The organism is Micromonospora sp. U21 (assembly GCF_018070045.1).
Lineage (GTDB): Bacteria > Actinomycetota > Actinomycetes > Mycobacteriales > Micromonosporaceae > Micromonospora.
In genome coordinates, this window is sequence record NZ_JAGPYK010000007.1 from 56,702 (window position 1) to 112,012 (window position 55,311).

61 protein-coding genes and 2 pseudogenes (2 of these 63 only partly in view) are annotated in these 55,311 nt (G+C 70.4%); 27 read left to right on the plus strand and 36 right to left on the minus strand.

Annotated elements, in window-relative coordinates:
* Both KBX63_RS11570 and KBX63_RS11575 read left to right on the plus strand, forming a co-directional pair.
* Window positions 1-541 carry the 3' end of an SseB family protein gene (locus KBX63_RS11570; protein ID WP_210911014.1) on the plus strand. 2,381 nt of this gene lie to the left of the window's left edge, so the window shows 541 of its 2,922 coding nt (coding positions 2,382-2,922); its start codon lies beyond the left edge, outside the window; its stop codon occupies window positions 539-541.
* Window positions 538-903: a hypothetical protein gene (locus KBX63_RS11575; RefSeq protein WP_210911015.1), complete on the plus strand. Its 366-nt coding sequence runs from the start codon at window positions 538-540 to the stop codon at window positions 901-903. Before KBX63_RS11570 ends, KBX63_RS11575 begins: the two co-directional genes overlap by 4 nt.
* A gap of 4 nt (window positions 904-907) precedes the next feature.
* Here the strand turns inward: KBX63_RS11575 and KBX63_RS11580 are convergent, their stop codons facing one another.
* From KBX63_RS11580 to acs, 7 genes are all read right to left on the minus strand, one after another.
* Window positions 908-1,840 (minus strand): alpha/beta fold hydrolase, encoded by a 933-nt coding sequence (locus tag KBX63_RS11580; protein WP_210911016.1) that lies wholly within the window; start codon window positions 1,838-1,840, stop codon window positions 908-910.
* A 140-nt stretch (window positions 1,841-1,980) separates the two neighbouring features.
* Window positions 1,981-3,318 carry a vanadium-dependent haloperoxidase gene (locus KBX63_RS11585; RefSeq protein ID WP_210911017.1) on the minus strand — a complete coding sequence of 446 codons (1,338 nt, stop codon included), beginning with the start codon at window positions 3,316-3,318 and terminating at the stop codon, window positions 1,981-1,983.
* Between the two features lie 114 nt (window positions 3,319-3,432).
* On the minus strand, window positions 3,433-4,263 hold the full coding sequence (locus KBX63_RS11590; RefSeq protein WP_210911018.1) for a helix-turn-helix domain-containing protein: 831 nt from the start codon (window positions 4,261-4,263) through the stop codon (window positions 3,433-3,435).
* 212 nt (window positions 4,264-4,475) lie between these two features.
* Complete coding sequence (locus KBX63_RS11595; RefSeq protein WP_247662160.1) at window positions 4,476-4,976, minus strand: hypothetical protein; 501 nt, start codon at window positions 4,974-4,976, stop codon at window positions 4,476-4,478.
* 105 nt (window positions 4,977-5,081) lie between these two features.
* A complete protein-coding gene (locus KBX63_RS11600) occupies window positions 5,082-7,508 on the minus strand; it encodes an immune inhibitor A domain-containing protein (RefSeq protein WP_210911231.1) in 2,427 nt (808 codons plus the stop codon).
* A 355-nt stretch (window positions 7,509-7,863) separates the two neighbouring features.
* Window positions 7,864-10,659, minus strand: coding sequence for an immune inhibitor A domain-containing protein (locus tag KBX63_RS11605; protein ID WP_247662162.1), 2,796 nt, complete (start codon window positions 10,657-10,659; stop codon window positions 7,864-7,866).
* A 268-nt stretch (window positions 10,660-10,927) separates the two neighbouring features.
* Complete coding sequence (gene acs, locus KBX63_RS11610) at window positions 10,928-12,892, minus strand: acetate--CoA ligase (protein ID WP_210911020.1); 1,965 nt, start codon at window positions 12,890-12,892, stop codon at window positions 10,928-10,930.
* A gap of 348 nt (window positions 12,893-13,240) precedes the next feature.
* Here acs and KBX63_RS11615 point away from each other — a divergent pair, with 348 nt between their 5' ends.
* Window positions 13,241-13,987 (plus strand): oxidoreductase, encoded by a 747-nt coding sequence (locus KBX63_RS11615; RefSeq protein ID WP_210911021.1) that lies wholly within the window; start codon window positions 13,241-13,243, stop codon window positions 13,985-13,987.
* 24 nt (window positions 13,988-14,011) lie between these two features.
* On the opposite strand, the gene KBX63_RS11620 is transcribed toward KBX63_RS11615, so the two are convergent.
* From KBX63_RS11620 to KBX63_RS11690, 15 genes are all read right to left on the minus strand, one after another.
* The gene (locus KBX63_RS11620) at window positions 14,012-14,815 is read right to left on the minus strand and encodes an HAD family phosphatase (RefSeq protein WP_210911022.1); all 804 of its coding nucleotides are present in this window, start codon (window positions 14,813-14,815) and stop codon (window positions 14,012-14,014) included.
* Between the two features lie 351 nt (window positions 14,816-15,166).
* The gene (locus tag KBX63_RS11625; RefSeq protein ID WP_247662163.1) at window positions 15,167-16,438 is read right to left on the minus strand and encodes a tyrosine-type recombinase/integrase; all 1,272 of its coding nucleotides are present in this window, start codon (window positions 16,436-16,438) and stop codon (window positions 15,167-15,169) included.
* Window positions 16,438-16,707 (minus strand): helix-turn-helix domain-containing protein, encoded by a 270-nt coding sequence (locus KBX63_RS11630; protein WP_210911023.1) that lies wholly within the window; start codon window positions 16,705-16,707, stop codon window positions 16,438-16,440. Before KBX63_RS11630 ends, KBX63_RS11625 begins: the two co-directional genes overlap by 1 nt.
* Window positions 16,708-16,737: 30 nt before the next feature.
* Window positions 16,738-18,531 (minus strand): replication initiator, encoded by a 1,794-nt coding sequence (locus KBX63_RS11635; RefSeq protein WP_210911024.1) that lies wholly within the window; start codon window positions 18,529-18,531, stop codon window positions 16,738-16,740.
* Window positions 18,531-18,797 (minus strand): hypothetical protein, encoded by a 267-nt coding sequence (locus tag KBX63_RS11640; RefSeq protein ID WP_210911025.1) that lies wholly within the window; start codon window positions 18,795-18,797, stop codon window positions 18,531-18,533. The genes KBX63_RS11635 and KBX63_RS11640 overlap by 1 nt, the downstream gene beginning before the upstream one ends.
* Window positions 18,794-19,522: a hypothetical protein gene (locus KBX63_RS11645; protein WP_210911026.1), complete on the minus strand. Its 729-nt coding sequence runs from the start codon at window positions 19,520-19,522 to the stop codon at window positions 18,794-18,796. The genes KBX63_RS11640 and KBX63_RS11645 overlap by 4 nt, the downstream gene beginning before the upstream one ends.
* Entirely contained in the window at window positions 19,509-19,805 is a 297-nt protein-coding gene (locus KBX63_RS11650; RefSeq protein ID WP_210911027.1) for a hypothetical protein, read from the minus strand. The genes KBX63_RS11645 and KBX63_RS11650 overlap by 14 nt, the downstream gene beginning before the upstream one ends.
* Window positions 19,802-20,185: an RRQRL motif-containing zinc-binding protein gene (locus KBX63_RS11655; protein ID WP_210911028.1), complete on the minus strand. Its 384-nt coding sequence runs from the start codon at window positions 20,183-20,185 to the stop codon at window positions 19,802-19,804. Before KBX63_RS11655 ends, KBX63_RS11650 begins: the two co-directional genes overlap by 4 nt.
* Before the next feature lie 2 nt (window positions 20,186-20,187).
* Window positions 20,188-20,481: a hypothetical protein gene (locus tag KBX63_RS11660; protein ID WP_210911029.1), complete on the minus strand. Its 294-nt coding sequence runs from the start codon at window positions 20,479-20,481 to the stop codon at window positions 20,188-20,190.
* Window positions 20,478-20,918 (minus strand): hypothetical protein, encoded by a 441-nt coding sequence (locus KBX63_RS11665; protein WP_210911030.1) that lies wholly within the window; start codon window positions 20,916-20,918, stop codon window positions 20,478-20,480. The genes KBX63_RS11660 and KBX63_RS11665 overlap by 4 nt, the downstream gene beginning before the upstream one ends.
* A gap of 85 nt (window positions 20,919-21,003) precedes the next feature.
* Window positions 21,004-21,213, minus strand: coding sequence for a hypothetical protein (locus tag KBX63_RS11670; protein ID WP_210911031.1), 210 nt, complete (start codon window positions 21,211-21,213; stop codon window positions 21,004-21,006).
* Window positions 21,210-22,079 (minus strand): FtsK/SpoIIIE domain-containing protein, encoded by an 870-nt coding sequence (locus KBX63_RS11675; protein WP_210911032.1) that lies wholly within the window; start codon window positions 22,077-22,079, stop codon window positions 21,210-21,212. Before KBX63_RS11675 ends, KBX63_RS11670 begins: the two co-directional genes overlap by 4 nt.
* Before the next feature lie 85 nt (window positions 22,080-22,164).
* Window positions 22,165-22,314 (minus strand): hypothetical protein, encoded by a 150-nt coding sequence (locus KBX63_RS11680; protein WP_210911033.1) that lies wholly within the window; start codon window positions 22,312-22,314, stop codon window positions 22,165-22,167.
* 3 nt (window positions 22,315-22,317) lie between these two features.
* Window positions 22,318-23,196: a hypothetical protein gene (locus KBX63_RS11685; protein ID WP_210911034.1), complete on the minus strand. Its 879-nt coding sequence runs from the start codon at window positions 23,194-23,196 to the stop codon at window positions 22,318-22,320.
* Between the two features lie 298 nt (window positions 23,197-23,494).
* Window positions 23,495-23,815: a hypothetical protein gene (locus KBX63_RS11690; RefSeq protein ID WP_089003163.1), complete on the minus strand. Its 321-nt coding sequence runs from the start codon at window positions 23,813-23,815 to the stop codon at window positions 23,495-23,497.
* Window positions 23,816-24,137: 322 nt separating this feature from the next.
* Between KBX63_RS11690 and KBX63_RS11695 the strand changes: the two genes are divergently transcribed.
* Window positions 24,138-25,280: an XRE family transcriptional regulator gene (locus KBX63_RS11695; RefSeq protein WP_210911035.1), complete on the plus strand. Its 1,143-nt coding sequence runs from the start codon at window positions 24,138-24,140 to the stop codon at window positions 25,278-25,280.
* Here KBX63_RS11695 and KBX63_RS36695 read toward each other — a convergent pair.
* Window positions 25,267-25,527, minus strand: coding sequence for a helix-turn-helix domain-containing protein (locus KBX63_RS36695; RefSeq protein ID WP_210911036.1), 261 nt, complete (start codon window positions 25,525-25,527; stop codon window positions 25,267-25,269). The two genes, KBX63_RS11695 and KBX63_RS36695, sit on opposite strands and share 14 nt — an antisense overlap.
* Before the next feature lie 311 nt (window positions 25,528-25,838).
* Here KBX63_RS36695 and KBX63_RS11705 point away from each other — a divergent pair, with 311 nt between their 5' ends.
* Window positions 25,839-26,180, plus strand: coding sequence for a hypothetical protein (locus KBX63_RS11705; protein WP_210911037.1), 342 nt, complete (start codon window positions 25,839-25,841; stop codon window positions 26,178-26,180).
* A 25-nt stretch (window positions 26,181-26,205) separates the two neighbouring features.
* Here the strand turns inward: KBX63_RS11705 and KBX63_RS11710 are convergent, their stop codons facing one another.
* Window positions 26,206-26,463 (minus strand): hypothetical protein, encoded by a 258-nt coding sequence (locus tag KBX63_RS11710; RefSeq protein ID WP_210911038.1) that lies wholly within the window; start codon window positions 26,461-26,463, stop codon window positions 26,206-26,208.
* Between the two features lie 589 nt (window positions 26,464-27,052).
* On the opposite strand from KBX63_RS11710, the gene KBX63_RS11715 reads away from it, so the two are divergent.
* On the plus strand, window positions 27,053-27,583 hold the full coding sequence (locus KBX63_RS11715; RefSeq protein WP_210911039.1) for a hypothetical protein: 531 nt from the start codon (window positions 27,053-27,055) through the stop codon (window positions 27,581-27,583).
* Window positions 27,584-27,843: 260 nt separating this feature from the next.
* Here KBX63_RS11715 and KBX63_RS11720 read toward each other — a convergent pair whose 3' ends face one another.
* Window positions 27,844-31,188, minus strand: a complete 3,345-nt coding sequence (locus tag KBX63_RS11720; RefSeq protein ID WP_210911040.1) for a type ISP restriction/modification enzyme — start codon at window positions 31,186-31,188, stop codon at window positions 27,844-27,846.
* Window positions 31,189-31,306: 118 nt separating this feature from the next.
* Entirely contained in the window at window positions 31,307-31,630 is a 324-nt protein-coding gene (locus KBX63_RS11725) for a hypothetical protein (protein WP_210911041.1), read from the minus strand.
* A 356-nt stretch (window positions 31,631-31,986) separates the two neighbouring features.
* On the opposite strand from KBX63_RS11725, the gene KBX63_RS11730 reads away from it, so the two are divergent.
* Together KBX63_RS11730 and KBX63_RS11735 are read left to right on the plus strand one after the other, a co-directional pair.
* Window positions 31,987-32,931, plus strand: coding sequence for an acyltransferase domain-containing protein (locus KBX63_RS11730; protein WP_210911042.1), 945 nt, complete (start codon window positions 31,987-31,989; stop codon window positions 32,929-32,931).
* Between the two features lie 112 nt (window positions 32,932-33,043).
* Complete coding sequence (locus tag KBX63_RS11735) at window positions 33,044-33,691, plus strand: 2'-5' RNA ligase family protein (protein WP_210911043.1); 648 nt, start codon at window positions 33,044-33,046, stop codon at window positions 33,689-33,691.
* 147 nt (window positions 33,692-33,838) lie between these two features.
* On the opposite strand, the gene KBX63_RS11740 is transcribed toward KBX63_RS11735, so the two are convergent.
* Complete coding sequence (locus tag KBX63_RS11740; protein ID WP_210911044.1) at window positions 33,839-34,516, minus strand: TMEM175 family protein; 678 nt, start codon at window positions 34,514-34,516, stop codon at window positions 33,839-33,841.
* A 187-nt stretch (window positions 34,517-34,703) separates the two neighbouring features.
* On the opposite strand from KBX63_RS11740, the gene KBX63_RS11745 reads away from it, so the two are divergent.
* From KBX63_RS11745 to KBX63_RS11805, 13 genes and pseudogenes are all read left to right on the plus strand, one after another.
* Window positions 34,704-35,255 (plus strand): RNA polymerase sigma factor, encoded by a 552-nt coding sequence (locus tag KBX63_RS11745; RefSeq protein WP_210911045.1) that lies wholly within the window; start codon window positions 34,704-34,706, stop codon window positions 35,253-35,255.
* A complete protein-coding gene (locus KBX63_RS11750; RefSeq protein ID WP_210911046.1) occupies window positions 35,255-36,265 on the plus strand; it encodes a CU044_5270 family protein in 1,011 nt (336 codons plus the stop codon). The genes KBX63_RS11745 and KBX63_RS11750 overlap by 1 nt, the downstream gene beginning before the upstream one ends.
* 221 nt (window positions 36,266-36,486) lie before the next feature.
* Window positions 36,487-37,590 carry a septum site-determining protein Ssd gene (ssd, locus tag KBX63_RS11755; protein WP_210911047.1) on the plus strand — a complete coding sequence of 368 codons (1,104 nt, stop codon included), beginning with the start codon at window positions 36,487-36,489 and terminating at the stop codon, window positions 37,588-37,590.
* Window positions 37,587-38,210 (plus strand): annotated as a pseudogene (locus tag KBX63_RS11760) (ATPase, T2SS/T4P/T4SS family); the annotation flags it as partial. The gene ssd and the pseudogene KBX63_RS11760, both read left to right, overlap by 4 nt.
* Before the next feature lie 8 nt (window positions 38,211-38,218).
* Window positions 38,219-39,613, plus strand: coding sequence for a recombinase family protein (locus KBX63_RS11765; protein ID WP_210911048.1), 1,395 nt, complete (start codon window positions 38,219-38,221; stop codon window positions 39,611-39,613).
* A 333-nt stretch (window positions 39,614-39,946) separates the two neighbouring features.
* Entirely contained in the window at window positions 39,947-40,183 is a 237-nt protein-coding gene (locus KBX63_RS11770) for a hypothetical protein (RefSeq protein WP_210911049.1), read from the plus strand.
* Complete coding sequence (locus KBX63_RS11775) at window positions 40,170-40,520, plus strand: hypothetical protein (RefSeq protein WP_210911050.1); 351 nt, start codon at window positions 40,170-40,172, stop codon at window positions 40,518-40,520. The genes KBX63_RS11770 and KBX63_RS11775 overlap by 14 nt, the downstream gene beginning before the upstream one ends.
* Entirely contained in the window at window positions 40,517-41,734 is a 1,218-nt protein-coding gene (locus KBX63_RS11780) for a hypothetical protein (RefSeq protein ID WP_210911051.1), read from the plus strand. The genes KBX63_RS11775 and KBX63_RS11780 overlap by 4 nt, the downstream gene beginning before the upstream one ends.
* Window positions 41,731-42,552, plus strand: a complete 822-nt coding sequence (locus KBX63_RS11785) for a hypothetical protein (RefSeq protein ID WP_210911052.1) — start codon at window positions 41,731-41,733, stop codon at window positions 42,550-42,552. Before KBX63_RS11780 ends, KBX63_RS11785 begins: the two co-directional genes overlap by 4 nt.
* Window positions 42,553-42,710: 158 nt before the next feature.
* Entirely contained in the window at window positions 42,711-43,064 is a 354-nt protein-coding gene (locus KBX63_RS11790; RefSeq protein WP_210911053.1) for a hypothetical protein, read from the plus strand.
* A complete protein-coding gene (locus KBX63_RS11795) occupies window positions 43,061-43,243 on the plus strand; it encodes a hypothetical protein (protein ID WP_210911054.1) in 183 nt (60 codons plus the stop codon). Before KBX63_RS11790 ends, KBX63_RS11795 begins: the two co-directional genes overlap by 4 nt.
* 137 nt (window positions 43,244-43,380) lie before the next feature.
* A complete protein-coding gene (locus tag KBX63_RS11800; RefSeq protein ID WP_210911055.1) occupies window positions 43,381-43,968 on the plus strand; it encodes a hypothetical protein in 588 nt (195 codons plus the stop codon).
* Window positions 43,968-44,198 (plus strand): hypothetical protein, encoded by a 231-nt coding sequence (locus tag KBX63_RS11805; RefSeq protein WP_210911056.1) that lies wholly within the window; start codon window positions 43,968-43,970, stop codon window positions 44,196-44,198. The genes KBX63_RS11800 and KBX63_RS11805 overlap by 1 nt, the downstream gene beginning before the upstream one ends.
* Window positions 44,199-44,359: 161 nt before the next feature.
* Here the strand turns inward: KBX63_RS11805 and KBX63_RS11810 are convergent, their stop codons facing one another.
* The 6 genes from KBX63_RS11810 to KBX63_RS11835 all read right to left on the minus strand — a co-directional run bounded on the left by KBX63_RS11810 (window position 44,360) and on the right by KBX63_RS11835 (window position 48,164).
* A complete protein-coding gene (locus KBX63_RS11810) occupies window positions 44,360-44,599 on the minus strand; it encodes a hypothetical protein (protein WP_210911057.1) in 240 nt (79 codons plus the stop codon).
* 144 nt (window positions 44,600-44,743) lie between these two features.
* On the minus strand, window positions 44,744-46,765 hold the full coding sequence (locus KBX63_RS11815; protein ID WP_210911058.1) for an FtsK/SpoIIIE domain-containing protein: 2,022 nt from the start codon (window positions 46,763-46,765) through the stop codon (window positions 44,744-44,746).
* Between the two features lie 2 nt (window positions 46,766-46,767).
* A complete protein-coding gene (locus tag KBX63_RS11820; protein ID WP_210911059.1) occupies window positions 46,768-46,959 on the minus strand; it encodes a hypothetical protein in 192 nt (63 codons plus the stop codon).
* Complete coding sequence (locus KBX63_RS11825) at window positions 46,952-47,647, minus strand: DUF2637 domain-containing protein (protein WP_210911060.1); 696 nt, start codon at window positions 47,645-47,647, stop codon at window positions 46,952-46,954. Before KBX63_RS11825 ends, KBX63_RS11820 begins: the two co-directional genes overlap by 8 nt.
* A complete protein-coding gene (locus KBX63_RS11830) occupies window positions 47,644-47,826 on the minus strand; it encodes a hypothetical protein (RefSeq protein ID WP_210911061.1) in 183 nt (60 codons plus the stop codon). Before KBX63_RS11830 ends, KBX63_RS11825 begins: the two co-directional genes overlap by 4 nt.
* Window positions 47,823-48,164, minus strand: coding sequence for a hypothetical protein (locus KBX63_RS11835; protein ID WP_210911062.1), 342 nt, complete (start codon window positions 48,162-48,164; stop codon window positions 47,823-47,825). Before KBX63_RS11835 ends, KBX63_RS11830 begins: the two co-directional genes overlap by 4 nt.
* Before the next feature lie 85 nt (window positions 48,165-48,249).
* On the opposite strand from KBX63_RS11835, the pseudogene KBX63_RS11840 reads away from it, so the two are divergent.
* The 6 genes and pseudogenes from KBX63_RS11840 to KBX63_RS11865 all read left to right on the plus strand — a co-directional run.
* A pseudogene (locus tag KBX63_RS11840) lies at window positions 48,250-48,867 on the plus strand (ATPase, T2SS/T4P/T4SS family); the annotation flags it as partial.
* Window positions 48,840-50,102 carry a hypothetical protein gene (locus tag KBX63_RS36405; protein ID WP_307871692.1) on the plus strand — a complete coding sequence of 421 codons (1,263 nt, stop codon included), beginning with the start codon at window positions 48,840-48,842 and terminating at the stop codon, window positions 50,100-50,102. The pseudogene KBX63_RS11840 and the gene KBX63_RS36405, both read left to right, overlap by 28 nt.
* Window positions 50,102-50,773, plus strand: coding sequence for a type II secretion system F family protein (locus KBX63_RS11850; protein ID WP_210911063.1), 672 nt, complete (start codon window positions 50,102-50,104; stop codon window positions 50,771-50,773). The genes KBX63_RS36405 and KBX63_RS11850 overlap by 1 nt, the downstream gene beginning before the upstream one ends.
* Before the next feature lie 21 nt (window positions 50,774-50,794).
* Window positions 50,795-50,962, plus strand: a complete 168-nt coding sequence (locus KBX63_RS11855) for a DUF4244 domain-containing protein (protein ID WP_184180752.1) — start codon at window positions 50,795-50,797, stop codon at window positions 50,960-50,962.
* A 71-nt stretch (window positions 50,963-51,033) separates the two neighbouring features.
* Entirely contained in the window at window positions 51,034-51,405 is a 372-nt protein-coding gene (locus KBX63_RS11860) for a TadE family type IV pilus minor pilin (protein ID WP_210911233.1), read from the plus strand.
* Window positions 51,406-51,545: 140 nt separating this feature from the next.
* Window positions 51,546-51,866, plus strand: coding sequence for an Rv3654c family TadE-like protein (locus KBX63_RS11865; RefSeq protein ID WP_374102212.1), 321 nt, complete (start codon window positions 51,546-51,548; stop codon window positions 51,864-51,866).
* Between the two features lie 229 nt (window positions 51,867-52,095).
* Here KBX63_RS11865 and KBX63_RS11870 read toward each other — a convergent pair whose 3' ends face one another.
* The 3 genes from KBX63_RS11870 to KBX63_RS11880 all read right to left on the minus strand — a co-directional run.
* Window positions 52,096-52,674 carry a hypothetical protein gene (locus tag KBX63_RS11870; protein ID WP_210911065.1) on the minus strand — a complete coding sequence of 193 codons (579 nt, stop codon included), beginning with the start codon at window positions 52,672-52,674 and terminating at the stop codon, window positions 52,096-52,098.
* A 120-nt stretch (window positions 52,675-52,794) separates the two neighbouring features.
* Window positions 52,795-52,944, minus strand: coding sequence for a hypothetical protein (locus KBX63_RS11875; protein ID WP_210911066.1), 150 nt, complete (start codon window positions 52,942-52,944; stop codon window positions 52,795-52,797).
* 6 nt (window positions 52,945-52,950) lie between these two features.
* A protein-coding gene (locus KBX63_RS11880) for a DEAD/DEAH box helicase (protein ID WP_210911067.1) crosses the window boundary here: on the minus strand, window positions 52,951-55,311 show its 3' portion. Its footprint extends 18 nt past the window's final position; only the last 2,361 of its 2,379 coding nucleotides appear in the window; its start codon lies off the right edge, out of view — the gene reads right to left on this strand; its stop codon occupies window positions 52,951-52,953.

Consider the following 55,311-nt stretch of genomic DNA (forward strand, 5'->3'; position numbering starts at 1 on the left):
GGTCGTGGCGGAGCCCGCTGCCCGCCCCCGGTACGCCCCGGCGGCGGTCGACCCGGCCCGACCGACCGTGATGCAGAAGGCGATCGCGCCCAGCCAGCTCGCGTACTACCTGGATCGGGGGTACGACCGGGTGTCCGGCTTCGTGCACCGGGCCGGCGAGCTGGCGCACCTGACCACGCCGGCTCAGTTGTACGACGCGCTGGGTCTCAGCTACCCGGGTTCGCCGTTCGCCCGCGACGCCGAGGAGATCTACGTGCTGCGCTGGCCGGCGCACCGGCCGAGCCTCTACCGGATTCCCTACGGGGGTCAGAACGAGCCGGCGATGCGGGCGATGGAGGGCTGGGTCATCGAGCGCCCGCCGTTCCGGGGCAACGGCTTCGCGCCGGGCGAGAGCAGCGACGTGGTGGCGGAGTTCAAGGTGGACAGCGCGCGACTGCCGTACGGCGCGCAACTCTGGCGGATCGGCGCGGACGGCACCGAGCGGGTGGTCGCGGTGCTCGACACGGACGCGCTGCTGTGGCGACGGGTCGGTGAGGCGTGATGCGGGACGGCTACGTGGCCCGTTGGCAGAGTCGGGAATACCAGGCCAGCCCGGACGGCGATGACATCCGGCTGTACCAGCCGGAGCCGGGTGAGGGCTTCGAGGAGGTCCGCACCGGGCGGTACGTGCGGGTGCTACCGGCGAGCGAGATCGAGGACCTGGCGTACGTGCGGACCACCTGCACCTGGCAGGGGCAGCCGTTCATCGTGCTCGGCGAGCACGACGCCTGGCTGCGTGTGGAGTACACCGGTGGCCGCTGGCCGGTGGCCGAGGCGATGCGGCTGGAGGTGTTCGACTTCGGCGTCTACCAGGGCTGGGCGCCGGCCGCCGAGGTCAGCGACCTGCGGGAGCAGCGGGTCTGACCGATCAGGACTTGGCCCAGCGCAGGATCTCGCCGAGCACCAGCTCCGGCGCCTCCAGGTGCGGGAAGTGCCCGACCCCGTCGAGCAGCCGCCACTCGTACGGCGCGACGACGTACCGGCCGGAGCCCAGGGCGGTACGCGGCAGGGCGGCGACATCCAGCGCGCCGTGCAGCTGGAGCGTCGGGGTGACCAGCGGCTTCTGCATCAGGCGGACGAACCGGTAGCCGTGCAGCCGCAGCAGCGAGCGGAACGCCCAGCGGTATCCCTCCAGTGCGCAGAACGCGGCCTGCGGGATGCGCATGGCCTCCCGGCACCGCTCGGCGTACGCCTCGAAGTCCGGCCCGGCCACCCAGCGTGGCCCGCCCCAGCGGTGCAGGATCTCCGTCACGGCCGCCGCGCCGTCCCGGGTCAGCACGTGCTCGTAGCGGGGGAACTGGAACTTCAGCGCCGGGGTGGAGGCGGCGAACTGGCCGCGCGGGTCGGCGAAGATGGCGGCGCGCAGCCGCAGCGGGTGTGGTGCGCCGAGCACCACCAGCCGGCGGACCAGCGACGGGTGGAATGAGGCCACCGTCCAGGCGACCATGCCGCCGACACCGCTGCCGACCAGGGTCGCCGACCGCTCGCCGAGCGCGCGGATCAGCCCGGCCATGTCTGCGGCGAGGGTGTAGCCGTCGTACCCCCGGGGTGGCTTGTCGCTGGCGCCGTAGCCGCGCAGGTCCACCGCGACCGCGCGGAAGCCGGCGTCGGCGACCGCCGGCAGCATCTGGTGCCACGCCCACCAGTGCTCGGGAAAACCGTGCAGGAACAGCACCATCGGCCCGGTGCCGGCCTCGACCACGTGGAACCGGGTGCCGTTGGCGCCGACGAAGCGGTGCGTCCACGGCCCCTCGGTGAGGACACAGGACTCGTCGACGGCTCCGCCGCGCTGGTCGGTCATGGCAGACAGCCTAGGACCCCGGTCGTCCCCGCCGGCCCTGGTGGTCGCGTTGAACAGGGAGAAGCCCGGGTTGTCCCCTACCGACACGAGGGTCCGGGTCGGCGGTCTTCAGACCGCCGACCCGGACCCGTGGGTCGGGCCTAGCGCAGGTAGGTGCTGAACACCCGGTTGGCCACCGCGTCACCGGTGCTCAACCCGGCGTCGGCGTCCCACTGGTAGTGCACCCCGAGATAGACCCTGCTGCGGGCGTTCTCGTTCGCCGCGGCGCTGAAACTGCTGAATGACCGGGTGACGCCCGCCGCGTTCGGGTCCTCGGTGGTCGCCACGAAGCCGACGGCGTCCGTGCCGTAGTACCGCTTCATGACGCCGGCCCAGGCGCCGGCGAAGGTGGCGTGGCCGGAGACGTACGCGGGGAACGGCGGGGAGAACCGGGTGCCGTTCCGGTCGACGGAGAGTGGACGCCAGGCGGGGTTGGGCACGGTGGCGGAGTTGCCGTCGCTCTGGGGCTCGGCGATCGCCGACTCGGGGCGCCACAGGTCGATGCTGGTGTTGTACTTGGCGTCCCAGGAGGCGATGGCAGCGTCAGCCATGGCCATCGCGACGAGCGCGAAGAGCCGGGGGGTGTCCGTGGCCCGCTGGCTCGCCACGATCTGGGTGTGCTCGAAGAGTTGACCCGGGGGCTTGTAGGTGCCGCTGACGTCGTTGGCCCAGAAGAAGGCGAGCTGGGTCTGGTCGGCGTTGCGGTCGGTCGCCGGCGCGGTGGCTGAGCCCAGCCGCTTCACCTCGTTGACCTGGGCGGCGTACGCGCTGCTGGTGAGCATCGCCGACACCGTGCTGAAGCCGCCGGGCAGGGACGGGCGGAACTGGGAGCCGGAGGTGAGCGCGAAGGGCTTCACGCTGCCCCAGTTGGGGCCGACCGCGGCGCCTGACCCGGTCGGTCGCCACTGTCCGGCGGTGTTGCTGGCGGTGTAGCCGGCGTTGTTGGCGGAGCCGTCGTTCGCCCGGGCGTTGATGATGTTCCGGGCGGCCGTCTCGCCGATGCTCCTGCTCCAGCCCTCGGGCCCCGGTTCGCCGAGGGGCGGATCAGCCTGCCGGGCGGCGTTAAACTTGGTGAGGAAGTACTGGCTCTGCGTGGGGAAGACCGCCCGGAGGACGTCGTAGGCGGCGACGTCGAGGTTGGTGTCCCGGTCGTAGCTGTAATTGGGGATCGGGGACACCCTCGCGAGGTAGGGCGTTCCGGTGCCCATGGAGACCGAGGTGTCGTACATCGCCAGGTGCATCATCGCGCCGGCTCGGGACAACGTGGTCGGCGGGCCGTTGCTGGTGCGGAAAGCGTCCAGCAGCACGTCGTTCCAGTAGACGACGTGATCGAAGTCGGGGGGAATGGCGTGGGCGGGCGTGGGTGTGATGACCCCGCCACCGACGACAACCGCGGCGAGCACCGCGAAGGCCCGCCCCAGCTTCACTCTTCTGTTCAATGTGGTCCCTCTCCCCGTACGTACGCCGTAGGGTTCTATCGGCCTCCGTCGATAATCTGGGACGGTTCCGATCACGGAGAAGGGCGAAGCGGTAGCGTTCCGCAAGTTGCAAGGTCAGATCCAGCCGCGGCGGGCGGCCGCGATGCCGAGGGTCATCCGGTTCGAGGCGCCGAGCCGCTCGGCCAGCAGCTCGAAATGCCGCCGCACCCACCGCGGGCTGCGCCCGAGACTGCGTGCGATGGCCTCGTCCTTGGCCCCGTGCGCCGCCAGCCGGAGAATCCTGAGCTGCACGTCCGATGGCCCGTCATGGCCCGCTGCCGACCCGGCGGCCAGGGGCAGGGCATGCTGCCAGAGACTGTCGAAGTAGTGGGCGGCCAACTCGACCAGCGTCGGTGCGCGCAGCACCCAGCCAGCCGACCCCGCGGTGCCGGTGGGTGCGATCACGGCCATCCTCCCGGAGATCACCATGGAGGTGGGGGCGGCGGCGACCACCCGGATCCGACCTCCGGGGTGGGTGGTTCCCTCGGCGCGGCCGAGACCACCGGGTAGTTCGAGGAGCCGGCGGTCGAGAATCGTGCGGTGCCGTCGGTCCGTGGCCAGTTCCGGGTCTGCGGCCGTCGACTCCGGCGGCATCCCGTGCAGCACCCGGCAGTCGTCCGGCGCCTCGGCGGTCAACCGACCGGTGAGACGGGTGAACTCCGTCCAGTCCCGGACGATGTCGTCCGGGCCGTGGGCGGCCGAACTCCGATGCTCCTCCAGGCGCTCCAGCTGGGCGTACTGGTCGATCAATCGATGTTGGGCGCGGACGAGCTCCCGTTGACCGGCCGCGAGCAGTAGTCGCAGCTCCATGGCCGACACCATGGCGGTGTCGAGCGGAGAGGAATGCACCGCCCAGAGCGGGTCCGTGCCGCTGCCGTCGGTCTCCGACCAGATTCCACCTGACAAGCCTGACCACCCCCGTGGACGTTGCCGAGGCGGCGGCCGGCAGGCCAGTCTGCGGTGCGGTCGGCGCAGGGCGTCGGGCCGCCATCGGACATCGACGATCGTGGCTGTGCGTCGGCGCCGTCGTCAAGGGGCCGTACCGCCGTTGACTCGCCCGGGTCGGTGTGCTTACGGTGTCCGGCCCGATACTGAGGGTCAGAAGTCCGACGATCAGATTATCGCGGGGTGATCCTGACGCGAATGCCCGGACCGCAGTCGACCTCGGACGATCGCGCGCTGATCCGGAGGGTGACGAAGCTTCCCTCGGTGAGGTTGCCAGCCCCGGTGCCGTGCACGGCGTACTCGACGCCTTCTTCCGAGACGAGCCCGTAGCAGGGGCCGGAACCACCCCGGGTGACGTGGCCGGCGATCAGGTCGGTGGACCGTCGGTCGGTCGGCTCCGTCGGCTTGGGCGGCTTCGGCGGGGCGCCGAGGGTCGGCGGGACGGTCCGCGACATGGGCGGCGTGGCGGTGCGCCCGGACGGGGGCGCCGGCGACGCGGGAGCCGCGGGAGTGGGCCCGCCGAGCGTCGGGCCGCTGCTGGCCGCGATGCCGGCGCCCGAGGTGGCGGCCGTGGGGTTGGCGTCTCCCGAGTCGGCACAGGCGGTGAGGGGCGGCAGCAGGAGCGCGGCGAGACCGGCCGCCGTCAGGGTGACGCGTGCGGGAAGGGGCACCATGGTGGGACGTTCCGGCAGGTCACCCGGTTCCCCGTACCTGCCCCCAAAGGGCGACGCCCGGGCAGGTGACCTGCCCGGGCGTCGCTGGTTGTGCGGGATCAGTGGTCAGCTGATCCGGATCTTCATCGAGGTGCCGTCCTGCTCCTGAACCTTGATCTTGACACCGGCTGCGGGGAGCTTGACGCCGTGGTTCGGCAGCTCCTCGTAGAAGTACTTCTTGGTGTCGTCGAACAGCGGCTCCGCAGCCTGGCCACGGATGTACTGCGGCTGGCTGTTGAGGTGCAGGGTGAACGAGTCGGCCTTGTTGAGACTGAACGGCGCGTCGTAGACCTGGACGCGGGCCCGCCACGGCTGACCGGTGAGGTTGTAGATCGGGCGCGGGTGCGCGTCGATGTACAGGTTGCGGCCCTCACCCGGGTGACCACCCGGGTTGGACGGCGACGCCGGGGCCGTGTTGTTGTCGTTCCAGCGGGTGTTCCAGTACGAGATGAGCAGGCCCTCCTGGTACGCGTAGTGGTCCACCCAGTCCGGGCGGGTGTTCGCGTAGCCGAAGAAGTACGGGCCGGTCTTCAGGTACTTGTCGTACGAGACGTACGAGCGGTTGCCCGCGATGTAGTAGTTGTCGAACAGGCGGGTGTACGTCGCGCCGACGACCTCCCAGCCGTCCAGCGCCCAGCCGGCGTCCGTCTCGGCACCGTCACTGAGCACCGTCTGGCCGTCGGCCGTCACGGTGATCGCGTCACCGAAGAAGCCGCCCTCGGAGACGCCACCGTCGGTGACGTAGTGCAGGCGGATCTGCGCGACCTTGCCGGCGATCGAGGTGAGCGGGATGTTGATGTCCGCCCATGCGCCGTTGCTGCTGCCGTCGAGGGCCGGTCGGCCGGCGCCGTCGACGCCGATCGGCTCGCCGTTGACGGTGCCGTCCAGGTCGGCCCAGGTCTGTCCGCCGTCGGTGGACGCCTCGAAGTAGAGGTAGTCGTACCCCTCCTCGATGGCGTACTTGCCCTTGAGGGACATCGAGGCGGACGACTTGCCGGTGAGGTCGAACGTCCTCGTCATGGCCTGGTTGAGGTCGTCGTCGTTACCGGAGAAGTACTGCTTCTCGCCCTCGAACGGTGCGCCGTAGTTGAAGGTGTACTCCCGCTGCGGCAGCACCACCACCGCGGCCTGCGCCTTGGCCGAGTTGTACTCCTGCGGCCCGAGGTCCAGCGTGCGCTTCTGCCCCGCAACGACCACCTCGTAGTCGAGCCAGCCGAGCTGGAGCTTGTTCCACGCACCCAGGTCGCCACCGCGGTCGCCGATGCCCGGGTCGTTCTTGGCACCGAGCCGGCTCTGGGCCATCAGGGTCCAGTGCTCGTTGCTGTTGTCCGCCGGTCCGTAGTCGTCCGGCAGGCCCAGGTCGTGGCCGTACTCGTGGTAGAAGACGCTCCGGCCGCCGTTTTCCGGCTGGATCGTGTAGTCGCGGATCCAGACGCCGGTGTTGCCGATCTGGGTGCCACCGATCGGGAAGTTCGGCGGGCCGACGGGCGAGCTGTTGAAGGCCGACCAGCGGTGGCTCCAGATGGCGTCCTCACCCTGGTGCGGGTCACCGTCGGCCTGGTCGCCGCCGGAGTGGACGATCTGGAAGTGGTCGATGTAGCCGTCCGACTCGTTGAAGTCGCCGTCGCCGTCGTAGTCGAACCGGTCCCACTGGTCGTAGGACCGCATCTCCTCGGCGATCTGCGCGTCCGTCCGGCCCTTGGCCTTCTGGTCGGCGACCCACTGGGTGGCGGCGTCGCGGATCAGCGCCCAGGTGTTCGAGCAGACGTTGTCGCCACAGACGGCGGGGTCGCCGGTCGGGTCGTCGTCGGCCTTCGGGTCGTCGGAGCGACCGTAGCGGGCCTCGTTGTACGGAACCTTGACCCAGTCGGTGACCATGCCGTTGACGGTGTAACGGCCCGAGGACTGCGCCTCGTAGTACTGCTTGAGCGACTCGTCGCCCGGGTTGGTGCCGAAGTACAGCTGGCGGAAGTGCTCCGGGCTGAAGTCCGGCTGCCAGACGGTGGAGTTGTCCACGGCCCGGTTGGGCTGCGGAATCTGGTTGTGCAGCGGCCCGTCGAAGGTCGTCGGCCCGGCGATGTCCGAGTTCATGTCCTTGTCCGGGTAGGACGGGTGCCGCTGGTCCCCGAACTCGGCCAGGATCACGAAGATCTTGTCGGTCCGCTCACGCTTGAGCTCGACGTACTGGTCCTTGGACTTCTGCGCGCCGGCGAAGGTGCGGGCGTTGGTGCCCGTCCCGTTCGTCTCGCCGACCTTGACGACCGTGCTGCCGTTGCGCTCGATCGGCTTGCTACGCCCGCTCAGCACATCGCTGAGACCCTGCTGACGCAGCTCGCGACGCTTGTCCTCGAGCTTGTCGGGGAGCTCGTCCTTCAATGACTGCGGTTCGGCGGCGGTCGGAGCAGCTGCCGGCAGTTTGGGCTGAGGCGCCGCCGAGGCGGACGGGCCGAAAGCCAGGCCTGTCGCCGTCAGTGAGAGCCCGAGCAGACCCACTGCGACTTTGCGCACGTGGTACCTCCGGTGTGAGGGAACCCGGCCCAACGGGGGTACGGGCCGGTGACAGATCGATCCCACTAGTGGGACCAATGGTGAACATAGACACTGCCGGGACGGGTGGGAAGACGCACGCGTCGATTTGTTGCAAGATTTTGTTGGGAATGCTTTTCACCGTCACACTCCTGCGCTTCATCAGCGACGCTGACCAGGATGGACCGGCCGAAGGCAACTTAAGCGACGTATTTCGATCAATATGATCGGGCATACGACAGTGGGGCCGGCGGCGTCTCCGCCACCGGCCCCACCGACACCGCTGTCGTCAGTTACCGATTCGCACGATCACCTTGCTCGGTCAGTTCCTTGCGGGGGTGACGAACACCGTGGCGGACGAGTTGTCCCGTGCCGCCTTTTTGATGGTGAGCGAAACTCCGAAGTTGACGCCCTGGTCACCGGGGTTACCGGTGCCCAGCACGATCGCGCCGCCGCCCAGGGTCACGCCGTAGAACTCCGGCGCCGGGCTGCCGTCCGGGTGGGTGACCCGGGTGGTGTACGGCGCGTTGTTCCGCGACGGCAGCACCACCGAGGCGTCGTTGTCCCGCGCGTACGGAGCGCCGTCCCGCATCTCGATGCCCGGGTACCAGCCCTTGGCGTCGGTGAAGCCCTTCACCGCCGGCTGGGACTTGAACTTGGTGCAGTACTCGCTGTACGGCTCGTCCGCCGCCTCCAGGCACTCGGTGAAGGAGTACGTCGGCTTCAACGAGAACGCCGCGTTCGCCGACTGCGGACGGCTGGGCAGGTTGTCCGTCACCGACGGGTCCTTCACGGCCGCCTCGCCCTTACGCCGGTACGGGTCGAAGTGCGAGTCGACGATGAGCAACCCACCCTTCGCGCCGTAGCTGGGTAGCGCGGTCATCTGCCCGGTGACGTGGTTGACGTCGCCGAGCGCGGTGTCCCGGTACCAGACCAGCATGCCCGGAGCGTTGTACGAGATCCGGTCGACCTTCCACGCGTCGTGCGAGTAGATCGTGTCGTAGGCGTACTTCAGGCCCTTGTCGAAGCCGTCGAAGTTGCGCCACTCGGCCAGGTAGTAGTGCGCGTGCATCTCGGTGCCGCTGCTGACCTTCCAGCCCGCGCCCGTGGTGTCGACGAAGGTGCCGCCGGTGGCCGTCCAGCCGTTGGCACCGCTCTCGACGTCGTCACTCCAGGTGGTGGCACCGCCGCCGGTGACCGAGAAGTCGTCGACGAACCAGTTGCGCTCCTCGAACGCCTCGTCGGTGGCCAGGCGCAGCCGCACCTGCACCGTCGTCCCGGCGTACGCCGACAGGTCGACGTAGTCGTGCCGCCAGCCGTCGGTGCTGCCGGTCAGGCCGTACTTCTTGCCGCCGAAGTCGTTCATCCGGCCGTTCGGGTCCGGGTAACCGTCGGGCGTGGTGACCGCGTTGCCGGCCTCGTCGTACACCTTCTGTTCGGTCCAGGACGTGCCGCCGTCCGTCGACAGCTCGACGAAGCCGTAGTCCCAGTCCTCCTCGATGATGTAGTTGTTCCACATCCAGAACTTCGAGTCCGCGGCCGCCGGCACGTCGACCGAGCGGCTCAGCTTGACGTCGGCCCACTCCTGGTCGTTGCTGCTGTGCCACATCTTCGTGCCGCTGTGCGGCGTGGCCAGCGTCGTCACCTTGTCCGGCAGGTCGACCTTGATGCCGTCCTCGGCGTCGATCGGGGTACGCGAGGTCTGCCCGAGCTTCACCTCGCGGGGGTTCGACCCGGGGCGGATGGTCAGCGGGTCGGCCCAGCCGAGCACCCACTTGTCCCAGATGCCCATGTGCGTCGGCAGCGCCTGGAAGATCTCGCCCGAGTGTGAGCCCGAGGCCATCAGGTCCCAGAAGTCCACGTCGGAGTCGGCGTTGCCGGAGGTGTCGTAGAGGTCCGGCAGGCCCAGGTCGTGACCGAACTCGTGGGCGAAGACGCCGACGCCGGCGTCCTCCGGCTGCACGATGTAGTTCGACACCTGGAGGTTGGTGCCCGGGATGCTGTAACCGCCGGTGACTGTCGAGGAGTGCGCCCAGACGGCGTACACACCCTCGGCGCCGCCGCCACGGGACTTGCCCTGCCCGGCGTGCACCAGCACGAGGTGGTCGATCACGCCGTCCGGCTCGAAGACGTTGCCGTCCCCGTCCCGGTCGGCCTGGTCCTCGATGTCGTAGTCGGCCCAGGGGAAGTTCGGGTCCTTCGCGGCGAGTGAGTCGATCGCGTCGGTCGCCAGCCGGCCCGCGCCGGCCGGGTTGTCCGGGTGACCGTTCATCGACTGCTCACGGCCGGCGACCCAGTTGCCGTTCTCGTCCTGGAAGCAGCGGTTGGCGGCGTACCAACCCTCCGAGTGCGGCACGGTGATCCACGGGCTGGCCTGCCCGGCGACCGTGTACGCGTTCTTGGACATCTCCAGGTACATGTTGTGCATGGTGCGGCCGGAGATGTCGATGCCCCGCTTGCCGTCCGGGCCCCGCAGGTCTTTGCGGACCCGCTCGGTGATGCCCTTCTTGCTGTAGAGCATCTTGTCGTAGTGGGCCGGCGAGAAGTCCGGCACCCACATCGAGTTGTTGTCCTCGTGCGGCAGGGTCGCCGGGTTCACGATGTTGTTGTGCTTCGGCCCGTTCTGCACGGTGCCGGGGACGCAGGTCCGGTCCTCGAACACCGTCTTCGGGACCATCACCCCGGTGAAGTCGTCGTTCGCCTGGTCGTTGAACTCCACCAGCAGCGTCAGCAGCTTCGCCGTCTGGGTGGTCGGCGCCTGCTTGATCTTCCGGGGGCTCTTGCCAGTCTTGATCGACTTGGCTTCGATCTTGGCCAGCTGCCGGGCGGTCACCGGGTTGCCGCGAGCGTGCTTCTGATCGAAGGCGCGCGCGTCGTCCACGGCGGGGGTGTAGACGCCACCCTTGCCCTTGACCTCGCGGCCGGAGGTGTCCGGCTGCACCTCGGGCTCGGCGTAGTTGATGTAGTGCTCGTCGGCCCCGATCACCGCCCGGGGAGTGGCGGACGACGTCTGGGCTGCCGCGCTGCCGGTCACGGTCAGTGACGTGGCCGCGAGGGCGATGGCGGGCAGCGCGACGAGTAGTCGTCGTCGCGACCCGGACTGCGGTTTGTGGTTCATGCCGCTCCATTTCTCGGGCATGGGGAGGAGGACGTTGGGGTGGTTGACCATCGATGTGACGTGTGCCGAACTCTCCCAACCTGCGTGAACCTAAATCACAACCGACCGAAAGGACAGGGGCGACCTGTCGCGTGTGTCCGTTCAGCTTCTCCAGGCTCATCCGACCGACCGATGTGACAGTGGTCAGGCGGTGTGGGCCGTACCCGTAAGAAATGACGGAGGGTGGCGGTCCGCACGGACCGCCACCCTCCGATGAGTACGCCTGCCGTCAGTCCTCGTCGGACTTCGCGCCGCTCATCCCTGAGGAGATCAGCTCCATCACGGACGAGTCCTGCAACGTGGTCACGTCGCCGAGCGACCGGTTCTCCGCCACGTCCCGCAGCAACCGGCGCATGATCTTGCCGGAGCGGGTCTTCGGCAGCTCCGGCACCAGCATGATCTGCCGCGGCTTGGCGATCGGGCCGAGCGTCTTCGACACGTGGTTGCGCAGATCGGCGATCAGCTGCTCACCCGCCGCCCCGGCGATGTCGGTGCTGCCGCGCGGAATGGCGAAGGCGACGATCGCCTGGCCGGTGGTCGGGTCGGTCGCGCCCACCACGGCCGCCTCGGCCACCGACGGGTGCGACACCAGCGCCGACTCCACCTCCGTGGTGGAGATGTTGTGCCCGGACACCAGCATCACGTCGTCCACCCGACCCAGCAGCCAGATGTGCCCGTCGTCGTCCTTCTTCGCCCCGTCACCAGCGAAGTACATGCCCTCGAACCGGCTCCAGTAGGTCTCCAGGAACCGGTTGTCGTCACCCCAGATGGTGCGCAGCATCGACGGCCACGGCTCGCGCAGCACCAGGTACCCGCCACCCCCGTTCGGCACCGACTGGCCCTGGTCGTCCACCACGTCGGCCGCGATGCCCGGCAGCGCGGTCATCGCCGAGCCCGGCTTGGCCGCGGTCACCCCGGGCAGTGGCGAGATCATGATGGCGCCCGTCTCGGTCTGCCACCAGGTGTCCACGACCGGCAGCTCACCCCGGCCGATGTGCTGCCTGTACCACATCCACGCCTCCGGGTTGATCGGCTCGCCGACGCTGCCCAGCAGCCGCAGGGACGACAGGTCGAAGCCGGCCGGGATGTCGTCGCCCCACTTCATCATCGTCCGGATCAGGGTGGGGGCGGTGTAGAGGATGCTCACGCCGTACCTGTCGACGATCTCCCAGAACCGGCCCTTGTTCGGGGTGTCCGGGGTGCCCTCGTACATCACCTGGGTGGCGCCGTTGGAGAGCGGCCCGTACACGATGTAGGAGTGGCCGGTCACCCAGCCGATGTCGGCGGTGCACCAGTAGACGTCCGTCTCCGGCTTCAGGTCGAAGACCGCGTGCGTGGTGTACGACGTCTGCGTGAGGTAGCCGCCGGTGGTGTGCAGGATGCCCTTCGGCCGTGCCGTCGTGCCGCTGGTGTAGAGGATGAACAGCGGGTGCTCGGCGTCGAACGGCTGCGCGGTGTGCTCGGCCGACGCGGTCTCCACCGTCTCGTGCCACCAGCGGTCCTTCGACGACCAGGCCACGTCCTCGCCGGTGCGGCGGACCACCAGCACGTGCTCCACGGAGGGGCAGCTCGCCACCGCCTCGTCCACGGTCGGCTTCAGCGCGGACGGCTTGCCCCGCCGGTAGCCACCGTCCGCGGTGATCACCACCTTGGCGCTGGCGTCCTGGATGCGGTTGCTCAGCGAGTCGGCGGAGAAGCCACCGAAGACCACGCTGTGCGCCGCGCCGATCCGGGCGCAGGCCAGCATCGCGACCGCCGCCTCCGGGATCATCGGCAGGTAGATGGCCACCCGGTCACCGGCGGTCACGCCCAGCTCGGTCAGCGCGTTCGCCGCCCGGCAGGTCAGCTCGTGCAGGTCGGCGTACGTGATGGTCCGGGTGTCGCCCGGCTCGCCCTCCCAGTGGATGGCGACCTTGTCACCACGGCCCGCCTCGACGTGCCGGTCCAGGCAGTTGTACGCCACGTTGAGCTGCCCACCGACGAACCACTTTGCGAACGGCGGGTTCGACCAGTCGAGCACCTGGTCCCACTTCTTCGACCAGGCCAACCGGTCCGCCTGCTTCGCCCAGAAGGCGAGCCGGTCCGCGGTCGCCTCGGCGTACGCGTCGGCGGTGACGTTGGCGTGCGCGGCGAGCTCGGCCGGCGGGGGGAACTGGCGCGTCTCGTTCAGCAGATTGGCCAATGCCTCGCTCATGCCGTGACTCCTCGTCCTCGGGTGACCTGCGTCTCGCTGGGCACGAGGGTAGTCGTGGGGTCCCCGGCAGGCGACCGCTGCCCGCCCCGTCGCGCCGAGCGGCCCCCGCCGCGCGCCCGACGGCCTTGGCGGCCGTGTCCCCGCGTCGCGCGGCCGTGCTCGCCGTCGCGGCCTTGATCGACACGAGGTCGGCGACGTCGCGGTATGCCGGCGGCTGGGACACCCCGATATCGGCGACCTCGTGTTGACCTTGCCCTGCCCGAGGCGGACGTCGAGCGCGCGGTGGCCCGGCTCGCGTTGCGGCCGGGTGCGGCCCGGACGGCCGGGCCGGGTCGCTAGCGTGGCGGGGTGACCACCGACCCGCTCGCCCCGCTGCTCGCGCTCGCCGACATCGCTCCCGCCGTCGAGCGGGCCCGCGAACGGTTCGACCGGGCGCTCGGGCACCGCGCGCTGCGCCGGCACGGCGGGCAGGTCGCGGCCGAGGTCAGCCTCCGGTCCGCGGTGGCCAGCGCCGCCCTCGAAGGGGCCGTCCACGAGCGCGAGGCGGTCCGCGCCGGCACCGTCACCGACCCGGTGCTCCAAGGGGCGCTGCGGGTCGCTGGCGCACTGCCGGGGTTGGGTGAGCTCTGGCCGAAAGCACCCCGGCAGGCGCTCGCGAAGCTGCACGTGCTCGCCGCCCGGGACATCGTGCCGGAGGACGAGCTGGGTCGCCCGGTGACCGACCCCGTGGTCGCCGCCCGGTTGGACGGGCTGGCCGGGCTCGTCGCCGGCGGCACGAAGGTCTCCCCGCTGGTGCTCGCTGCCGTGGTCCACGGGGAGCTGCTGAACCTGCGCCCGTTCGCCGGGCCGTCCGGCGTGGTGGCCCGGGGCGCCGCCCGCCTGGTGCTGCTCGCCAGCGGCCTCGACCCGCGGGGCCTGCTCACCGTCGACGTCGGTCACCGCGAGCGGGAACCCGAGTACGTCGGCTCGGCCGGCGCCTTCGCCACCGGCACTCCGGACGGGCTGCGCTCCTGGCTGCGCCACTACATGGCGGCCGTGGAGGTCGGCGCCGACCAGCTCACCGTCATCGGCGACGAGATCCTCGCCGCCGCCTGAACTCGCCCGCGGTGGGTGCGGAGGTCAGGCGGTGGCGGCGGAGCGGGTGCGACGGTGCCGGCCGTACCAGGCGATGCCGATGGCCACGCCAACGCCGACCCCCAGGGCCGCCGCGGCCACCGGGACGGCGGGCCGCTCCCGCAGCCGCCGGCCCAGCGGGATCGGGTGGCGGAACTCCAGCACCGGCCAGGCGTTCTCCGAGGCCAGCTTGCGCAGCTGCCGGTCCGGGTTGACCACACTCGGGTGGCCGACGCACTCCAGCAGCGGCCGGTCGCTGTACGAGTCGGAGTAGGCGTACGAGTCGGCCAGGTCGTAGCCCCGGGCGGTGGCCAGCTCGCTGACCGCCTCGACCTTGCTCGGGCCGGCCGCGTAGAACTCGACCTCGCCGCTGTACCGCCCGTCCCGCACCGTCATCCGGGTGGCGATCACGTCCGTCACCCCGAGCAGTTCGCCGATCGGCCGGACCATCTCCTCGCCGGAGGCCGAGACCAGCACCACGTCCCGGCCGGCCGCCTGGTGCTCCACGATCAGCGCGGCGGCCTCGGCGTACACGTAGGGGTTGATCAGCTCATGGAGCGTCTCCGCGACGATCTGACGGACCTGTTCCACCGGCCAGCCCTTGCAGAGCGCGGCCAGGTAGTCCCGTGTTCGGGCCATGGTCTGCTCGTCGGTGCCGCCCAGCCGGAACATCAGCTGCGCGTACGCCGACTTGACCACGTCACGCCGGGTGATCAGCCCGTCCCGGTAGAACGGCCGACCGAACGCCAGGGCGCTCGACTTGGCGATGACGGTCTTGTCCAGATCGAAGAAAGCGGCACTTCGGCCCACGGCGCGAAAGTCTAGCCGGATGGTCTATGGTCGGCGGGTGCCCGGGGTCAGGCCACCCCTCGGACCTGCGGGCCGGCGCCACCACCTCCGCTCAGCGTGATCACGCTCACACTCCGCAAGGAGATTTTCGCAGTGAGTGGAGTGGACACCACTCGACGTGACGGGCCCGCTCAGGCAGACTTGTCCGCACGACGAGCTTTCATATCTCGGAAAACAGACAGACCCTCGGCGGTTGCACCCCCCGTGACCGCTGAGTGGTTCGGCTCGACCCCCCCGGAGCCGAACCTTCGACGACCCCCGTCTCCCCCCGACGGGGGTCGTCCCTTTCCGGGGTGAGCACTGCGGCCCAGGTCACAGGTCGTCCCGGTCCGCGTCGAAGGCCCCGTCCGAGGGCATTTCCTCGGTCGGAGGCAGCAAAGAGGCAGCAGAGCTGTCAAACGCCTCCAGAACACGGGCGGCGTAGTCGTCCGGCGTGTGCGTGTACCGGTTGAGCGTCGTGGATGCCTGTTCGTGGCCCATGACCCGCTGCACCAGGTTGATCGGGACGCCGTCGGTGACCAGCCAGGTGGCGTAGGCGTGCCGCAGGTCGTGGAACCGCATGCCGCCGGCAGCCTTGCCAGCCACGCAGGCGATGGCCTCCCGCTCGGTGGTGAACTCCGCCGACCACTCAACGCCGTCTCGGTCCGGCCAGGTCGCGCGGTACCGGTGCGGGCCGGTGTTGGCGACCTGGCCGAGCAGCCCGGCGCGGACTAGCGAGGGCAGCCAGACTCGACGCCGGAAGTTCGACCGCCGCAGTGGCCGCCCCACCCGATCGCGGAAGACCAGCGTGCGCGGGTCCGGCTGATCGGCGGCGGTGTGCAGGGCGCGGAACGCGGCCAGGAGGAAGCCGGGCAGCGGCACGGTCCGCACCCCGGCGCGACTCTTCGGGTACGGACGCAGCACGATTCCGCCGTGAGTCTCCTCGGCCACCTGGACCACGCGCAGCGATGCCCGGTCGAGGTCGACTGAGGACCACATCAGCCCGGCGCACTCACCCCAGCGCAGACCGGCACCGGCGGCGGCGGAGACGACGCCCCGGTGCCGAGGTGGGACGGCGGGCAGCAGCCGGCCGAAGAAGTCTTGTCGGCTGATCGTGACCGGCTTGACGTCGCGGGACCGGTCGCGCGGCAGCCGCACGCCTTCGGCTGGATTGGCGGCGATCAGCCGTGCCTGAACCGCCGTCCGGAGAATCATCGACAGCAGTTGGTAGCACTTGGCCACGGTGGCCGGGGCGAGATCCCGGCCAAGACCGGTCACCCACTCCTGCACCGACATGAAGTCGACCTTCCCGAGCGGCCAGTCACCCCACTTCGGCAGGACGTGCGTCCGGAGCATGGAGACGGTCCGCTCATTGGTGCGCGCCTCGACGGCCCGGGTTGCGAGCCACTGCTGTGCGAAGTCGCCGAAGCGGGTACGGCCGGCGTGCGGGTTGACGTAGGCGCTGCGGTTCAGGCTGCCTTCGATGTCAGCCAGGAACGCGTTGGCCTCTCGCTTCGTGCGAAAGCTCTTGGACTTCTGCCCACCGGCGGGATCACGCCAGCAGGCGCGGAAGGTGCCGGCTGGAGTCTTGCGGACGAAGCCCATCAGCGCCTCCGCCCGTGCTCGGTGCCGGTGGCGGCAGGCTGTTCCGTGACGCCGTCGAGCCAGGCGTGGAACCGGGCGCGGGGGATGAGCCAGCGACCGCCGAGGCGGGTCGCCGGGATGGTGCCGTCGCGGACGAGGGCGTAGGTGCTGCCGAGCGAGATGCCGAGCAGCTTGGCGACCTCTCGGACGGTGTAGGTAACCGGCTCGACGACCGTCCCGGTACGAGGGACGAGCCGGACGACTGGGCTGGAGCGGGCGGTGGCGCTCATAGCGGGATGACCTCCTCAGGTCTGTCGGGATCAGGCAGCAGCCGGCACCGTGCCGGCCGGAGTGGCACCAAGTTCGTGGGCGAGTTCTTCGCGGCCGGTGGTGCGTCGTTCGCGTGCCATGGCGGCGGCGGTGTTGGCGAGCAGGGCGTCACCCGAGGTGTGCCAGCCGACGCCGGCGAAGGTGAGGGTGCCGACGATGAGCGTGGTGTCATCGTCGAGGTGCTCGACTGCCCGGAGGCTGCCGGTGTGCTCGTCGCCCTGGTGCTGATGCTGGTGCTCAAGGCGGCGGTAGGCGATGCGGGTGCCTCGCAGGAATTGGAAGGTCACCGAGTAGCGGCGGGCTTTGGTGAGGAAGTGGCCGCCGTAGCCGAGCATGTGAGCCCATCGGCGCAGCCGGGCGTAAGGGTTGGTGGCCTGTGGTCTGCTGGCGGGTTGGGCGTCAAGTGCGGCTTGACGCGCGGCGATGCAGACGGGGCAGGCGGCGTAGCGGGTGTGGGTGCCGCAGTCGGGGCACTCCCAGCGATCGACGAAGCCGGGCGTGGGTCGTGGGTCGCGGGGCCGCTCCAACAGAGGGACCGGGGTTCCGGTGGGTCGGCCGATGCGCCAGCAGGCGTCGATGAGGCGGGCGGTGTGATCGCCGTCGGGGTCGGCGTAGTCCCCGATGCTGTCGGCGGTCAGGCGGGTGGAGGTGTGCCCGGTGGCCTCGGTGCTTTTGGTGGCGTACTTGGCAAGGTAGCCGGCGACCATGCCGTCGGTGACGTCCCCGTCGGCCCCGGTGGTGATGGGGCGGATGTCGAGTTGCTCGCCCCAGGCGATGAGCCAGCCGTCGGGCCGGTCAGGGTGCGGCGGGGTGTGGAAGGCGACCTGTCGGGCGGCGTGGCGGAACGCGTCGACCAGTTCGGTAACGCCGAACCCGGCGGGCGGGGGAATGATGGCGTCGGGGTCCTGGTCGTTGACGCCGTCGAGGCGGGCGATGGCGTGGAAGTGGACCGCTCCGCGTGCTTGAAGTTCGGCGACCTTGCCCGGTGACAGCCGCACCGGAGCAACCTTGCGGATGTTGCCCGAGGCGGTGACGACCTCCACGCGGGGGATGCCCCGGCGGCGGGCGAGCTTGGCTAGGTGGCGTTCCGCGGCTTGCTTGGTGCGGTGCCACAGCTCGCCCGAGAACAGGTTCCACACCACCTGGTGCTCGTGGTCATAGCAGTCCAGGCACAACGGGTGCCCGAGCACCGCGTCCCCGGCCTCATGGCGAGCCCAGCAGACAGCGGGCCGACCATGCGGACAGAGACCGACGTCGCGGCGGGCGTGGCACGGCTCGGCGCGGCAGTCGCAACGGCGGCGGTTGCCGCAGGTGTGCCGCTTGACCACCCGCGCGTGAACCGGACCGAAGGACGGGGCCGTGAACGTCGGGAACACCGCCGGGTGCTGGGCGACGGTATCGGGGATGCCCTTGCCGCCGACGAGGCCGGCGCGCAGGAGCTGGAAGGCGTCGCGCTGATAGGTCTGCGCGCACGACGGGCAGACCGTGGCGCGGCGATTGCCGCAGGCGGTGTAAATCGCGGCGTCAGGCATCGCGTCGGTGTGCCGCTGGTCCAACACGCGGCCGGTGCCCTGCTCGACGGTGAGGAGTTGGCCGGCGAGGCGGATGGGTCGGGTGCAGCCGGCGGCGGCCCGGACGTGGTCGATCCAGTCGAAGTAGTCGGGTTGGGTGGCGCGTTCGAAGGCGGAGCCGGCGGCGGTGTAGGTGATGACGGGCGGGACTTCGGCGTTCGAGCCCACACCCCGGGCCGAAGTCCGGGGTGTGAGGTCCAGCGTCGAGGCCATCAGCCGCCGACCTCGGTGAGGTGGCGGGTGGTGATGGTGCGTTCGGTGACGATGACCCGGCAGGCGCCGCACTGGCGCTTAGCCGGTTCGTGCCGACGGCACGGGATGGTGGTGGTCTGTTCGCCGCAGCGGATGGTGACCGGTGTCCGGCAGGGTCCGCCAGGGATGACGTCGACGAGGGTCCGTCGGATGTCGAACGGGTGCGGGCCGGGGAAGGCGGGGCAGGTGTGGGTGACCTGCTCGATGTCGACGATGGCGATGCTCATCGGGCACCGCTGGTGATGGTGGCGAGGAGTTGCCCGGCGACGGCCGGGGTGACGTCGAGCCGGTCGACCAGCTCGGCGGTGGTGATGGGCTTGCCGGTGGCCTGTTCGTGCTGCACGGCTGCGAAGCGGGCAGTGGGCAGCAGGTGGGCAGGGACGTCGACCGGCTCCGGGGCCGGCGTGGTGACAGGTTCCGGCTCGACGGCCGGGGTCGGTTCGGGGGTCGGGGTGATGGCGGCCGGTGGTGCCGGCTCGGTGGTGACCTGCTCGGCCACCTGAACACGGATCGGCTCGACCGGCTCGGTGGCCGGTGAGGTGTCCTCACTGGTGGCGGGTGCCGGGGCGAGGACGAGTTTGACCAGGGCCATGAACGCCAAGGCGGGAACGGCCGACAGGAGCCAGCCGGAGGGACCGGGTTTGGCGACCGCCAATTGTGCGGCCAGGGAGAGGCCGGCGGCGGCGATGAGCAGGGTGATCGGGTAGCCGATGGGAGCGCCGGCACGGCGGCGTCGGCGGATGGTCAACAGGGCGGCGATGGGGACGAGTTCCGAGATGACGGCGTTGGCCCAGCCGAACCATTCCCCGGTGCCGGTCGGGGAGTTGGCGAGGGTCCAGTCTTTAACGTGGGTGAAGGAGGCAGCTCCGGCGAAGCCGGCGACGGTGAGCAGGATGAGGACCAGGACGACACCCTCCACCCGGGTGCCGGTGCGGCGATCAGTGCGCGGCATTGGTGGTCACCTCCCCGGCGGTGACGACGCGCTCTTCGGCGACGAGGCCGGCGAGGCCGACGGCGATGGCGTTGCAGGTGGCGCACTGGTCGCCGTCGGCGACGGTGCAGTCGGTGAGGTGGGCTTCGTGGATGATGCGGATGGATTCGGCGTAGTAGCCGGACAGGAACCGCTCGAAGGACAGCTCGCCGCGGGCAGCGAAGTCACCGGCGATGACGGTCACGGCGTAGCCGTCCGGGGTCATCCGCTCCTGAGCGGCGAGGTTCGTGATGGCGGCAGTCATTCGGCACCTCCGTGGCAGTCGAGGCAGCAGCCGTAGCGGCGAGGGATGTAGTAGGGCTTCACCTGGCCGCAGTGCCGGCAGGTACGGCGGGCGCGGAGCGCCTTAGCGATGGCCTCCCGCTGGGCGGGGGTGGCGGTGCGCTTGGGTGCGGCGAGGTCGAGGCGGTAGAGGTAGGCGACCCGCTTGCCGCGCCGCCAGAGGATCTGAGCCACCGGGTCATGCCCGGCCGGTCGGAGGCCGGCGGCGCGCAGTTGCCGGCGAGTGGCCAGGCCACCCGGTGCGGTCAGGTAGGGGAAGGTGGGGAACCCGTAGCGGGTGCCGTCCGGGTCGTAGAACTCAACGGCCAGACCAGTGGCCGGCTGAGTAGCGGTGATGGTCATGACTAGCCTCCCCAGCGCTGCTGGGCAGCCTGACGGGAGATGCCGAGGCGGGAACCGATTTCGGCCCAGGAGTAGCCGAAGGCCCGCAGGCCGATCACGGCTTCGGTGATCGCGTCGTCGATGACCGACGACAGGGCAACCAGGTCGCGCAGGGCTTCCACATCTCCGGTCGCGACACGGCGGCCGTGCGCGCGGATGATGCGCCGAGCGAAGCCGGCGAACTCGTCGTTCTCCACGACAGTCCGGTGCTTCAGTTGTTGCCCGAACGGCGTCAAGGACTTCTTGACGGTGCTCATGCGTTCTCGCCTCCCTGGGTGCGGAGGCGGTCCCACTCATCGGCAGCGGCTTCCAGAGCCGCTACGACCTGCTCGGCGGTGCGGGCCGGGTCGTCGTTCCACGAGTAGGGCGAGGTGTACTCGTCGAGCAGGTAGCCGTCCTCGTCGATGAAGAAGACCGGGGCGGTGGTGTCGAGGTAGTCGACGAACACGCCGAGGGCGGCGAGGTAGTCGGCGAGGGTGTCGGGGTCGAGGTGTGAGAAGTGCTCGACGGTGTGCCCGGTGCAGGCGATGCCGATGGCCCCGGCGGCGCAGGCCGGCGGAGTCGGGTTGTCGGTGGTGTGGGCGTAGTAGGTGCCCTGGTGCCAGCCGTGCCGGCGTAGGTAGAGGGCAGCCATCCGCAGCAGGTCAGCGGGTGTGACCGGGGCTGCGGTGGGTGGGTTTTGGGTAGCCTTCATGGCAACCACGTCCTTTCGAGGGCTGTTGGTTGGTGGTCGGCAGGACCGGCGAGCTTGCGAGGCAGATCCGGTCCTGTCGGCCGTGCTATCGGGCGCGGAGCCGCAGGTAGCGGCGGTGGCGGTTGTCGTCACCCGGCGCGCGGGTGGGTGCGGAGACGTAGACGAGCCGGCCGCTGCGGGCGACGGCCTGGACGAGAGCGGCGATGTCCTCGGGACTGCCGGTGATCCACAGTTCCGTGAACTGTGCGGCCCGCTGGTTGCTTGCCTTGGCGTAGGTCCGCTCGCGGGTGCTCATGCCACGGCCTCCCACTCAGAGGTAGAGCCGACCGGGACGGATAAGCCGGTGGGTCGGCGGATCCAGGCGGCGTAGTCGGCAATGCCGGCGATCTGGGCATCCGACAGGTAGGCGACCTTGATGCGGCGGGGAACGCCGCCTTCGGCGATGAGGTAGGCCGCCCCCTGGTTGCTGGGCGAGATGTCGGTGGCCGAGTAGCCCTGCTCCGCCCAGCCGTGACCCAGCACGATGTTGGAGCTGTTAGGTGTGGTGCAGCGGAACGCGGCACGGTAGCCGAACAGGTCCCGCAGGCTGGTCGGGATGATGTCGAAGGACGGTCGCTGCGTGGCGGCGACGACGGGGATGCCGGCAGCACGCCCTCGGGCGACGAGGTCGCGGACCAGGGCGACGAACTCTTCCTGCTCCTGCTTGCTGCCGATGGTGGCCGAGTAGAAGGCGATCTCGTCAATGAGCGTGGTGATGACCGACAGGCCGTCAGCGGCGGTGAGCTTGCGGCGCCCATGAGCGCGCAGCCAGGCGTAGCGGTTGTTCATCACCTGCTGGAGCCGTCGAAGGACGGTCAGCGCGGCGGTGATGTCGGGGCCGATGAACGCATCAGCGCAGTCCTCCCACTGCCCGAGTTCGACGAGCTTGCCGTCGAGGAGCACGAGGCGGGAATCGACGGCGAGGGCGGCGTGGGCGGCAATGGCGTTGAGCAGGCCGCTTTTGCCTCCGCCGGGTTCGCCGCCGGCGAGGAGGTTGCGGTAGGCGAGGGTGATGTAGACGGGCTGACCGAACTCGTCGATGCCGACGAAGATGGGGTCGAACATCGACAAGCCAGGCCCCACCGGAACCCCCGCAGCAGGGGCGGGTGTCGTGGCGGTCATGGGTGCCCTCCTTGGGCAGTAGGTGGGCGCGGAGAGCCACACGAACGAGCCGCAGGGCTCTCCGCGTCCATGGGTTGGGTTGGGGTCAGATCAATCCGTCGTCGTGCAGCTCGTCATGCCGATCGGCGTCGAGCTCGGCGTCACGACGCCGGTCCCACGAGCGGCCCTCTTGGCCGCAGGCGTAGCAGTGGAAGTAGAAGCCGTCGGTGGCCTCGTCGTACTCGATCTGCGTCACCGGTCAGATCCAGTCGGAGACGTCGTCCGTGTCGGACGGCGCGGACGATGCCGCGGGCTTGCTGCCGTTTGCGGAGGTGGTGGCCGGTTTCTTCTGCACCGGCAGGGTGATGACGGGTGCGTCGACGTCGGGCAGGTCCAGAGCCGTCGGAATCACCGGCGCAGGCCGGTCGGCGGTCGGGGTGTCGGGGTGGATGACGTCGACCAGCGGGGAGCCGACCGTGGCGGTCAGCACCTCGCGGCGTTTGATGTCGAACCGCAGGTAGGCGGCGTTGCCGTCGGAGGCCCGCTCAACCAGGGCGGTGGCGGCGTGGCAGGCGACCGCGATGCGGTCGAGGCGGCCCTCCAGGTCGGCGAGGGAGAGGCCGGGTCGCAGGTAGACCCAGACCCGCTCGCCGACCGGCGTGGGCTTGGCCCACAGGATCAGCGGCAGGCTGCCGGACTGGTTGGCGATGATGAACTGCGCGAAGCACACGCGCAGCCGATGCCGCACGATCAGGCACCAGGTCCAGGCAACCAAGGCTCTGCGGCAGGCCGGGACGGCGGCGGGAACGCCGACGACCAGGACCAGGACCACCAGGGTCACCGGGGCGGGGGTGCGGTTGGCCAGCTGCACCCAGAAGGTGAGCACCGCGACCGTCAGGACGATCTCGGGGGTCCACCACCACAGCAGCCGTAGGACCGGCCAGATGCGGACCAGCAGCCAGGCCAGCGCACCGCACGGGGTGCCGATGGCCGCGCCGATGAACAGCCCCAGGATGGGGTGAACGGACGAGGCGGCCACCACGGCCGCGAGAAGGCCGATGATGACCGCCGTGAGGATGAACGCCAACCGGGCGTTGCGGGCCGAGGAACGGTGGACCTTGGCCTCGATGACCGTCACCGTCTGGTTGCTTCTGCCGCCGAAGGGGCGGCGGGGGCTAGACTTGGACACGACGAGTCCTCCCAATCGCGAGTTGGGTTGGATGAGTGGAGGGCACGGGGTCGGCAGGTTTGGACGCCAGTACCGACCCCGCGCCAGCTCTTACGGGATGTGACCACCGGGCGTGGTCACCAGGCCGAGAACGTTGGACGCCAGAGCCGCCCTCGGACTGCCTTCTTCACTTGTGGATCAGCGGACCTCAGGCCGCTTCGGGGTTGCCACGGACACCAGTGGCGAACACAGCACGGTGATCGAGGGCCTACTTCGCCGCCGAGGTACCAGCCTTCGGCTTCAGCGAGATCGCACGGAACGCGACGCCGTTGCGCCCGTTGGTCGCCCACGGGATGGCCTCCAACTGCTCGACAGCGACGAGCTGTCCCACCGTCACGCCCGGCTTCTCACCCGCCGTGGTGATGGTGATGATCTCGCCGCCAGTCTCGTCGAGAACGAAGACCTGGGTCGACCACATGAGCCGGCCAGTGTTCTTCTCCGACCGCTGGTTGCCGTTCTGGTCGTTCTTCGGCTCCGGGTCCTTCGTCACCTGGACCTGCTTGCTCTGGGTGTCCACGTACAGCTTCACGAGATACCTCCTGTGGTCTAGGCGCATCCCCTGATGGATGACTGCCTCACTTTCAAAGTACCAACTCAGTTGGTACTGCGCCAGACTCCAACCGGAGTTCTTCCGGCGTTTCGCTGACACCCAAACGATCGCCTTCACTGCGCCAGAACGACAGGTGTCACTGCGGTGACAGGTCTAAGTCCCCTCGCCATGTCCCCTGGGTCGGGGCGATACTGGACTTATGGCTGACGTGGCTGCTGACCTCGACCGACCCGTCTGGGCGACCAGGCTGAGGGCTGAGCGCACCGCACGGGGGTGGTCGCAGGGGGAAGCTGTGCGTGCCATGCGCGCGCACGCCGCCGAGCAACTCCCGGCCGACAGCACCATGCTTCGGAATTGGAAGCGGTGGGAGGCGGGAAGCTCCGAGCCTGACGCCTTCTACAAGGCCCTCATCGCTAAGACGTTCGGCACCGTCACGGCTGCGTTCTTCCCGCCGGCGGCACCTCATGAGGCTGACGCGGAACTAATCGCGGGAACCGGCATGGAGACGGTGGAGATTCTTGCCCGCCTCCGTAGCTCCGACGTATCGAACGCCACTCTTGAAGCGCTGCGGATCACCGCTGATCGTCTGTGCTGCGAGTACCCCTATATGGCACCGGAGCAGCTACGGGTGGAGGGCCGCGCGTGGCTGCGCCGGATCACCGCACTGAAGGATCGCCGGCTAACCCTCGCTCAGCACCAGGAGGTGTTGACCCTGGCGGGCTGGGTCGCGTTGCTCGTTGGCTGCGTGGAGTACGACATGGGCCTTCGTCACGTTGCCGAAGGCACCCGCAAGGCGGCGTTGACACTCGGCGAGGAAGCCGGCAATGCCGCCATCTCAGGCTGGGCCTACGAGATGCGAGCCTGGTACGCGCTGACGCAAGGCGACTACCGAGGCGTCATCGCGGCCGCTGAGGCAGGCGAGGCAGTTGCCAGCCATGACGGGGCGGCCGTGCAGCTGGCCGCGCAGCGCGCCAAGGCGTGGGCACGGCTCGGCGACAGACGACAGGTGGAGACGGCATTGGACAAGGGCCGCACGTTGCTTGAATCCTTGCCGTATCCCGAGGACACCGACCACCACTTCGTGGTGGACCCGGCAAAGTTCGACTTCTACGCCATGGACTGCTACCGCATCGCAGGAGAAGACCGCCTCGCAGAGATGTATGCCCGTGAGGTAATCCGTTCCTCGACGGACCCGGACGGGACCGACCGAAAGCCGATGCGCCAAGCGGAAGCCCGGATAACGCTGGGCGTGGTGGCGGCTAGGGCAGGCGACCTAGAGAGGGCAGTCTCTTACGGGCGGCAGGCGCTAGAGGGAGGTCGCAAGTCGCTGCCCTCACTGCTGCTGGTCTCGAAGGAACTGGCGACGCTGGTGCGCGAGCGATACCCGAAGGAACCGGAGGCCACCTCGTACCTCGATGAGGTGCGAACCCTCAGCGCGAGCTGACCACGCCGTCGTCTCCGTCCCCGCTTGCTCGGCTTGTACGACCGCCGACGCCTGGGCGTGGGCGACTTTCATGCCAGGTCATGATTCGGCTCGGGCGCCACATGTGCGTGCGGCCCACCGTGGCATCCGGCTCCGGCATCTGACCCCGCTTCCGGTAGTTCGTCACCGTCGCGACTTTGATTCCGAGGTACGCCGCTACGTCGGAGGTCGTCCACCACTCCGCAGTCGTGTCAGGGCCAGATTCCACGGCTCCATTCTGGCACCAACGGCCAATGGCGGCCGAGGCCGACGACCGGCACTGGCTAGGAAACCGACGGGAGGCATATGTTGCCTTCTATGGGACCAGGGGACGCGCCAATCCTGCCGGGTCGCCGGCCGGCGGCAGGCAAACCGTTGGTGCGCTCGCCGCGCCATTGGCCGTGGGTGGTTCTCTCGCTTCTAGCCGTGCTGTGTACCGGGGTCGTAGCAGTGCCCGTGTCGTGGGCCGTCCTGCGGCAGGCGAAAGCAGAGCGAGGTGAGGCAACACCGGACGCGGCCGTAAACGTGTACGTACTCCAGATGAGCAGCGGAGAGCAGATCGGCCTGTCGCGGGTGCTGGCCGGCAGGCGTCATGACGAGCTGCTGCGGCAGTGGCGTGAGTACCGCGGCGAGATGGAACGCGCCAACGTGCCGTCGAAGCTTGAGGTGGTCGGACGGATTGACGTCGAGGACCAGGGCGACGACCGCGCGGCGGTGACCGCCCAGGTCCATGCGATCTGGTGGCACGAGCAGATCAACCTCAGCGGTACAGCCCACCCGTGGCGGTTCGAGACTCGGCGAGACGCCGGGGGCTGGCGTGTGTGGTCAGCCGACCTGCCGCCGTGGTGCGGTGTGCACGTCCGGGCAGACGCCTGCCGTTGAGCGCTATCGGGTCCGACCGGTCCATCTAATGAGTCCGCCGGCGGGTGGACTCTTGCCGGATCGCCTCCGTGAGATCCCGCCACGTGCCGGCCGAGGCCTTCATCATCCGGCCGACCATCGAGCGGGCAGCGGGTTCGTCCGGGAAGTCGTACGAGACTTCCTGCCCCCCGTCACCGCCGAGGCGGCCTCGCACTCGCCAGAGCCGACCGTCGGAGAGCAGCCAGATGTCCCGCCGGGCGATGCGACCCCACGACCCGTTCCACCAGCGCCCCCGTACCTCCACCGGCAACAATCTAGTCGAACACACGTACGATCCGACCGGCTGCCGGCGAGGTTGTGCAAAGTTTCTGTACGTCTTCAAGGCGGCCCGAGACGGGCCGCACGCGCCGCCGCCTGGGCGCGCGTCCGTCGCTCCGCTGGCGCTCCGACTCCGGCCACGCAGAACGCCCGGCGGCTGGCGCGGAGAGCGGGAAGCCCGGGGCCGCCGCAGACGGTAGCGGCGAGAGTGGTTGAGGTTTGTGAGCCGGCAGCCGGCCGGGCCGCGCCCGATCGGCGCGGCGGAGTAAGGGCATGCCGGGTCCGCGCGGCGGGTCGCGGCGGCGGGTGGGTCGCGGTTACCGCTGCCTCCGGCGGGGGCGCAACGACTCCGAGATGGCCGGGGGTCCGTCGGCGGGTCGCGGTCCGTGGGTGGTTGCGCAGGGCCATCCCGCCAGCCGACGACCCGGGCGAGCCGAGCAGACCACCGCCCGGCCCGCCAGCGTCCGAACGTGCGTCAAGGTCCGCTTGACGTGGCGGGCCGGGCGGCGGCCCGCTCCCCAGGAGGGCGGGTCGGCGGCAGACGGGATGGCAGCAACCACGTATGGTTTCGCTGTGTGAAGTTCATGCTCACATATGAAGGTCCGCTCGCGACAAACGGCCGGCCGAGCCAGAAACATGACATCCGTCTGGCGCTGCACCCGCAGCTAAGGGAGCTTTGGCAGCATAAGCCGTTGGCACAGTTCTATGACATGGGTGGTCCGAACGTGTCCACGGTTGGCGGATACGACTTCTGCTCGGTGGTTCATCCACGCTGGAACTTTCGAGCGCACCTGGAGATCTTGATGCTCCGCCCAGAAGCCCCCGGAGGTGTAGTGAAGCCAAGGGGTGACATCGACAACCGCTTAAAGACCCTCTTTGATGCGCTTACCCGCCCGACTCAACCGCAGGACATTCCGTCGGGGTGGACACCAGGTGATGATCAAAAGCCGTTACATTGTTTGCTCGATGACGACAGCTTGATAACAGGATTCACTGTGCGAACCGACCGGCTTCTGGCAGCGCCGACCCAGTCTCACATGAAACTGGTAATTGGCGTCGAAGTGGAAAATACGGCCGCCTTCGGTGGACTTGCTGTCCTGGGATGAGCCACTGAGGGGCCGGCCCGCCGTTGAGTGACTAGCTGGGTGACGACTGACGCGAGCAACGACGGACAGACGTGGACGATAGAGGACGCGGCGTCAGCAGCTCACCCGCGCTGCTTCGCAGCTCACCAGCTTGTGATCATTCCTTCGGGACGAGGAGGTCAAGCCCCGTCAGCGAGACTGCCGGCGGAGATTGACATGCATAGGAGCGTCGGGATGGCAGTGAGGCTACGGTCGGCGCTTCAGGTTCGGTGCAGGCTCGATCACCAAAGCGGGACGGGATCTTCAGGCGACACTGCTACGGGCTTGGCCACCTTGCGAGCATCGGGCGGTACGGGCAAAACTCCGGCTTTCTTCAGCGTGTCGACAGTTACCAGCGGCCCGACGACGATCTCGTCGAGCAGGGCCGCTTGGTCAGGCTCCAGTTCGATGAGTAGCCCCAGCACGTTGAGCAGGTCGATCAGCTCAATGGTGTAGTCGTCAGGCCAGTGATCAAGCTGGAGGCTGTTCAGCGCGGAGACGCGGCGATCGCCCATCATCGGCCGATCCCTGCTGCGACGGCGGTAGCTGAACCACTTGTCCAACACGTTGACCCCAGAGACCTCGTAGTTGCGCATCTTTGGGGTTACGTTGCCAATCCGGCCATCGCCGACGATCAACTCGTGCTTGTCGGCGTCGTAGCCGAGCCGGCCGTCGGGCATGTGCTCTGGATCGCCCGGGATGGCGTGTCCAGGAAGCACCTTCGGCGCGGTCTTCGGACCGAGGCGTGGGCTACGCCTGGGCTTGTCGGCTGCTGCGTCGTAGAAGCGTTGGCCGTAGCTGTGAAGCCAAAGCACTCGTTGGCCGATCTCAACGGCACGTCGAAATAGGTCTGCATTGGCGGTAAGTGGGACTCGGATGCCAGGGGTGCTCAGGTCTTCGGCGAAGGTTGCAGGGAAAGCAGGGTTTGCGAGCACGGCCGCCAGGTAGGCAAAAAGGTCGGATGCGCGGACTTGCCTGCTGTAGGCGTTGGCGAGGTGCTCCAGCAGGCCCGGTACTACGTTGGATGCCAAGCCGTCCCGATCTAGCCACAGCGGGTAAGTCCTGCCGCCGAAACTTCCTTTGTAGTGGTGCAGGTCGGGTACTTCTGAAGTGAAGGTGACGGCTGGGCCGCCGGTCGGTGCAATGTCGTGCGGGGCTGTCAGGTAGAGCTGCCGATCTGAGCGCAGTGACCAGAGGGTGGGGTTGGGCTGATTGATTAGGCGCTTGTCCGGAATGATCCACTGCCGGTCAAAGGATCGGTAGCCAACTCGGACCGGCGTCGGACAGGGTCCGGTCTCATCACCGATGGGAGTACGGGTGGCCGGAAAGCCCGGCAAGCCATCTGAAAGTACGGTGTCGACTCTTCGATCTCGCTTGTGCTCGGACAGCAAGTTCGGCTTGTCCGCAGACTTCGCCGTGGTCAACGCACGCCAACGCTCGGCCAACGTGTCCTGGTCCGGCGCAATCACCCAAGTCCGGCCCGGCATCATGCCCGACCCGGAATACCGCAGCAGATCGTCTAGGCTCGGGAAACCTGCCCATAGGCCACCGCTCGCGGGCAGGAATGGTGCTCGCCAGTCGTCCGGGCAGTCCTGCCAACCGTCACTCGCCAGCGAGACCACGCCGAGGGCGGCGCATTTGTCCGTACGTCGGCCCTTGGGCAGGCTACGGAACCGCACCGGGGCTGGCTCGTCCGCCTTAGTTGATCCGTCGCGCACGGCGAGCACGATGCAGACCGGTTGCTGCACTCCCTGGAAAATGCGGGTGTTCGTATCCGCCTGGTGCCCGTCGGGCGAGCAGTCAATCACCCAAATCTGGTCGGCAGTCCCGCGCAGGTACTCGCGCATCCGTTGGAAGCCTGACCCATCAAGGAAACCAGCGACGGTGATGAAGCAGATGACGCCACGGCCGGCCTCAGGATGACGGTCGAAGACCTTCCAGGTGGCCCAGCGCCAGAAGTAGACGTACGGGTTGTAGAGGTGTTTGACGTGGGCACTTACGCCCCAGCCAGCCGGTGGCACAAAGTCGGCCAGCGGGGCGGCTTGGCCTACGTTTGGGTTCCCCGACTCGATCCAGCCGCCCTTGCCACGCGATTTGTCCTTGTACGGCGGGTTGCCAAGCACCACAAGGACCGGCTCTTCGCGCTTGATCCTGTTGGCGGCGCGGCGTGAACGGGCGATCGGCTCGTAGAGCGAGCCAAGGCCCTGTTCCTCGGCGAATGGGTTGCCAAGGGTGTCGGTCACATAGGTGCGGAGGGTGCCCTCCGGTAGCGTCCCCGCCCCCAAGCTGACCAGCTCGGCCAGAATTCGCAGTTGCGCGACAGCAAATGGTCCGAGTTGAATTTCGAAGCCGATCAGGCGGGACAAAGCTGCGGTGATGCCTGCCGGGACGGCCCCTTCGCCTCGGTCGTCGGCGATCCGCTCGGCAATCACTCTGACGACTTCCAGCAGGAAGGTCCCGGTGCCCAGGGCGGGATCGATCAGGGTGACGGCATTGTTGGCCAGCCCGTCGTGGAGGTTGAGCCTGTCCCGCAGCAGCTCGTCAACCAGCCGGGTCATCGCTCGCACTACTTCAACCGGTGTGTAGTAGGAGCCGGTCTTACGGCGCAGGCTGCTGTCGTATTCGGCGAGAAAGTCCTCGTAGAAGTACAGCCAGACGTCTGGATCACCCTTGGAAATCGCCGGCCAATCCACACTGCCTAGCACGCGGCTCAGAGTGGCAACGGAGGTCGCGAGGGCGTTGTCCTTAACCACAGGGTCGGTCAACACCCGTAGCGCGGTGCCGATCAGCGAGTGGGTGGCCGCCAGCTTCTTGGCCGCTCCATCCAGCCCGCTTGACAGGCTGACCCCTTGAGCGCGGGCTAGCAGGAGGCCGAAGGTGACCGCCTGGGCGTAGCCGTCGGCGAACTGTTCGTGGGTTGCTTCGGGGAACAGCAGGTTACGCCAGTCGGCAAAAAGCCCAGTCAACGTTCGGTCTGACTGGTCGAGCTGCTCAGCAACCTCGGCACGCACCAAACGGCAGAGCCGAGCGCTTACCTCGGCCAACTGCTTGGGGGTGCGGGGTGGTATCGGGGCCCACGAGAAAAAGTCGTGGAAGAGGGATAGAAGTTGAGCGGGTGCAGCAAGAGCCGCGCCGCTGACGTACAGGTCGTCTGTGAGCTGGACGATCTGACCGACCAGTTGCCCGTTCCGCCACAGGGAGAACGAGCCGCCGTCGGAGTAGATCAAGTTGGGCAGCGCCTGAAGCTTCCGCCACTGCTCCTTATCGTGCGGGTCCTTAAACCGACGGGGGTCCGCGCCCTTCCCTGGTGCCTTCAGCTCGACAAACCCGATTAGCCCCTGCTGGTAGCTCACCGCGAAGTCCGGCCGGGTCTTGAGGTCAGACAGAGAAGACTCGCCCACCAGCACAAGCGCGGCTCGATCAAGCTCACACAGGGCGGCAAGGTCGGCGAGCAGCTGCTCAGTCGGAGCCCGAAGCTGGTCCTCCGGCTCACCCCGGACCGCTGGCGAGACGAGCTTGTCCTTCGCCGCCTTACCGAACCGCGAAACTGCCGATTCCAGCGTCAACCCGGCCACATCCACCCCCACCGGCTCAGGGCCTCGGGAACCGGGCCCTTGATCATGCCCATCGCATTATTCACGCCGCTCCCGACAGTGTGGGGGCACGCGGCAGGCGAAGAGCAGGTTCAGTGTCGAGCGGGCTGAATCATCCGCCGTTCCAGAGAGTGGCGCTCACGCCGCGGCCTTCCGGGAGGCGAAGCTGATGCTCCTCGGCGAGATGAGCGAAGGCCTCCTCGCTTCCGTTCAGGCGGTGCACAGTCATGCATGGTCGACCGCCGTAGTGGCGCGAGATGTCGTCGAAGACGTCGAGCGCTTGATGGAACGCCTCGTAGAGCGCGGCTCCACCGGCTCGGCCCTCTTCTGAGCCCGCCACCGAGATGCAGACAGTCCATGTGCCGAGAGGGGTGGTCGTGTAGTCGGCGATGACCTTGATCGGGTCCCCCGACGATCGGTTACTTCTCTTGCCCATCTATCTCCTCCTGCCAACGTCTATCGACGAGCATGCCAGACCGCAGCAGCAACGGAGCAGCTCCTCTGAAGGGATGTCAGCGAGCAGCGAAGCAGCAGGAAGGCAGCGAGATCCTCGATGTGGATCGGTCCCGAAGGTCAACCGACGACGCCCGGCACCTGGTCGTCGATACTGGCCATCACCGGCCGGCACTGGCCGACAGCTTGAGGCCGCATCCCCCCGACGGGGGTCGTCCCTTTCCGGTGGGAGCGCCACCGCAGGTCACGGGTCGTCCTCGGTCACGCTCGGGGTAGTCGCTGCCGTCTCCCTCGATGTGCGCGGGAGGGGCGATCCCACCGGCCGGTAGGGTCGGCGGCGTGGATCTGGACGACACCGCCTCCCGGCTCGGGGTGCCCGTCGAGGACGTCGACCGCGTGCACCAGCTCGCCGGCGACCGGCCGTCGGCTCCGCTGCCCGCCAAGGCCGACGCGCCCGCGATCCTCGACCGGCTCGCGGTGCGGCCGGACGACGTCGCCGAGATCATGGCGGGCTGGCCCGACCCCGACTCTCCGCTGTGGACTCCGGAGCTGCGCTGGCTGTTGGACCGCTCGATCGCCCTGGTCCGCGCCGATCTCGGGAGCCACGGCTGGCTGTCGCCCGGTCCGGCGCTGCCGCGTGAACGGGGCCCCGCCTGGCGGCATCTCTACGTGTACGCGTACCTGGCCCTGGTCGACGTCGTCACGGGGTACCACCGCGACCACGGCGTCGCCGATGCCGTGTCGTGGGTGACCCTCGCGGACCTGGGCCGCAACCTCGCGATCGACCGGCGGATGCACCGCGAGGGCTGGCCGGTCATGCAGAGCTGGCTGACGCTGCACGCGCGCGGCGGCATCTACGAGCTGGGCCGGCTGCAGCACCAGCGCGGCGGCACCGTCATCGACCTGCACATCCCCGACTCCGGGCCATTGACCCCGGAGGCGGTCGCGGCATCGCTCGACGAGGCCCGCGCGTTCTTCCCGCGCCACTTTCCCGACGAGCGCTACACGGCGTTCTCCTGCGGCTCGTGGCTGCTCGACCCGCAGCTGCTGGAGTACCTGCCCGCGGACTCCAACATCGTCCGGTTCCAGCGGAGATTCGAGCTGGAGCCCTACGAGGAGCCGGAAGGGCTGGACGCCGACGTCGAGGTGCTGCGGTTCGGGTTCCGCACCCTGACCACGCCGCTCGACCAGCTGCCACGCCGCACGGTTCTCCAGCGCGCGATCGTCGACCACCTGAAGGCCGGCCGTCACTGGCAGTGGCGGCGCGGCCGCTTCCCGATCTAGCCACCCCCTGGCGGGCTGTTTCACCGGGGACGGCAACTGCGAACAATGACCACGCGGTAACTCAGGAACCCGAAGACGCCGAGGGCCTGTCGGACATCCAGTGGGGGAGAAGATGCCCGCTCCGATCGAGCACGTCGACAAGATGCAGGACCACTGGTGGTGGCGGCCAGGCTGGCAGGCGGGCCGCCACTACTACGCCTGCCACTTCAGCGTCGGAGAGCATGCCGAGCTGGCGGAACTGGCGCGGCGCTACCAGGAGTCGCTACGAACGTTTCCCGGCCTCGACCTCATCCCCTCCACCTGGCTGCACCTGACGATGCAGGGGATCGGCTTCATCGACGACCTGGACGACGAGCAGGTTGCACGTTTGCAGCACGGGATCCGAGAGAGGCTCGCGGGGCTTTCCGCGCCTGTCGTCACGTTCCACCGGCCTGTCGTTCGTAAGGAGGCTGTCTACCTCCCCGCCGATCCGCCGGCCCCCATCGCGACGGTGCGTGACGCGGTGCGGGAAGTGCTTGGTCATGTCCTCGGCGAGGACGACGCGGAGTTGGCGCCCGAGCACGCGCGGAGCTTTCGACCGCATGTGAGCGTCGCGTACTCGAACACGGCCCAGTCAGCCGAACCCATCGCAGCAGCGCTGGAGCGGGTTGAGGTTGGGCCGGCCGTGGTGAAGCTCGATCAAGTAGGTCTCCTCGAGTTCCACCGCGACCACCGGATGTACGAGTGGACCCGGTCGGAGCCGGTGCGTATCGGGCAGTGAGCAGCTACGGGTGTTCGAACGCCGGCACGATCACCCGGTGGCAAGGACCTGGTGGAACGGCGCATGAGAGGACGAGGCCCGGTTGGCTTCGGTACGGGTGGGAACGATCGAGGTAGCGGCCCCTGTCCTTCCCACTCCCAAGGGGGGTTACTCCCGACCGCCGCCACCGCGCCGACGCTTCGGCCGGGCGATCTCACCCGCTATTGGCAGCCAGTAGAAGGGGATCAGCGCGGTGATCACGGCCACGCCGAGGACGGGGACCAGGGCACCCAGCACCACTCCGGCGGCGATCCAGAAGGGTGCGATCCGGAAACGCCTGCTGATGGCTCTCGCGCCGCCGGGATCGACGGTGGCGCCCAGCAGTCGATGATCACGGCGCGCGTACGCCCAGATCGCGTTGAACAGAGAAGCTGCCACTCCGAGCGCGATGCCGTAGAAGACGACGGCGGTGCGCTGCCCATGTCCGTCGCGGAACGCGGCGGCCAGCACGGAAGCGGCGAATGGCAGGAACGCGATGGTCATCAGCAGCAGGGTGTTGAGCAACAGCACCACCCGGTCGACGCCGCGGAGGTGGTCGAACATGACGTGGTGGTTGGCCCACACCTGCCCGATGAGAAGGAAGGTGAGGGCGTAAGCAAGGTAGGACGGCCACAACGCAGCGAGACCGTGGATCAGGTGCCGGGTGTCCTCCGGCGGGTGGATCTCCAGGACGAGCAGGGTGATGGAGATCGCGAAGACCGCGTCGCTGAAGGCGACGAGCCGTACGGGTTTGCGCTCCGCGCCGAAGGCCGTTGACCTTCCTGGTTCGCGAACAGGTTCTGCCACCGCCCAAGCCTGGGACACCGGACACGGCTACGCGCGCAGCCGGGCGGCGTGTCATCCAACACCGTGAGCCAGGAGAGCAGCGGCGGGAGAGCCTCCGCCAGCAACGCAGGCCGCCCGCTGCGGTAATCCTCGCGTCGCTCGCGACACAAGCCAGGGTGAGAGTCGTCGAGGCAGTGGGGAGTTCGGGGTGGGTCCACCGGAGAGACGCGACGAGGCCTGGTTCACCAGCCTCTATGCCGCCGAGTACGCGCACATCGTGAGGTACGGCCAGCGCCGACTCGACGACGGGTACGCGTCAGCGGAACTCGCTCAGGAGGTCTTCGTCGTCGCCTGGCGGCGTCGCGGCGAGGTGCCGGACCACAGCCTGCCCTGGCTGTACGGGGTGGCCCGGCGCCTGCTGGCGAACCAGTGGAGGTCCCGGCGCGCCGCTCCGGACGTCCTGCCGATCACCGACGCCGACCTGGATCGGGGGGCGCACCCGTCCGGCGCCGACGTGACCGTGGGGGTCACCGACGTCCGGGTGGCCCTGGCCACGCTCGGCGACCTCGATCAGGAGATCCTCCGGCTGATCGGCTGGGAGGAGCTGACGGTCTCCGAGGCGGCCCAGGTTCTGGGCTGTACCCGCGCGACCGCGGCGGTGCGACTGCACCGTGCCCGCCGCCGCCTCACCGAAGCCATGTCAGACCAGCCCGCCCCGCCCCGGCGCGCGGTGTTGGCGAGCACTCGAGAGGATCTGTGATGTTCGGAGCAGAGCGAACCCGTACCCTTCTCGGCCCGGTGGACCCGGCCCGGAACATCGCCGTCACGCCGCCGCCGGTCTCGGCGCACGACCTGATCGACCGCGCCGGTGCCACCGAGTCGGCCGTTGGCCATCGCCGCGTACGACCGACCCGCCGGCTGGTCCTGGCGGCCGGGACGCTCGCGGTCGCGGCCGGCGCCGTGGCGGTGCTTCAGCCGTTCGAGGGGGCCGCCCCGCACACCTCGGACGTGCCGGGTGCCGCAGCGGGATCGGTGCTCGTGCCGGTCGCGTACCAGTTCGACTCGGACCCGCCGGCGGCCGGCCCGCAGCTGCGCGCACTGGCCGGCGCGCTCGTCGACACGGAGTACGACAACCGCAGCGGGCGCTACATGTACCACCACACGAAGCTGTGGGGCGACCCGGTGATGACCTCCGCCGACGGCCGACACCGTGTCGCCTTCGCCGACGAGACGAAGGTCTGGCAGGCCGCCGACGGGACCGGTAACCAGGTCACCATCCAACTGGAACCGCAGTACCCCGATCAGGAATCCCGGGACTACTGGCAGCGCAATCTCGGGAAGGGCCCCGCCGTCGCCGGCACCCCCGCGCCCGCCACCGTCCCGCTGCCACCCATGGCCCTCACGGCTCCGTCGGCTGACCGGTCGCAGCTCCGCGAACTGCTGAAGGCCGCCTACGGCGCGGGTGCGGTGAGCAAGGAGGTCAGCACGATCTACGGGCGGTACGTCGTACCGCGTCAGACCCGCGCGGAGATCCTGCGGATCCTCGCCGACGTTCCGGGCTTCCGGTGGCGAGGTCGGGTGACGGACCGTGCCGGCCGGACGGGCGTAGCGGTCACCTTCGACGATCGCCCGCACGACGCGCAGTCTCTGCTGATCTTCGACCCGAGGACGGGCGAACTGCTCGCTTACGAGCGCCTGACGCTCGCGCCCGTCCGGATCAGCTCGTACAAAGTGATCATCGCTACCGCCTGGACCGACCGAGTCGGCTGACCGAGGACAGCGGGGCCGCTCCCTCGGGAGCGGCCTCGCTGCGCTTTCCATCGAGGCGGAGCATCGGCCGGACATCCCCGCGCACGTAGCAGATCAACTGTCTCGCCGGGCGTTGTCCACAGCCCCCGGCGTTGTCCACAGGCGGCGTGGTCGGGGCGGATTGCGGGGCGGATCCCGAGCAGGGTCGGCGGCACAACCGAGCCCGACCGCTGGAGGCCGCGATGCCACCCCGTACCTCCGTTCCGCCGATCCGCCGACTGCCGCTGGTCGTCACGGAGGACGGCGACCTGCTCGACGACCTGCTCCGGCTCGCCGCCGCCGGCGGCACCGAGGTGGAGCTCGCCGCCGACCCGGCCGCCGCCCGCACCCGTTGGCTCCCCGCACCGCTGGTGCTGCTCGGCGCCGACCAGGCGCAGCCGTGCCTGCGGGCCCGGCTGCCGCAGCGATCCCGGCTGGTGCTGGTCGGCCGGACCGGCCAGCTCGACCCCGGCTGGCAGATCGCCGAGCTGATCGGCGCCGAGCACGTCGCCACGCTGCCCGCCGCTGAGCCGTGGCTGGTGGATCGGTTCGCCGAGCAGGGCTCGGACCGGCCGGACGGCTCCGGCGCCCGGATCGTCGCGCTGCTCGGTGGTCGGGGCGGCGCCGGGGCGAGTGTGCTCGCCGGCGGGCTCGCCGTCACCGCCGCCCGGTCGCGGCTGCGCACCCTGCTCGTCGACGCCGATCCGCTCGGCGGTGGCCTCGACCTCGTGCTGGGCTGGGAGCAACTGGACGGGCTGCGCTGGCCGTCGCTCACCGGTGCGGACGGACGGGTCGACGCCCCGGCGCTGGTCCGGGCCCTGCCCAGCCGGGGCGACCTGGTGGTGCTCTCCTGGGATCGCGGCGACCTGCTGGCCCTGCCCGCGGCGGCGATGGCCGCCACCGTCGACGCTGCCCGGCGCGGCCGGGACTTCGTGGTCGTCGACCTCCCCCGGCAACTGGACGACGCCGCCGTGATCGCGTTGCAGGCGGCCGATCAGGCGTTCATCGTCGTCCCGGCCGAGCTGCGTGCCACGGCGGCCGCCGCGCGAGTGGTGGCGGCCGCCGCCCCGCACTGTGCCACCCTCTCGGTGGTGGTGCGCGGCCCCGCGCCGGGCCACTTGCGAGCGACCGAGGTGGCACGGGCACTCGGTCTTCCCCTCGCCGGCACGCTGCGCCCCGAGCCGGGGCTCTGCCGCGGCCTGGAACGGGGCGAGGCGCCGGCCGCCGGCGGGAAGGGCCCGCTGGCCACGCTCTGCCAGCGGATCGTCACCGACCTCACCGGCGTGCCGGCGACGGGTGCGGCATGACCGGCCGGCCGGAGGACCACAGCCTCGCCGCACGGGTGCGGCAACGGATCGCCGCCGCCACCACCCCGGTCACCCCGGCGGCCATCGTCTCCGCGGTGCGGGCCGAGCCCACCACCGCGGTGCTCGGTGACACCACCGTGCTGCGGATCGCCGACCGGGTCCACGACGACCTCGTCGGCGCCGGGCCGCTGGCATCACTGCTGGGCGATCCGGAGGTGACCGACGTGCTGGTCAACGGCACCCGGGTCTGGGCCGACCGGGGAGCGGGGTTGCACCAGGTCGCGGTGCCGGTGGGCTCGGTGGAGGATGTCCGCCGGTTGGCGCAGCGGCTGATCGCCAGCGCCGGGCGGCGGCTCGACGACGGCTCCCCGTGCGCGGACGCGCGGCTTCCGGACGGCACCCGGCTGCACGCCGTTCTGCCCCCGGTGGCGACCGAGGGCCCCTACCTGTCCCTGCGGACCTTCCGGCACCGCCCGTTCACCCTCGACGAGTTGGTGCGCCAGGGGACTGTGCCACGACCGGTGGCACCACTGCTCGCCGCCGTCGTCGCGGCCCGGCTGGCGTACCTGGTCACCGGCGGCACCGGGTCGGGCAAGACTAACCAATCGGTTGTGCTACTGTCCAGCGCATGACGAAACGACCTGCCGCGAAGTACCGGCGGATCTCCCAGGACCGGGAAGGTCAGGAACTCGGCGTACAGCGCCAGGACGAAGACCTCGACGCGCTGGCTGAGCGGCGCGGCCTGGTCTACGTCGCCGACTTCGTCGACAACGACCTCGGCGCGTCGAGCCGGTCACAGAAGCCGCGGCCGGAGTATCGCCGGATGCTCGAAGCCGCCCGGGCCGGCGAGTTCGAGGTGGTCGCCACGTACACCACCGGCCGACTGACCCGACGCCCCCGTGAGTTCGAGGACCTCATCGACCTGGCCGTCGAGCACGGCATCGAGTTCGCCTACATCCGGTCGCCGGAGTTCGATCTACGGACCGCTCAGGGTCGCCGGATCGCCCGCACCCTCGCCGCCCAGGACGCCGGAGAGGCCGAAGAGATGGGCGAGCGGGTCGCCCGTGCCGCCCAGCAGCGCGCCGAGCGCGGACTCAACCACGGCGGCCGGCGCTGCTACGGGTACACCAAGGACGGTCTGCACATCGAGCCCACCGAGGCGGCCGAGGTGACCAAGATGGCGGACCAGCTGCTCGCCGGCGTGCCCCTCGGCGCGGTCACCCGCGACCTCAACAGCAGGGGCGTGCTCACCGTCCGGGGCAACAAGTGGTCACCCGGGACTGCGCGTGACCTACTCCGCCGGCCCCGGCTAGCGGGGCTGTCGGAGTACCGAGGCAAGATCGTCGGTAAGGGCCAGTGGCCCGCCATCCTCTCCGAGGAGGTTCACGCGGCGCTGGTCACCTTGCTCAACGACCCGTCGAGGCGGACCACCACGGGCAACCGGGCCGCCTACCTGCTCTCGGGTATCGCCAGGTGCGGCAAGTGCGGCGGGTCGATCACCTCCGCTGGCGTCAAGCGCGACCAGGCGAGCGAGACCTACCGGTACATCTACAAGTGCCGGGCCGGGGCGTGCGTCGGCCGGCGCCGGGATTGGGTCGACGACTTCGTGACCGCGGTGGTGCTGGAGCGGCTGGCCCGGGCCGACGCGCGTGACCTCCTGGTCGACGACGACCGGCCCGACGTGCCGGCACTACGGGAGGAAGCTCTTGCGCTGCGGGTCCGGCTCGACGACTTGGCCGCCGCGTTCGCCGACGGCACGATCGACCGCGGCCAGTTGCGCACCGGATCGGAGCGCATCCGTGGGCGGCTCGACGAGATCGATGCCGCCGTCTCGCACAGCAGTCGGGCCCCGGTGCTCGCCGAGCTGGTCACCGCCGACGACGTACGGGCCGTATGGGATCGGATGAGCCTCGAGCGGCAGCGGGCCGTGATCCAGACCTTGATGAGCGTGGTGCTCTACCCCGGCGGCGGTGGCCGCCGCGACTTCGACCCAACCAAGGTTGAGATCACCTGGAAGACCTGACCCAACAACTGAATGCGCCCCCGGCGGTGCTCGCAACACCAACCGGGGACGACTTGATCCGCTCCACCTCCCTAGAAGGCGAGCAGACCCATGCACAACCCTAGCGACACTGCGTCGCAGCGTCTGTACCGGATCTTCGGTGCTAGCCTCATGGCAGAACTGCGGGATAGGCAGAAACCGCCTCATGGGCGCCGGTCGGAGTCGCCGATCGGGCGTGAGGGGCGCCGAGGGGCTAGCCGCGGGCACTCAGAGAGTGCAGGAGTTCCCTCCTGGCTGGTCGGGCTAGCCGACCGAGGGGGCAAGGACTCCGCCGGCCCGGAGGCCGGTCCGCCAATGAAGCTGCCACCGCTGAACCCCGACCAGCGCAGGAAGCGCTCTGCCATCGCCCACAAGCGGCGATACACCCCCGACGACCCGGACACCATCGCCGCTCAGCGCGATTTCCGGGCCGAGCGCGCCGAGGACTACATCCGGCGCCTTGTCGATGAGGCCCCGCCGCTGACCGAAGAGCAGCGCGCCCGGCTCGCCGCCCTCCTGACGGGCGGGGGTGGCCAGAATGCAGCCGCATGAGAAAAGCCGCCCCAGGGGTAGTGAGGCGGCCCTCCAGCAGGTCGGCGAGACCACGCTCAGCCTACCGCCTGCCCTGCACGAGCAGGCCGAGTGGGAAGCCGCCCACCAGTACGCCGAGGGTTGGGCTGCCGGGTACGCCGCCGCAGAGCGCGCCATCGCCGAAGAGATCACCCGGGCGATCGGCATCAAGCCGTACGACCGGCGCGACGTCATCCGCTGGCTGATCCGCACCATCGGTCAACCGGCCACCCGCCGGCCCGAGCCCTACTCGACGCCGGCCAACGGCACCGAACTCGGTGTGGCCGCGCGTGACGTGCTCGGGAGGTGGGCGGCGTGAGTGACGCCCTGGTCGTCGACCGCGCCATCGCCGCCGGCTTCATCGACCCCACCGAAGAGGCGTTCCCCGTTCCCGACACTAGGGGTGGGGAACGGGGGAACGCCCTCTATTTCGACGTTGCCGCCATGCTCGACGGCGGTCTACCCGACCCGCCTGCGCCCGTGCTGCTGCACCGCGACGACGGCAATGCCATCTTCTACGCCGGGCAAGTCAACCTCATCTTCGGCGACCCGGAGTCGGGCAAGACGCTCGTCGCGCAGGCCGCCGCAGCGGAGGCGCTGATCGCCGGTCGGAAGGTGCTGTTCGTCGACATCGACCACAACGGCGCGCAGGCCACCATCTCCCGGTTCCTCGACATGGAGGTGCCAGAGGAGACGTTGCGTAACCCTGACCTGTTCCGGTACGTCGAGCCCGAGGACAAGCCGCACCTGATGGCTGTCGTCAAGGACGCCAAGCGGTGGCACCCCGCCGTCGCGGTGGTCGACTCCGTGGGCGAGCTGCTGCCGCTGATGGGCCTCAGCAGCAACTCCCCGGACGACTTCACCCTCGCCCACACGGGCGTGCTCAAGCCGCTGGCGATGGCCGGCGCCGCGGTGCTGGCCATCGACCACCTGCCGAAGAACACCGAGAGCCGTGCCAGCGGGCCGACCGGCACCGCAGCCAAGCGCCGGGCCGTCGGCGGCGTGTCCATCCGCGTCACCATCAACGAGCAGTTCACGCCCGGTCGTGGCGGGTCGGCGTTCCTCAGCGTCAACAAGGACCGGCACGGCGGTCTCCGGCGGCACTGCCCGGCCGAGGGCAAGGAGCCGAGCGCCGGCCTGTTCAAGCTGGACAGCAGCACCGAACGGCTCCGCTGGACGGTCACCACGCCGCAGCTCGGCGAGGCCGCCGCCGCTGCCGGCGTCAACCTCGACGACCTGGCCGAGCTGGACCGGCTCGACCCGCCGCCGTCGAGCGTGCGGGACGTCAAGGAGCGGCTGCGGTGGCGCAGCGACCGGGCCGCCGCATCGCTCAAGGAATGGCGTTCCCGCCGTTCCCACGACGTTCCCGGGGAACAGGGAACGGCCGGTGATGGCGTTCCCCTGTTCCCGCCCCTAGGTGTGGGGAACGGGGAACAGCCCACCAACCCGCACCACTGGTGGGTCGGCAGCAACCGGCCCGAGCACCCCGACTGCGCCGGCTGCGCAGCACTACGACCAGGAGACGCAGCATGAGCCGCATCGACTGGCCCGCCATCATCACCAGGGCCGCCGCGATCGTCCGCACGTACTCGACCGGCGTCACTCTGCGCCAGCTCCACTACCGGCTCGTGTCGGAGCAGCTCTACCCGAACACCCAGTCGGCGTACAAGCGGCTGTCCTCACTGACCGCAGAGGGCCGCCGCAACGGCACCTTCCCCGACCTGATGGACCGCGGTCGGATCATCCACGAGTACACCTCGTTCGCTGACCCCGAGCACGCACTCGACTCGCTGCTGTCCTGGTACCGCGTCGACCGCACCGAGGATCAGGACGTGTCCCTGTACCTCGGTGTGGAGAAGGCCGGCATGGTCGAGCAGCTGCGCGCCTGGTTCGGTCACCTCGGCCTCCCAGTGCTCGCCCTCGGCGGATACGCGTCACAGTCCTACGTCCGCGATGTCGTCGACCACCAGCGCGAACGTGGCCGGCCGGCGGTGCTGCTCTACGCCGGCGACCACGACCCCTCCGGTGAGGACATCGACCGGGACTTCACCGCCCGCACCGACTGCTGGCAGGAAGTACGCCGAGTCGCACTGTCCGCCGAGCAGGTGCGGCAGTACCGGCTGCCACCCAACCCGGGCAAGGCTGAGGACTCACGGGCTGGTGCGTTCGTGGCCCGGCACGGCGAACTGGTCCAGGTGGAGCTCGACGCGCTAGACCCGGCCGACCTGCGTCAGCTGTTCACCGCCGCTATCGCCGAGTTCTGGGACACGTCCGCGTACGAGTCGGCGATAGCCCGGGAGGCTGCCGACCGTGCTGCGCTGGCGCGGGTGGCGGAGGGATGGTCGCAGTGACCAGCAACAACCCGCTGAGAGCCACGCAGAGCCATGATCCCGGCATCCCGAGGGGTACGGGTACCCCCGTTTTTTCTCCTGCCCTACGGGGGGCCACCTCACGAATGCAGTGGATCTATCTCTGCGAGACCTGAAACGATCGGGAAGGTAGGTCGATCATGACCAGACCAGCGGCCCCAAAGGGCCTGGGAACGGCCGGAAGCCGGCTGTGGCGGTCCGTACTGGACGCATTCGAGCTGAGCGAGCAGGGGTTGACCCTCCTCCGGCAGGCGTCCCGTACGGCTGACCTGTGCGACCAGCTGCAGGCCGTTGTGGACGTCGAGGGGCCGATGGTGTCGGCGAAGGACGACGGGCAGCGGGCGCATCCGGCGCTGGTTGAGCTGCGGCAGCAGCGGATCACCTTGGCGCGCTTGCTGGTGGCGTTGCGGGTGCCGATCGGGGATGACGACGACGCGGTCCGGACTCAGCGGCGGGGTATCCGCGGCGTGTACGGCGGGCGGGGTGCGGCGTGAGGCGCCGCCACCAGAACGGGCACCAGCGGCCGTTCCCGCCGGAGCTGCTCGACCTGCCGTTGCCGTTGTCGGATGCGGACCGGGCGCGGGTGGAGGTGGCGCGTGAGGCGGCCGGCTGGTCGATCATCGACTACCTGCGGGCGCGGGGCGACCGGCGTCGGGCGCGGCTCCAAGGATAAGTAGACGCACTACAGGTAGGCTGACTACACCGCCTCGACGGGTGGGACGTGCGACCGGGCGGGCCGTTAACGAGCACGCGGCTGACTTGCCCGGCGCACCCACCCCGACAGGCACCCGTCGAGTGTGAGGACAGAGCATGGCGAAGAGTGAGGACCGGGTCGTCTCGGTCGATGAGGTGCGGGCGGCGTGGTTCCGGCACGACGCCGGAGAGCCGGAGTGGATCTGCGCGCAGGCCCGGCACATGGGTGTCGAGCCGGACGCGGTGGACGTGTTCGGCCGGCCGGCGTTCACACCGGCTGCGATCGCCAAGTGGTCGGCTAAGCGTGACGTGCTGGCGCGGGCCGCCGGCGACCATGAGGCCGCGTGGGCGCAGGCGCAGCGGGACTCGAAGGCGTGGCAGGCGCGGCGTACGGCGGCGGTTCGTGACGCGCAGGAAGCCGAGTCCCGTAAGCCGGGCAAGCGGGGCGGCGCCGACTTCGCGGTGGGCACGCTGTCGCAGGGTCCGGAGGATTACGCGCGGGTGCGGGCGGCTGGCCGTCACGCCGGGGAGCAGTTCGAGCGGGCGAACCCGCGGCCGAGGATCAACGGCAACACGCTGCTGCCGCTGGTGTACCTGGACGACGAGAGCGAAGAGGGCTCGCTGGTGGCCCGCGCGGTCGGTGCGGTCCGGGGTCCGAAGGTGACGGATGCCGACCGTGAGGTCGCAGCGGTGGAGGTGCTGTGATGGCAGAGCTGGAGACGAGCGCGGGTGCTCGCGGCATGGGGACGTTCCCGGGTGAGTGGGGCATGCCGGTGGGGTCGCAGTTCTCGGAGGCGCGGGCGGCGTGGGTGGCCGCGCGGGTGCGGGAGCACCGGGCGATGGCGCCGCTGCGGCGTCGGGCCGCCGAGGTGAAGCGGGCCGCCACGGACCGGGTGGTGCGGGAGCGGCAGCTGCTGATGCACCGCGAGCGATAAGACCTCGGCGTCAACGCCACCGCGGCTTGCAGTCGACTGCGCGGGCCACTGCGGAGCGATGGCGGGAAGTCCCAGTCTTCCGGGGCGTAGATCCGCCAGCGTCGAGCGTGAAGCGGCCCGGCACCCCCAGAGAGTGGGGTGCCGGGCCGCTCTCTGTTCGGTCAGGCTGCCTCGCGTGCTGTGCGCCGGGCGCGGTTCCACAGTCGCCGGCCGAACCGGAGCCGCTTCCCCGTGCGGTTGCACCAGCCGCACGGGCGGGACAGCTTCCGCTTCCGCTTGCTGCGGTGGTGGCCCTTACCGTCGCACAGCCAGCAGTCGCGGAATGGCCGGATGATGCACGAGCCGGCGTAGGCCAGGGCGACGACCAGCAGGATGCCGGTCGCGGTGAGGGTGCCTCTCACGGGTGCCTCCCAGGGGCGGTTTTCGGGGGTGCTGGGCGGGGGCCGCGACCACGCGACCACCGGGCGTTTCCACTGCTCAGGGCTGGTCGCGGGCTGGTCGCGGATTCGCGACCAAGGTCCGTGCCGCGACCAGCCCCGCGACCACTACTCGGCCTCGATCTCGCGGCGCTGCTGGGCGGCTTCCAGAGCCGTCCGGCGGGCGCCCTTGATGTTGCTGCGGCCGACCTTCACGTCCTGCGACTCGACGCCGTACGGGGCGAGCGCTTCCCGGACCATGTCGGCGGTGATCCCGGTGTAGAAGTCCGGGGCCAGCTCGGCCAGGCGCTCGGCCAGGACCGCCCACGGCAACCCGGCCTCACCGTTTTGCAGAACGCTCCGGGCGTCGGCGAGCATGTCGCGCATCTCGGCCCGCTTGACGTCCTCACCGATGACGGCCTTGCCGCGCAGCTGCCCGGCGCGGGCGACGATCGCCGCGGTGACCTCCGGCGTCGGGTAGAACGACCGGGCGCTACCCGGCTTGTCCACGCCGACCATCACGCCCCAGCCGGCGTCGACACCGGGGCGGTAGACGGTGGCGGTCATGCCCCGCTTGTACGCCCCGGTCCCGAGGATCATGTCGTTTTCAACCTGGCCGAGCACCGACAGGCACCAGCGGGTGGTGATGCACCTGGTGATGTTGGGCGGCAGGCTGTCCTTGTCGGGGATCTGCGTGGCCAGGCAGAAGATGATCCCGAGCGCCCGCCCCCGCTTGATGGCCCGTTCGCACGCTGCGGCGGCACCGGGTACGGCCGCGAACAGCTCGTGGACCTCGTCGAGCAGGATGAACACGGGATGCAGCCCTGACCCGCGCTTCGCGGCCAGTTCGGGGGTCACCTTGCCCTCGGGGGCGTCGCCGCGCTTCTTGGCCTCGAGGATCCGCTTACCGCGCCGCTCACACTCGGCGAGCGCCCACGTGATGATGTTGCTGCCCGTCTCGAACGCGTCGTCATCGACGCCCACGGCGTAGGTGGAGCACAGCCTCTGAACGTCGAGGAAGTCCCCGACGCCCTTGAATTCGGCGACCTTGAGCTCGACGGTGGGGTCGAGCATGGCGATGGTGAGCAGCGTCCGGGCGGCGTAGCTCTTGCCGGAGCCGGGCTGACCGCCGACCAGGAAGTTCCGCGCGAACAGCACGGTCGAGATCGGCCGCTGGCGGGAGTCGGTGGCGAACGGGTTCGACTCAAAGACGCTGGTCCGGGCGTTGTCCGCCGCCAGCGTCCACTTGGGCTGGCCCATCTTGCTGGACGGCTGATACCCGACCCAGAGGTCGACCTGGCCGGGGTGGTCGGGGCCGACCTCGGGCCACACCTGGTCGACGGGCAGGCGCAGCGCGGCGGCGAGGTTGTCGCGCTTCTCCAGCAGCGTCGTGGCCACGATGGCGCCGGGCAGGTTGAAGCGGGCCAGCCACCCGGGTCCGTCCTTGTGGATGCCCGGCGGCGGGAACGTGATCTGCCCCGGCTCCTTCACACCGATGCCCAGCGCCACGACGGCCGCGCGGACCATCTCGCCGGTCAGCTTGGTGAACGCCGCCTTGGTGACGACCCGGTCAACGATCGGCCGGTCAGCGGGCCGCCCGTAGTGCGCGGCGAGCAGCACCAGGGCGGCAACCACGCAGTACCAGCCGACCGGCGGCATGCCGGCCACCTCGAGGCCCGCCAGCAGCACCAGCAGCAGCACGGCAGCACCGCCGACTACCCACCAGCGGGCACCAGACGCCTTCTCCCGGCGGCGGTCCAGCTGCTGCCACGTGTGCGGGTCGTTCTTGCTGGCCGCTTCCTGCCGCAGGTGGAAGTTCTCGCGGCCGCCGACCGCCCACCAGACCACGCTGGCCGACGCCCGCCACGCCCCGCGGGGCGCGTACAGGCTGACCTTGGCGGCGTACTTCGGGCTGCGGGTCACGTGATAGAGGGCGGTGTGCCCGCCGTAGCCGACCGCCCAACGGCCCAGCGCCCGCCGGGCATCCGGGGAGCGCAGCACCGCGGGCACGATGGGCCGGCGCGCGTCGGTGCGGGACACGACGTCGGCGAACGTCGCCCTCCGGTCGGCCGGGTCGACCTGTCCGCCGACCTTGTCGGCCTCGATGATGTGCCGCTCATCGTCGTACTCATCGAACGGGACGACGGTCATGATCAGTACCTCCCTTGCGCCTGGTCGGCGAGGTTCGCGGCGCGGACGGCGGTCACGTCGAGCAGTTCCCGCCGCGAGATGGTGGGTTCGGTCAACTCCTGGTCGATGAACGCGGCCAGCGCGAGCAGCCCGCCAGCGGTGGCGGCGAGACGGGCCTCCAACGTCGGGCACATCTGGCAGTCCTGCTCAGGCACCGGTACTCACCTCCACCGACGTGCCGTTGACGCGGGTTTCCGCAGCTACCGGGCCGGTTGGTGACGGCAGATAGCGGCGCGCGGTGGACTCGCTCACGCCCGCCTTGGCGGCGACCTGGGCGACCGTTCCGGTGGGCAGTTTGGCGGCAGCCTTGGCCACCTTCTGCGCGCTGGTGAGGGAACGGGGACGTGTCCGCGTGACGGCCGGCTTGGCGTCAGGCTCGACCGGCGGTGACGCCACCGGGCCGATCGGCTGGGCGTAGTCCCACGGGTCGACCGGTGCCGGTTCGTCGACCAGCTCGACGGGCGCCGCGACGGGCAGCGGCTTGCCGGACCGGGCGAGCACCTCGACGGCCAGGAGGAAGCTCACCGCCGGCACAGCGGCGACCAGACGGGCGGTCACGGTCGACTCGGCCGACGCCACGTTGGCGGCGAGTGTGGCGAGGATGCCGAACACCAGTGCGACCCGGGCGGACAGCCGCGGGCGCCGCTGGTGCCGCTTGTCGTCGAGCATCGCCAGGGTGGCCACCAGGATCAGGCCGTCGATGGCCAGCGGCAGCACCGCCGCGACGCCCTGGTGCTCGCCCGCCTCAGTGGCCACGTCGTAGATGTGGCGGTAGGACGCGAAGCCGGCCACCGCCGCCACGAGGGCGGCAGCGGCGCGGCTGGTGAAGGTGGTCAGGTTCACCGGGAAAGCTCCTTCGGACGGTCGGCGTAGGCGGCCTCACGGCGGCTCGGCAGGTCACCAGCGGCGCGGATCGCGGCGCCGTGCTGATCGGCGTGCCGGTAGACCAGGGCGCGGGCGATGAGGAAAACGGTGGTGGGGACGCCCACCCCGCCGGGGATGATCAGCAGTAGCCACCTCATCGGGCACCGCCCATCAGCTCGCGGACCTCTTCGGCGGTGTCGTACGAGCACCGGAACCACTCGGCGAGGGTGCTCACAGGCGTCACAGCGACCTTGGCGCACCAGGCGTCCAAGTCGGCGACCTGCTCGGGCGTCAGCGGCGGCATGGTCGAGGCGACCGCGGTCACGTCCGCCTCGCTGCGAAGCCGGGCGCCCATGCAGAACGCCTGGTACGCGGTCAGGCCGTAGAACTCAGCGGCGTCGAGCACCGCCAAGCGGTCGAGTCGGGGAAGGCCCACCGTTGCGGCGGTGGAGAGCCGGCAGCGTGCCGGTACGGGTGCAGTGGCTGTGATGGTCACGTGCTCTGCCCTTCTAGGGAGGGTGAGCGGCCGAACCAGCGTTGCGAGCGCTTCGGTTGACCGCCGTAGCACATTGCTACGTGTGGGCAAGACGACGCTGCTCAACACGCTGCTCGGGTTGGTCCCGGCCACCGAACGGATCGTGCTGGTGGAGGACGCCGCCGAGCTGCATCCGGGGCATCCGCACGTGGTGGGGCTCCAGGCGCGTACCGCCAACGTTGAGGGAACGGGTGTGGTCAGCCTCGCCGACCTCGTCCGGCAGGCGTTGCGGATGCGCCCGGACCGGCTGGTGGTCGGGGAGTGCCGGGGCGGTGAGGTGGTCGACCTGTTGGCTGCGCTCAACACCGGCCACGACGGGGGCGCCGGCACCCTCCACGCCAACACCCCGTCCGACGTACCGGCCCGGCTCGAGGCGCTCGGCATGCTGGGTGGGCTGCCCCGCGCCGCGCTGCACGCCCAGGTGGCCGCCGCGTTGCAGGTGCTGCTCCAGGTACGACGTGGTGACCGGGGACGGGTCCTGGAGTCGATTTGCCTGCTGCTCCCGGAGGGGCCCGACCGGGTGGTTACCGTGGTGCCCGCCTGGGTCCGCGGTCGAGGGCTCGGGCTCGCCGCCCGTGCGCTGGGCGCTCTGTTGCGGGACCGTGGCGTAGCGGCGCCGCCGATCCTCAGCGAGCCGTGGCCCGGATCGGCGGGTCCGGCATGACCGGCGGCGCGGTGCTGGTGGCGGCGCTGCTGCTGGCGGCCGCGGCCCTGGTGGCCTGGCCCGTGCAGAGCATCCGGGCCCGCCGCCGTCGGGTGCTGACGCCACCGGTCCGGGAGAACTCCGGTGCTGATCCGGACGACGCGCTGGTCGACTGGATCAGAGGACTCGGCCGCGGGCTGGACGTCCCGGCCGATGGGCTCGGCACTCTGCCTTCCTCGGGCCACCAGCCGCCGGGAGCCCCGAGCTTCGGCGGCGGGCGGACGCTGGTCGGCTGGTCCACCAGGGACGTCAACGCCGGCCAGCGCTGGCCCAGAGTGGCAGGTGGGTCATCGGGGTCCACGCGACCCGCAGGTCCGGCACGTCCGCCGACTCGGCGTGACCCTCGTGGTCCGGCCGGCACCGCTCGGGTGGTGGCCATCGCCCCGGACGCCGAACGGCGCGCCGCCACGTCCGTCTCCGCGCCAGTGATCGAAGCGGACGTGCCGGGTCGGGCTGCTGCGTCCAGCGTGGTGACGGTCGACGGTCGCGGGGCAGTCGACAGCTGCGGAAACCGGGCCGTCGACCCGATGACCCCGACCGCCGGGCCTGATGGGGAGCGAGCCGCACACACCTCGGTGCGCGCCCCGCGATCGTCGGCACGCATGCTTCTGCTGGTCGGCCTGGTGGGGGCCGGTGTCGGTGCCGCGTTCGGCGGTCCGGTGGCCGCGGTCGCGGTGGGCGGCTACGGCACGCTGGCCGCGCGCGCTCTGCTGCGCTGGCGCGCGAACCGGCACGCCGAGCGGATCCGGCGGCGCGGGTTGGACCAGCTCTGCGGTCTCGCGGCGGATCTCAGGGCGGGCCTGCCCGTTCCGCCGGCCATCGAGATCGCCACCGCCGGTGGACCGGACGGGCCGGACCGACTTGCCCAGCTGACCTCGGCGGCGGTGCGGCTGGCGGACCGGACCGGCGCGCCGCTGGCGGAGCTCGTCGAGCGGATCGAGGCGGACGCCCGTGCGACCGATCGAGGGCTGTCCGCCGCCGCGGCACAGGCGGCCGGGGCGCGGGCCACCGCCTGGTTGCTCGCGGCCCTGCCGATCGGCGGGATCGGGCTCGGTTACGGGATCGGCGTGGATCCGGTGGCGGTGCTCCTGCACAGCACGGTCGGCGGGGTCTGCGCGGTTCTCGCGGTCGTCCTGCAGGTCATCGGCCTGCTCTGGGCCGAGCGGCTGGGCGCTACGCCGGGGCGGGCCGGCTGATGTCCCGAACGGTGGCGGACTCCCGATGGAGGGCTCGAACCGGCTCGTCGGTCAACGCGGCAGCGGGCGGCCGGCGACGGCCGGACGCGATCCGGCTCGCCGCAGGTCTGGGCGGGCTCGCCGTGGCCGTCGTCGTCGGAGGCTGGTTCGGGCTGCTCGGCGCGGTCCCGACCGCGTTCCTGCTGGACCTGCTGCTGCGGCGGATCGAGTCGCCAGTTGCGCGCAGGCGGCGACTTCGAGAGGTCGCCGATCTGCCGCTCGCCGCCGACCTGCTGGCCGCGGCGATGCGGGCCGGCGCCCCGGTGGACCGCTCTGTGCTGGCCGTAGCCGAGGCGTTGGACGGCCCGCTCGCCAGCCGGCTGGCCCGGGTCGGCCGCTCCCTGCTGCTCGGCGGCGGCCCGGCGGAGGCGTGGTCCGCGCTCGACGGCGTGCCGGGCGCGGAGCGGTTGACCGCGGCCGCGTTCCGCTCGGCCAACAGCGGAGCCGCCCTGGCCGGTGCGTTGACCCGGCTCGCCGATGACCTGCGCGCCGACCGGGCCACCGCCGCCGAGGCGTCGGCCCGTCGGGCTGGCGTGCTCATCGTCCTGCCGCTGGGGCTCTGCTTCCTACCGGCGTTCATTCTCGCCGGCCTGGTGCCGGTGATCGTCGCCGTCCTCGGCGACGTGCTCTGACCCATCGAGAAGGGAAACAGCATGCGCAAACTCATCGCCCGCCTGCACGGCGACGCAGGGATGAACACCGCCGAATACGCCGTGGGCACTCTCGCCGCGGTCGCCTTCGCGGGGATCCTGTTGAAGGTGTTGACCTCCGGCAACGTGCAGTCGGCGCTGACCGCCGTCATCGACCGGGCGCTCAAGTGATCGGGCGCCGGCAGACCGGCCGCGATCGAGGGCCGGGCACCACCGGGTGGGCGGCCGGCGGCGGACGGAGAATCCGCGTCGCCGACCGGACAGCCGGCGGGGACCGCGGATCCTTCACCGCCGAACTGGCGGCCGGCCTGCCGGCGCTGCTTCTGCTCCTGCTCACCGGGCTGACCGCGGTCAACGCGGTCAGCACCCGGGCGAGCTGCCTGCACGCGGCCCGGGAGGCGGCGCTGGCCGCCGCCCGGGGCGCGGACGGCAGCGCCGACGGCCCGCGCGCGGCGCCGCCGGGAGCCGCGGTGTCGGTGTCGATCGACGGCGACCGGGCGCAGGCGACGGTCCGGGCGCCCGTACGCGCGTTGGGCAGTCGCCTCCCGCGGATCACCGTGGTCGCCACCGCCGTCGCGGCCGTGGAACCCGGGGCCACGGAGGAGAGCCGATGAACCGATGCCCAGGCGGGCCGGAGCACCAGACCAGGAGGACGGGCCAGGCGCACCTCCGGCATGGGCGACCGCATACCGGGCGGCCGTACGGCGAGAGGTCGGACGCCGAGCGGGCGGATCCTGAGCGAGGTGGGGCAACCGTGCTACTGCTCGCGGTGGGTCTGGTCTTCGTGCTGGCGGGGACGTACGGCGCCGCCGTCGCCTCGGCCGCGATGGCGGCGCAACGGGCGGCGGTGGCAGCCGACCTGAGTGCGCTGGCCGGGGCCGCCAGGGCGATCGACGGCGACGTGACAGCGTGCGGGTCCGCCGCCGACATCGCCGCTCGCAACGGCGGCCGGCTGGTGGAGTGTCGTACCGACGGGCTGGATGTGCTGGTGACCGTCGAGGTGGCGGTCACGCCACTGCCCGGCCTGACCCGGGTCGTGGCGTCAACGGCCCGCGCTGGCCCGGTCCGCGGCTGAACGGTGCTCGGCTCGCACCTGGTCGACCGGCCACCACGGGCCGGGTGCGTCGTTGCGGCTGGACGACACTGTGGAGCTGAATCGCGGCATCGGTCGCGATTCGTCTGCGACATCAACTCCAGAGGGGCTGCAAACAACCGGCAGCCGCCTGCTGGCCGGGACGCGGACCGACGGGCCCGTGTCCCGGCCAGCGGGCGAAGAGGTGAGTGGCTCGGTGAGCCGGGGTGCGTCAGCGGGCCTGGAGCGCGTCGAGGGCGACGGCCATGGCGATGACCAGGCGCCGGTCGATCTGCGGGTTCTGCACCTCGACGATGTACTTGTCGCGCAGGCCCCACTTTTTCACGACCGAGAAGACGGGCTGGCCGCCGGCGGTGAAGTCGAAGTGGTACGGCAGCCAGGACAACGAGTCGACGAACCGGCGCAGCAGCGCCACCGGCATGCTGCGCTCCTGGCCCGTAACCTGCGGCAGGCCGGTCTGCTCGACGTGCCAGGTGGAACGGAGCAGCGACTGGGCGAAGTCCTTGCGGAACAGGCCGATCGGGTTGCCGGCCGCGTCGGTCACGTCGTACGTGGCGCCCAGGTCGATGCGCTGGCGAGCCTTGAAGCCGAGCAGGGGCTGCTGCTTGGAGTCGTCGGTGTAGATCGTCACCTGCTCCTTGAAGGCGAGCCGCTTCTGCTGTGCGAAGGCCAGCAGCTCACCCTCGGTGCCGTCCGGCGAGGCCGCCCGGACCTCGTACTGGTTGACCATCATTCGCAGCCGCTGCCGGATGTGGAAATGCTGCAGGGTCTGCAAGTTGTCGAGCTGCATCTGATCTCCTCTGGGGGACTGTGCGCCGGAGTCTCGCACAGCCCGGCGACCGCTGCCGGCCCGCGTCCCGGCGCTCCCACCCGTGACCGGGTCCACCCCCTTCGGCCCTCTCTGCGGAGGTCAGCGGCCGTCGACGGTGACGCGCAGCGCCCAGCCGTTGAGGACCTGGTGGAAATCCCGCAGCCGCTCGTTGATCTGCTCCAGCCGTTCCGCCTGGGCCAGGGCGGCCAGCGCGGACCCGAGCGCGATCTGCTGGTCGAGGGTGTGCAAGGCGGCTCAGGAGGGCAGGTTCGTCAGCACCACGTCGAGCACCCGGATCGCGTCCGGCTTGGAGAGCGGGTTGTTGCCGTTGCCGCACTTCGGGGACTGCACGCAGGACGGGCAACCCGTCTCGCAGCCGCACTCCGCGATCGCGTCCCGGGTGGCCCGCAGCCACGCCGACGCCGTCCCGTACGCCCGCTCGGCGAAGCCCGCGCCGCCCGGGTGCCCGTCGTAGACGAAGACGGTCGGCGCCTCGGTGTCCGGGTGCACCGCGGTGGAGAGCCCGCCGATGTCCCACCGGTCGCAGGTGGCCATCAGGGGCAGCAGGCCGATCGCGGCGTGTTCGGCGGCGTGCAGCGCACCCGGCACGTCCGGGGCCTGCACACCGGCCGTGGCCAGTGACTGTGGCGACAAGGTGAACCAGACCGCCACCGTGCGCAGCTCCCGGGTGGGCAGGTCGAGCGGCCGGGTGTCGATCACCTCGCCGGTGGCGATCCGGCGTCGCTGGTACGACACCACCTGGCTGGTCACGTCCACCTCGCCGAGGAACATGCCGACCGGCCCGGCGTCCACGTAGGAGCGCACCGACACCACGGACAGGTCGGTGACGTCCCGGGCGTGAGTGGACCAGTCCGGCTCCTCCACGTGCACCAGCGCGCAACCGTCGGCAAGGTCGAGCTCGTCCACCACGTACGACACGCCCTGATGCAGGTAGACCGCGCCGGGGTGGAGCAGGAAGTGCGAGGAGCCGCCGTCGACCGTGCCCAGCAGCCGGCCGGTGGCCGACTCCACCACGCAGACCGGGGCGCCGCCCTCACCGCGCAGATCCACCTCGGGGCGCTCCCGGTGCCGCCAGTACCAGCCGGTGGGCCGTTGTCGCAGCGCCCCGGCCGCCACCAGCTCGTCGACCGCCTCCTTCGCCCCGTCACCGAAGAGCGCCAGGTCGGCCGGGGTGAGCGGGGCCTCGACCGCGGCGCAGGCGAGCTGCGGGGCCAGCACGTACGGGTTGGCCGGGTCGAGCACCGTCGCCTCCACCGGCGCCCCGAAGATCGCTTCCGGGTGGTGGATCAGATAGGTGTCCAGCGGATCGTCCCGGGCCACCAGCACCGCCAGCGCCTCCTGCCCCGAGCGCCCGGCGCGGCCCGCCTGCTGCCAGAGCGACGCCCGGGTCCCCGGGTATCCGCAGATCAGCACCGCGTCCAGGCCGATCAGGTCCACGCCCAGCTCGAGCGCGTTGGTGGAGGCCAGCCCGAGCAGGTCACCGTGCAGCAGCGCCCGCTCCAGCTCGCGCCGCTCCTCACGCAGGTAACCGCCCCGGTAGGCGGCCACCCGCTTGCCGAGCCCCGGCACCGCCTCGTCCAACGCCCGGCGCGCGTTGGCCGCCACCACCTCGGCGCCCTTGCGGGACCGGACGAACGCGAGCGTGCGTACCCCCTCGGCGACCGTGTCGGCGAGCAGGTCCGCGGTCTCCCGCAGCGCCGACCGGCGGACCTGGATGAGGTCCGGCACGTCGTCGTGCCCGCCCGCCGCCTGGGCGGGTGCCACGGAAGAGGTCGCCGACGAGTCGGGTGGCAGCAGCGGCGGCTCCCAGAGCGCGAAGGTCACCCCGCCGCGCGGCGACGCGTCCTCGGTGACCGCCGTCACCGGCAGGCCGGTCAGCCGCCCGGCCGCGGTCGCCGGGTCGCCGGAGGTCGCCGAGGCGAGCACGAACACCGGGGCGGCCCCGAACCGGGCGCACTGCCGGCGCAGCCGGCGCAGCACGTGCGCGACGTGTGAGCCGAACACCCCCCGGTAGGTGTGGCACTCGTCGATCACCACGTACGCCAACCGGCGCAGGAAGCCCGACCACTGGGCGTGCCCGGGCAGGATGCCGTGGTGCAGCATGTCCGGGTTGGTCAGCACGAACCGGGAGTGCCGGCGGATCCACTCCCGCTCGGCGCGCGGAGTGTCCCCGTCGTAGCAGGCGGGGCGTACCCCCTCCAGCTCCAGCCCGGCCACGGCCCGCAGCTGGTCGGCGGCGAGCGCCTTGGTCGGCGCCAGGTACAGCACGGTCGCCCGGGGGTCGGCGAGCAGCGTGGCCAGCGACGGCAGTTGGTACGCCAGGGACTTGCCGGACGCGGTGCCGGTGGCGACCACCACGTGGCCGCCGTCGTACGCCAGGGTGGCCGCCTCGGCCTGGTGTCGCCAGGGCGCGACCACGCCGCGACGGGCGAACGCCGCGCGCAGCTCCGCGGGCGCCCACGACGGCCACGGTGCGGGCACCCCGGCGCGGGCCGGCACCCGTTCGACGTGGGTGACCGGGTCACCGGCGCTCCGGGCACGCAGCCGGCGCAGCAGGTCGACCGGCGATGGTTCAGGGCCGGGATCTGCGGATAC

Bases quoted from the DNA above. Each gene is read 5' to 3' on its own strand.
- KBX63_RS11765 (WP_210911048.1), top strand. From the start codon at position 38,219: ATGACGAAACGACCTGCCGCGAAGTACCGGCGGATCTCCCAGGACCGG.
- KBX63_RS11605 (WP_247662162.1), bottom strand. From the start codon at position 10,659: ATGAACCACAAACCGCAGTCCGGGTCGCGACGACGACTACTCGTCGCG.
- KBX63_RS11850 (WP_210911063.1), top strand. From the start codon at position 50,102: ATGTCCCGAACGGTGGCGGACTCCCGATGGAGGGCTCGAACCGGCTCG.
- KBX63_RS11660 (WP_210911029.1), bottom strand. From the start codon at position 20,481: ATGAGCACCGTCAAGAAGTCCTTGACGCCGTTCGGGCAACAACTGAAG.
- KBX63_RS11630 (WP_210911023.1), bottom strand. From the start codon at position 16,707: ATGAGCGCCACCGCCCGCTCCAGCCCAGTCGTCCGGCTCGTCCCTCGT.
- KBX63_RS11665 (WP_210911030.1), bottom strand. From the start codon at position 20,918: ATGAAGGCTACCCAAAACCCACCCACCGCAGCCCCGGTCACACCCGCT.
- KBX63_RS11735 (WP_210911043.1), top strand. From the start codon at position 33,044: ATGCCCGCTCCGATCGAGCACGTCGACAAGATGCAGGACCACTGGTGG.
- KBX63_RS11655 (WP_210911028.1), bottom strand. From the start codon at position 20,185: ATGACCATCACCGCTACTCAGCCGGCCACTGGTCTGGCCGTTGAGTTC.
- ssd (WP_210911047.1), top strand. From the start codon at position 36,487: ATGCCACCCCGTACCTCCGTTCCGCCGATCCGCCGACTGCCGCTGGTC.
- acs (WP_210911020.1), bottom strand. From the start codon at position 12,892: ATGAGCGAGGCATTGGCCAATCTGCTGAACGAGACGCGCCAGTTCCCC.
- KBX63_RS11855 (WP_184180752.1), top strand. From the start codon at position 50,795: ATGCGCAAACTCATCGCCCGCCTGCACGGCGACGCAGGGATGAACACC.
- KBX63_RS11750 (WP_210911046.1), top strand. From the start codon at position 35,255: ATGTTCGGAGCAGAGCGAACCCGTACCCTTCTCGGCCCGGTGGACCCG.
- KBX63_RS11645 (WP_210911026.1), bottom strand. From the start codon at position 19,522: ATGCCGCGCACTGATCGCCGCACCGGCACCCGGGTGGAGGGTGTCGTC.
- KBX63_RS11640 (WP_210911025.1), bottom strand. From the start codon at position 18,797: ATGAGCATCGCCATCGTCGACATCGAGCAGGTCACCCACACCTGCCCC.
- KBX63_RS11695 (WP_210911035.1), top strand. From the start codon at position 24,138: ATGCGCGCGCACGCCGCCGAGCAACTCCCGGCCGACAGCACCATGCTT.
- KBX63_RS11770 (WP_210911049.1), top strand. From the start codon at position 39,947: ATGAAGCTGCCACCGCTGAACCCCGACCAGCGCAGGAAGCGCTCTGCC.
- KBX63_RS11675 (WP_210911032.1), bottom strand. From the start codon at position 22,079: ATGACCGCCACGACACCCGCCCCTGCTGCGGGGGTTCCGGTGGGGCCT.
- KBX63_RS11805 (WP_210911056.1), top strand. From the start codon at position 43,968: ATGGCAGAGCTGGAGACGAGCGCGGGTGCTCGCGGCATGGGGACGTTC.
- KBX63_RS11815 (WP_210911058.1), bottom strand. From the start codon at position 46,765: ATGACCGTCGTCCCGTTCGATGAGTACGACGATGAGCGGCACATCATC.
- KBX63_RS11775 (WP_210911050.1), top strand. From the start codon at position 40,170: ATGCAGCCGCATGAGAAAAGCCGCCCCAGGGGTAGTGAGGCGGCCCTC.
- KBX63_RS11785 (WP_210911052.1), top strand. From the start codon at position 41,731: ATGAGCCGCATCGACTGGCCCGCCATCATCACCAGGGCCGCCGCGATC.
- KBX63_RS11595 (WP_247662160.1), bottom strand. From the start codon at position 4,976: ATGGTGCCCCTTCCCGCACGCGTCACCCTGACGGCGGCCGGTCTCGCC.
- KBX63_RS11650 (WP_210911027.1), bottom strand. From the start codon at position 19,805: ATGACTGCCGCCATCACGAACCTCGCCGCTCAGGAGCGGATGACCCCG.
- KBX63_RS11870 (WP_210911065.1), bottom strand. From the start codon at position 52,674: ATGCAGCTCGACAACTTGCAGACCCTGCAGCATTTCCACATCCGGCAG.
- KBX63_RS11790 (WP_210911053.1), top strand. From the start codon at position 42,711: ATGACCAGACCAGCGGCCCCAAAGGGCCTGGGAACGGCCGGAAGCCGG.
- KBX63_RS11830 (WP_210911061.1), bottom strand. From the start codon at position 47,826: ATGAGGTGGCTACTGCTGATCATCCCCGGCGGGGTGGGCGTCCCCACC.
- KBX63_RS11800 (WP_210911055.1), top strand. From the start codon at position 43,381: ATGGCGAAGAGTGAGGACCGGGTCGTCTCGGTCGATGAGGTGCGGGCG.
- KBX63_RS11625 (WP_247662163.1), bottom strand. From the start codon at position 16,438: ATGGGCTTCGTCCGCAAGACTCCAGCCGGCACCTTCCGCGCCTGCTGG.
- KBX63_RS11670 (WP_210911031.1), bottom strand. From the start codon at position 21,213: ATGAGCACCCGCGAGCGGACCTACGCCAAGGCAAGCAACCAGCGGGCC.
- KBX63_RS11635 (WP_210911024.1), bottom strand. From the start codon at position 18,531: ATGGCCTCGACGCTGGACCTCACACCCCGGACTTCGGCCCGGGGTGTG.
- KBX63_RS11580 (WP_210911016.1), bottom strand. From the start codon at position 1,840: ATGACCGACCAGCGCGGCGGAGCCGTCGACGAGTCCTGTGTCCTCACC.
- KBX63_RS11705 (WP_210911037.1), top strand. From the start codon at position 25,839: ATGAGCAGCGGAGAGCAGATCGGCCTGTCGCGGGTGCTGGCCGGCAGG.
- KBX63_RS11725 (WP_210911041.1), bottom strand. From the start codon at position 31,630: ATGGGCAAGAGAAGTAACCGATCGTCGGGGGACCCGATCAAGGTCATC.